Here is a 57,671-nt window from a genome sequence, read left to right as displayed (position 1 = left end):
GTTGACCGCCGTCCACAATGCGCCGCTGCGGGGTTCCCAGGCCAGGCCGTTTGGATTACGAATCCCCGAGGCGAAGATTCGATGATTGCCGGTGGCGCGATCCACTTCCCAGATCGCTGCGCGACCTTCTTCCTTGTCCATGCCATTTTCGGCCACGTTGCTGTTGGACCCCACCGTGACATACAGCTTGCTGCCGTCCTTGCTGGCGATGACGTTTTTGGTCCAGTGGTGATTCAGCGTACCGCCCGGCAGGTCGATCACCTTCGTCGGCGGTGACGTGATCGCTGTCTCGCCGCTTTCATAGTGGAAGCGCAGCAAGCGGTCCGTGTCGGCGACGTACAGGTCATTGCCGACCAGGGTCATACCAAAGGGCGAGTTGAGATTTTCCAGGAACACCGTGCGGGTTTCGGCGATGCCGTCGTGGTCCTTGTCCCGCAGCAGCGTGATGCGGTTCGGGCTCGGTACGCCGGCGCCGGCACGGCCCATGACTATACCCATGACCCAGCCACGAATACCTTTGCCGTCATCGGGTTTGGGAGGGGCGTTGGTTTCGGCCACCAGCACGTCGCCGTTAGGCAATACGTAAAGCCAGCGTGGGTGATCGAGACCTTCGGCAAAAGCCGCCACCTGAGTCCCTGTCGCGGCGACAGGCTTCGCGCCGTCCGGCCAGCCGATCGCCGGGGCGATGTTGACCGTCGGGATCAGGGTTTTATTCGGTTCTGGCAGCTTGGGTGACGGGCCGTAGCCGTCGGTGACTTGCAGCCTGGCGGATTCACCACAGGCCGCAAGCCCTCCGGCGAGTACGATGACGAGAGCGAGCGGGGGGTTGCGCATACTGATCTTCCCTTTGAATGCATTGACCTAATCAATAGAGAAGCGCAGGTGCGCGATGGTTCAACCGGTCAGCCGCGGGCCTCCTTGAACAGCACGGCAATGCCGGGGTGATAGTTGCCGGCTTCGTTGTGCAATTTGCGATAGGCATAAGGGAAATACCAGGCCACCGCGCAGGTGTGTTCCTTTTGCAGGTCGTCGACCATGTCCTGGAGTTCTTCCGGGGTGGCGCTTTGTTGGGCTTTTTGTGGCGCGACAAACAGGCAGCCGAGTTTCAGGTCGCTGGCGTAGCTGATGCGTTTGGCCTCGCTGGTGATGTCTTGCAAGGCTTGAGACAGGTTCAGGCTGTTGACGCGTGGCCAGCGCTGGGTCGCCTGCAGGTAAGCGCGTTCTTCGCTGGTCGCGATAAACAGATCGGCGCGGCCATTGCGTTCGCCTTCTTCGACCTGTTTACGGGTCGGTGTTTGTTGCAGTGTGACCATTTCCGCCATCCAGGCCGCGGAGGAAAGCAGGCTCAGGTTGGCCTTTTCGTCGAACCAGTAAGGCGTGTCGTTATCGCCGCGCACGGCGTTGTAGCGGTCGATACAGTCAAACCAGCGTTCCAGCACCGGGCGCAGGAATTCCAGCTTCGGATTGCTGATGATCATGCCTTGCATGTGGCTCACCCTTGTTGTTGTGTTGTGAGGTTGTGGCTCTTTGATATCGCTGCTTGGAGTGTGGCACAAGATTGACGTCAGATAATTGATCGACGGCAGTTATTCGCTCGCAGGCCGCCCGTCTTCAATTGACGCTCCATCCCCAACCCTCTAACCTTCGCGGCTTGCTTCAGGTGCTCTGTGACCGTGGTCGACAGAGTGAAACTGGGAAGCCGGTGAGTGACTGCCTTCAAGTGACGAAGAGCCATGATCCCGGCGCTGCCCCCGCAACGGTAAATGAGTGAAGGCTGCGCCTAGAGCCACTGTGTCGTGTGTCGACATGGGAAGGCGCGCAGTCAGGCGACAACGCCGCTCATGAGCCCGGAGACCGGCCTGATCCATCCAGCGGCATCACGGTGGGCGATGCCAGGCTTCTTGCCGTCTATTCTTGTGCCTGCCCGCCGTTATCCAGCCTCAACGGAGAGCTCCCCCATGACTGATACCCCCGATCGTGACGAACGTCATCTGGCGCGCATGCTGCGCAAAAAAGCCGTGATCGACGAACGCATCGCCAATTCCCCAAATGAATGTGGCCTGCTGCTGGTGCTGACCGGCAACGGCAAAGGCAAAAGCAGCTCGGCCTTCGGCATGCTCGCCCGGTCTATGGGCCACGGCATGCAGTGTGGTGTGGTGCAATTCATCAAGGGGCGCAGCAGCACCGGCGAAGAACTGTTCTTCCGGCGCTTTGCCGAACAGGTGCGTTTTCATGTGATGGGCGAGGGCTTCACCTGGGAAACCCAGGATCGCCAGCGTGACATCGCCGCCGCTGAAGCCGCGTGGGCGGTGTCTCGCGAATTGCTGCGTGATCCGTCGATCGGCCTGGTGGTGCTGGATGAATTGAACATTGCGCTCAAGCACGGTTATCTGGATCTCGATCAAGTGCTCAGCGACTTGCAGGCCCGTCCGCCGATGCAGCACGTGGTGGTCACCGGTCGCGGCGCCAAGCCGCAGATGATCGAACTGGCTGACACCGTCACCGAAATGGGCGTGATCAAGCACGCGTTCCAGGCCGGGATCAAAGCGCAAAAAGGCGTCGAATTGTGAGTCAACCACGTCATTGCCCGGCGGTATTGATTGCCGCGCCGGCTTCCGGTCAGGGCAAGACCACCGTCACCGCCGCGCTGGCCCGCTTGCATCGCAATCAAGGGCGCAAGGTGCGCGTGTTCAAATGTGGCCCGGACTTTCTTGACCCGATGATTCTCGAGCGCGCCAGCGGTGCGCCGGTATATCAACTGGACATGTGGATGGTCGGCGAGCAGGAAAGTCGTCGATTGTTGTGGGAGGCTGCCGGCGAAGCCGATCTGATTCTCATCGAAGGCGTCATGGGACTGTTTGACGGTACGCCGTCCAGCGCTGATCTGGCGCGGCACTTTGGTGTGCCGGTGCTCGGTGTGATCGACGGCACCGCCATGGCCCAGACTTTTGGCGCACTGGCCCTGGGGCTGGCGCGCTATCAGCCGGACTTGCCGTTTGCGGGCGTGTTGGCCAATCGTGTTGGCACGTTGCGGCACGCGCAATTGCTCGAAGGCAGCCTGACGGAAGGCTTGCGCTGGTATGGCGCCTTGTCCCGGGAAACCGGAATCGAATTGCCGAGTCGACACCTCGGCTTGGTTCAGGCCAGTGAGTTGAACGATCTCGACCTGCGCCTTGATGCGGCGGCTGACGCACTGGCCAGCAGTTGCGAGGTCGCGCTGCCACCGGCGGTGGCCTTCGCCGCGCCTGATGTGATCGCTGTCGAGCCTCTGTTGGCCGGCGTTCGAATTGCCGTGGCGCGTGACGAAGCGTTTGCCTTCACCTACGGCGCAAGCCTGGATTTGCTGCGGGCCATGGGCGCCGAGTTGCTGTTTTTCTCGCCGATCCACGACACGCAATTGCCGCCGGCAGATAGCCTTTACCTGCCGGGCGGTTATCCCGAATTGCACCATGTGGCGCTGTCACAGAACACCACCATGCTGACTGCAATCGGCGCTCACCATGCGGCCGGCAAACCGTTGTTGGCGGAGTGCGGCGGCATGCTGTATTTGCTTGATTCGTTGACCGACGTCGAGGGCACTCGCGCTGAACTGGTCGGCTTGCTGGCGGGTGATGCGGTGATGCAAAAGCGTCTGGCTGCCTTGGCGTTGCAGGCGGTCGAATTGCCGGAAGGTTCGCTGCGCGGGCACACCTATCACCACTCGCTGACCAGCACCGAGCTTGAGCCCATCGCTCGTGGCCTGAGCCCTAACGGTGGGCGAGGCGCAGAAGCGGTTTATCGCGAAGGGCGGATGACCGCGTCCTACGTGCACTTTTATTTCCCTTCCAACCCCCAGGCGGTGGCGGCGTTGTTCAAGCCATGAACCCAGATGATCTTGCGTTCAGCGAAGCGGAGCGCGCGGCGGTCTACCGAGCCATCGGTGAACGCCGCGACATGCGTCATTTCAGCGGTGGCACGGTCGAGCCCGAGTTACTGCGGCGCCTGCTCGAAGCCGCGCATCAGGCACCGAGTGTCGGCCTGATGCAGCCCTGGCGGTTCATCCGCATCAGCGATCGAACCCTGCGCGGCAAGATCCAGTTGTTGGTGGAAGAAGAACGCCTGCGCACCGCCGAAGCGCTTGGCGAGCGCACCGACGACTTCATGAAGCTCAAAGTCGAAGGCATCAACGACTGCGCCGAGGTGCTGGTCGCGGCACTGATGGACGATCGCGAGCGTCACATCTTCGGCCGTCGCACGATGCCGGAAATGGACATGGCGTCCTTGTCCTGCGCGATCCAGAACCTCTGGCTGGCCTCCCGCGCTGAAGGGTTGGGCATGGGCTGGGTCTCGCTGTTCGAGCCGCAAGCGCTGGCGGACCTGCTGGGTTTGCCCGCCGGCGCCAAGCCCTTGGCCGTTCTTTGCCTGGGGCCGGTCAAGCAATTCTATCCGGCGCCGATGCTGGTACTCGAAGGCTGGGCGCAGGCACGACCGCTGAGTGAGCTGCTGTATGAAAATTATTGGGGAGTGAGTCAATGAGTGTGGCGTTGTTGAGTGTCGCCGCGGTTGCGCTGGACGCGCTGCTGGGTGAACCCAAACGCTGGCATCCGCTGGTGGCGTTCGGCCGTTTTGCCGACCGCATCGAGCAACGTTTCAACGGTGGCGGTGGCCGTGGGTGGCGCAGTCATGGCGTCACGGCCTGGGTGATCGCGGTGTTGCCGCTGACCCTTCTGGCTACGGCGTTTTCCTGGGCGCCCTATGTCGGCTGGATCGTCGAGATTCTCGTGCTCTATTGTGCCCTCGGCATGCGCAGCCTGGGTGAACACGTCGAGCCGGTGGCCAAGGCGCTGCGCAGCGATGATCTGGACGAGGCGCGCAAACGGGTCAGTTATCTGGTCAGCCGCCAGACCCACGAACTGGATAAAACCGAAGTTGCCCGCGCCGCCACCGAATCTGTATTGGAGAACGGCAGCGACGCGGTATTCGCGGCGCTGTTCTGGTTTGCGGTGGCCGGCGCGCCTGGCGTGGTGCTCTACCGTTTGAGTAACACGCTGGATGCGATGTGGGGCTATCGCAACGAGCGCTTCGAACGTTTCGGTTGGGCGGCGGCAAAGATCGACGATGTCCTCAACTACATTCCTGCGCGCCTGGTGGCATTGACCTACGCGCTGCTGGGCAAAACCCGACGTGCGCTGAGATGCTGGCGTACCCAGGGTCCGACCTGGGACAGCCCGAATGCCGGACCAGTGATGGCGGCCGGTGCCGGTGCGCTCGGTGTGGAGTTGGGCGGGCCGGCGATTTATCACGGTGAACTGCATCAGCGTCCGCCACTGGGCGAAGGCGTGCCGGCGGATGCCGACTCCATCGACTGCGGCTGGCAATTGGTCCAGCGCGGGGTATGGTTATGGTTGCTGATCCTCTGCGTGGGGGCTGAATTTTATGCTTGAACACGGTGGTCGGTTACGCAAGGCGGCGCTTGATTACGGTATCGCCCAAGCCGATTGGCTCGACCTGTCCAGCGGCCTCGCGCCCTGGCCGTTTCCAGTCCCGGAGATTCCGTTGCGGGCCTGGGCGCGGTTGCCGGAAACCGATGACGGTCTGGAACAGGCGGCCTGTGATTATTACGGTGCCGCTCAGGTGCTGCCAGTGGCCGGCTCACAAATGGCGATCCAGTTACTGCCGCGTTTGCGCCGGGCCGGCAAGGTCGGCGTGCTCTCGCCGTGTTACGCCGAACACGCCGAAGCGTGGCGCCGTACTGGCTGCATCGTGCGTGAAGTGCTGGAGCAGGAAGTCGACTTCTTTCTCGACAGCCTGGACGTGCTGGTGGTGGTCAATCCGAACAATCCTACCGGCCTGAGCCTGACACCGAGTCGGCTGCTCGACTGGCACTCGCGGCTGGCGCAGCGCGGTGGCTGGCTGGTGGTGGACGAGGCGTTCATGGACAACACGCCCCAACTGAGCCTGGCACCCTTTGCCAATCAGGTCGGGTTGATCGTGTTGCGTTCCTTCGGCAAGTTCTTCGGCCTGGCCGGTGTGCGACTGGGTTTCGTGCTGGCCGAGCGCAAGTTGCTCAAGTTGCTGGCCGAGCAAGTGGGCCCGTGGGCGGTCAGCGGGCCGACGCGGGTGCTGGGTCAGGCTTGTCTGCTGGATGCCGAAGGGCATGTGCGGCAACGGGTTCGTGCTGAAGAAGCCAGCGAGCGTTTGACGCTGCTGCTTGAACAGCACGGCTTCAAACCCCAGGGTGGCTGCGCTTTGTTTCAATGGCTGATCACCGACGGCGCCGAAGCCCTGCATGAGTTCATGGCTCGACGCGGCATTTTGTTGCGCTTGTTCACGCACAACAGCAGCCTGCGTTTCGGCTTGCCTGCCGATGAAACCGACTGGACACGTCTCACGCAAGCGTTCGAAGCCTACGCCAAGGACACCCAATGACTACGTTGATGGTGCAGGGCACCACCTCCGACGCCGGTAAAAGCACGCTGGTGACGGCGTTGTGCCGCTGGCTCACGCGTCAGGGCGTCAGCGTCGTGCCGTTCAAGCCGCAGAACATGGCGCTCAACAGTGCCGTGACCGCCGACGGTGGGGAGATCGGTCGTGCGCAAGCGGTGCAGGCTCAGGCCGCCAACCTTGAGCCGCACACCGACATGAATCCTGTGTTGCTCAAGCCCAACAGCGATACCGGCGCCCAGGTGATCATTCATGGGCGCGCGGTCACCTCGATGAACGCCGTCGCGTATCACGACTACAAAGCCATCGCCATGCAAGCGGTGCTGGCCTCCCATAAGCGACTGAGCGCGGCGTACCCGGTGGTCATGGTCGAAGGCGCGGGCTCGCCGGCCGAGATCAATCTGCGTGCCGGTGACATCGCCAACATGGGCTTTGCCGAGGCCGTGGACTGTCCGGTGGTGCTGATCGCCGACATCAATCGCGGTGGGGTTTTCGCGCATCTGGTGGGCACGCTGGAACTGCTGTCGCCCAGCGAGCAAGCGCGGGTCAAAGGCTTCATCATCAACCGGTTTCGCGGCGATATCGCTTTGCTGCAACCGGGCCTTGACTGGCTGGAAGCGCGCACCGGCAAACCGGTGATCGGCGTTCTGCCTTACGTGATGGACCTGCACCTGGAAGCCGAGGATGGCATCGATCAGCGTCAGACCGACAAGGTTGACCAGGTGCTGAAAGTGCTGGTGCCGGTGCTGCCGCGCATCAGCAACCACACCGATTTCGATCCCCTGCGCTTGCATCCGCAGGTGGATCTGCAATTCATCGGCCCCGGCCAGGCGATTCCACCGGCCGACCTGATCATTCTCCCCGGTTCGAAAAGCGTGCGCAGCGACCTCGCGTATTTGCGGGCCAGCGGCTGGGATACCGCGATCAGTCGTCACCTGCGTTATGGCGGCAAAGTGCTGGGTATCTGCGGCGGTCTGCAAATGCTCGGCGAGCAGGTACACGACCCGCTGGGCCTCGAAGGCGCGCCGGGGTCCAGCGCCGGTCTGGGCGTGTTGGCGCTCCAAACCCAGCTCGAAGAAGAGAAGCAATTGCGCAATGTGCGCGGGCGTCTGGCGCTCGAAGATGCGCCGGTCAGCGGCTACGAAATTCATGCTGGCGTCACCACTGGCCCGGCGTTGGAAAACGCCGCGGTGCAGCTGGACGACGGTCGCTGCGACGGTGCGCAAAGTGTGGACGGGCAGGTATTCGGCACCTATCTGCATGGGCTGTTTGAATCGCCGGCGGCGTGCAGTGCGCTGTTGCGCTGGGCAGGTTTGCAGGCGGTGCAGGACGTGGATTATCACGCGTTGCGTGAGCGCGATATCGAGCGGCTGGCGGATCTGGTGGAGACGCATCTGGATACCGGGTTGTTGCGAGATCTCTGTGGGTTTTGAAGAAGGTTTATCACCATGCTGCAACTGATCCTCGGCGGTGCCCGTTCCGGCAAAAGCCGCCTGGCCGAAAAGCTCGCCTCCGACAGCGCTCTGGCAGTGACTTACATCGCCACCAGCCAACCCCTCGACGGTGAAATGAACGAGCGGGTGGCCCATCACCGAGCCCGTCGTCCCGCCGAGTGGGCGTTGATCGAAGAACCTCTGCAACTCGCGCGCATCCTGCACGAAACCGCCAGCGCCGAACGTTGCCTGCTGGTGGATTGCCTGACCCTGTGGCTGACCAACCTGCTGATGCTCGACGACGCCGAGCGGCTGTCGGTCGAACGTGATGCGCTGCTGGACTGCCTGGCGTCGTTGCCGGGTGAGGTCATTTTTGTCAGCAACGAGACCGGAATGGGTGTCGTGCCGCTGGGCGAATTGACTCGCCGCTATGTCGATGAAGCCGGTTGGCTGCATCAAGCGTTGGCCGAGCGCTGTCAACGCGTCGTCCTGACCGTCGCCGGCCTGCCCCTGACTTTGAAAGGAACTGCGTTATGACTCAATCCTGGTGGCTGACCCCCTGCAAGCCGATCGATACCCAAGCGGTCGCGCAGGCGCAGGCCCGTCAACAGCAACTGACCAAACCGGCCGGCTCCCTCGGTCGGCTTGAGTCGGTGGCCGTGCAATTGGCCGGGCTGCAGGGGCAGGTCAAGCCGAGACTGGATCAGCTGTGGATCGCGATTTTTGCCGGTGACCATGGCGTGGTCGCGGAGGGGGTGTCGGCATTTCCCCAGGAAGTCACCGGGCAGATGCTGCATAACTTCGTCAGCGGCGGGGCGGCGATCAGCGTGCTGGCGCGGCAACTCGGGGCCTGCCTGGAAGTCGTCGACCTCGGCACGGTGACGCCGTCGTTGAATTTACCGGGTGTGCGCCACATGAACATCGGCCCGGGCACGGCGAATTTCGTCGAAGGTTCGGCGATGACGCCGGCTCAAGGTGAACTCGCTTTGCAGGCCGGCCGCGACAGCGTGCAGCGCGCCATCGCGGCGGGTGCGCAGTTGTTTATCGGTGGCGAGATGGGCATCGGCAACACCACGGCGGCCAGCGCGCTGGCCTGTGCCTTGCTCGATTGCCCGGTGGTGCACCTGGCTGGGCCGGGCACGGGTTTGGACGCGGCGGGTGTCAGCCATAAAGCTCAGGTCATCGAGCGCGCAGTGGCGTTGCACAGTGCTCAACGTGGCGATGTACTGCAAACCCTGTTCAACCTCGGCGGTTTCGAAGTCGCGGCGCTGGTCGGCGCGTATCTGGCGTGTGCCCAGGAAGGCGTCGCGGTGCTGGTGGACGGTTTTATTTGCAGCGTCGCGGCATTGGTCGCGGTGCGCTTGAATCCTGAATGCCGTCAGTGGCTGTTGTTCGGTCATCGCGGCGCCGAGCCCGGTCATCGTCATGTATTGGAAACCCTGAACGCCGAACCGCTGCTGGACCTCGGCCTGCGTCTGGGTGAGGGCAGTGGCGCGGCGTTGGCCGTGCCGTTGCTGCGTCTGGCGTGCGACCTGCACGGGCAGATGGCGACTTTCGCCGAGGCCGCCGTGGCGGACCGTCCGGCATGACCTTGCACCTGGACCTGTTGCGCCACGGTGAAACCGAGCTCGGCGGCGGTTTGCGCGGCAGTCTCGACGACGCGCTGACTGACAAGGGCTGGGCGCAGATGCGCGCGGCGGTGGTCGAGCGGGGGCCTTGGGATCGTTTGATCAGTTCGCCACTGCAGCGGTGTGCGCGGTTCGCCGAAGCGCTTGGCGCACAACTGGGTTTGCCAGTGCAGTTGGATAAAGACCTGCAAGAGCTGCACTTTGGCGCCTGGGAAGGGCAGAGCGCCGCTGCGCTGATGGACACCGATGCCGAGGCGCTGGGATTGTTCTGGGCCGACCCTTACTCGTTTACGCCGCCACAGGGTGAGCCGGTGGTGGATTTTTCGTCGCGGGTGTTGGCGGCCGTCGAGCGCTTGCAGGCTACCTGCGCAGGCGAGCGGGTGTTGCTGATCAGCCACGGCGGGGTCATGCGCTTGTTGCTGGCTCAGGCGCGGGGATTGCCTCGTGAGCAGTTGCTCAACGTCGAGGTCGGGCATGGCGCGTTGTTTTCGCTGACGGTGGAATCCGGCCTGTTGTTAAGGGAAGCGCTCTGACCATGTTGCCGTTCTGGATTGCCCTGCAATTTTTGAGCAGTCTGCCGATTCGTCTGTCGGGCATGCCCACGCCACAGGCGTTGGGGCGGTCGCTGCTGTTTTATCCGCTGGTCGGCCTGCTGTTTGGCGCGATTTTGTGGGCGTTCAACTGGCTGTTGCTTGGCACGCCATTGTTGCTTCACGCCGCGCTGTTGCTGACGGTTTGGGTCATGCTCAGCGGTGCATTGCACCTGGACGGCCTGGCCGACAGCGCCGATGCGTGGCTCGGAGGGTTCGGTGATCGCGAGCGCACGTTGACGATCATGAAGGACCCGCGCAGCGGGCCGATGGCGGTCGTGACGCTGGTGCTGGTGTTGCTGCTCAAATTCGCCGCATTACTGGCATTGATCGAGCAGCAACACGCGGTTGTCCTGATTATTGTTCCGTTGATCGGGCGCAGCGCGCTGCTGGGCGTGTTCCTGACCACGCCTTATGTGCGTGCCGGTGGCTTGGGGCAAGCGCTGGCCGATCATCTGCCACGTCAGGCGGGAAAGCAGGTGTTGGCGGTCAGTGCGTTGGCCTGTGTTTTGATTGCCGGCCTGGGCGGCGTGTTGGCCATCGTGCTGGCGGCACTGGTGTTTGCCTGGCTGCGGCACGTGATGCTGCGCCGATTGGGCGGCACGACGGGCGATACGGCGGGGGCGTTGCTGGAAATCCTTGAGGTCGCGGTGCTGGTGGGATTGGCGATCTGCTGAGCTTTCCACAGATGTAACTTGATTTAACACAACCACGGGTATATACACGCACCATGCTCGACTCCCAATGTTTATGCATCAACCTGCGTCGTGCCGCCCGTGGCGTCAGCAGGCATTACGACGGCGCTCTCGACGGCTTCGGGATCAATGTCGCCCAGTATTCTCTGCTGTGTAATCTGCAGCGTCTGGATAAACCGAGTATTTCCACTTTGGCCGAGGCCATGGGGCTGGATCGCAGTACCTTGGGGCGCAATCTGCGGGTGCTGGAAGGCGAAGGCCTGCTGATGTTGGTCGAGGGCGAAGACATGCGCAATCGCATCGTCATGCTCACCGAGGCCGGTGTTGAACGCCTGACAGCGGCCTTGCCAGCCTGGGAAGCGGCACAACAGCGGTTGATCGACCGTCTGGGTGCCGAGAAACGCGAAACCTTGCTGCGACTGCTGGACGAACTGGCATGACGCCGGTTTTTCCGATCTTAAGCGGGTATATACCCGCTACCGGAGAATAAGAATGACATCGATGTGGCGTACCAGCGGTTGGATTTTGTTGGGGAGTGCGCTGATTCTCGCGTTGTCCTTGGGCATAAGACACGGCTTCGGGCTGTTTCTGGCACCGATGAGTACCGAGTTCGGCTGGGGGCGTGAGACATTTGCCTTCGCCATTGCCCTGCAGAACCTGATCTGGGGCTTGGCGCAGCCATTCACCGGCGCGCTGGCCGACCGCTTTGGCGCCGCGAAAGTGGTGCTGGTCGGCGGTGTCCTTTATGCCGTGGGTCTGGTGTTCATGGGCCTGTCGGATTCCGCCGTGACCTTGTCCCTGAGTGCCGGCCTGTTGATCGGCATCGGTCTGTCCGGCACCTCCTTCTCGGTGATCCTCGGCGTGGTCGGCCGCGCCGTGCCGCCGGAGCAACGCAGCATGGGCATGGGCATTGCCAGTGCTGCCGGTTCTTTCGGCCAGTTCGCCATGTTGCCCGGCACGCTGGGGTTGATTGGTTGGCTGGGTTGGTCAGCGGCATTGTTGGTGTTGGGTCTGCTGGTGGCGCTGATCGTGCCGCTGGTGAGCATGCTCAAGGACAAACCGCTACCGGTGTTCGGCCATGAGCAAACACTCTCCGAAGCCCTGCACGAGGCCTGTTCCCATTCAGGATTCTGGCTGCTGGCGTTCGGCTTTTTTGTCTGCGGTTTCCAGGTGGTGTTCATCGGCGTGCATTTGCCGGCTTATCTGGTAGATCAGCACCTCCCGGCGAACGTCGGCACGACGGTGCTGGCGTTGATCGGGCTGTTCAATATCTTCGGTACCTACACGGCGGGCTGGCTCGGCGGGCGGATGTCCAAGCCGCGCTTGCTCACTGGCCTGTATCTGCTGCGGGCCGTGGTGATCGGGTTGTTCCTGTGGGCGCCCGTCACGACCACCACCGCGTACCTGTTTGGTATGGCGATGGGCTTCCTGTGGCTGTCGACGGTGCCCTTGACCAACGGTACCGTCGCGACCTTGTTCGGCGTGCGAAATCTGTCCATGCTCGGTGGGATTGTTTTCCTGTTTCACCAGCTCGGAGCGTTCCTCGGCGGCTGGTTGGGCGGGGTGGTGTATGACCGAACCGGGAGCTATGACTTGATCTGGCAGGTAGCGATTCTTCTGAGCGTGATGGCCGCTGCCCTGAACTGGCCGGTGCGTGAGCAGCCGGTGGCGCGCCTGCAAACACAGATGAGTGCGATATGAACAGTCTCTGGCCGCGGATCGCTGTCGTCGCTGTCTGCGCCTTGCTGCTGGCCCTGTCGTGGTGGGGCTGGCATCAGGGCGGGCTGGCGTTGATGGAATTGGGCATGGGTGCTTGCTAGCAGGATGTGAGGGCGAGTAACGTTGGTTTTGACGATTTCTAAGGATGCACCGACATGCTGATGCGTTGGCTCGCAGTTCCCGCGTTACTGGTAGCGTTGAGTGGATTGGCTCAAGCAGCCGAATGCCCGGACCTTTTGCAAGGCTCTTTGCCGAAGCTGCGGGCCAAGGAATCCATCGACCTGTGCCAGCGCTTCGCCGGCAAACCGCTGGTGGTGGTCAATACCGCGAGCTTCTGTGGTTTCGCCCCGCAGTTCAAAAGCCTTGAGGCGCTGAATCAGCGTTACAAGGATCAGGGGCTGGAGGTGATCGGTGTTCCGTCCAATGACTTCAAGCAAGAGTCCAAAGATGGCGAAGAGACTGCCAAGGTCTGCTACGTGAACTATGGCGTGACGTTCACCATGACTGAATCGCAGAAAGTTCGCGGTAATGACGCGACGCACTTGTTCAAGATCATCGCCAAGCAGAGCACCGCACCGAAGTGGAACTTCTACAAGTACGTGGTCGATCGCAAGGGCAAGGTGATCGCCAATTTCTCCAGCCTGACCAAGCCTGACGACCCCGAGTTCATCGAGGCGGTGGAGAAAGCACTGGCCTCGCAACCCTGATCGACGTCCATTAAAAAGCCCCGCCTCTGTACAAGAGAGCGGGGCTTTTTCAATTCAGGCGGCGAGTGGTTCAAGCTCGCCGTGAATCATCAGAAGCGGTAGGTCGCGCCAACACCGAAACCGTTTGCCCAGTTTTGATACTTGGCGTTGTAGGTCTGACGGCCGTTGCTGTTGTTGACCTTGACCGACTCTTCGCGCAGGTACGAGTACGCCACGTCGATGGTCAGGTCGTCGGTCGGGCTCCAGCCAGCGCCCAGACTGAAAATCTTGCGATCGCCAGTCGGGATGCGTGGGGAACGGTTTTCGTTATTGGTCGGTGCCTGGTCAACGGACAGGCCGGTACGCAGGACCCATTGTTTGTTCAACTGGTACGAAGCGCCGATGGCGTGAGCCCAGGTGTCATGCCAGTTCTGTTCTTCAGTGATGGTGCCGAGCCCGCGTGCGGCCAGCGCTGCAGGCACGCCTTCGTTCTCGACGGAGATCTCTTTCAGGCGGCTCCAGCGCGTCCAGGTGCTACCTGCATAGAGGGTCCACTGGTCGTCCAGCTGGTGCGTAACCGAGAAGTCGACCGACTCAGGCGTGGTGATGTCCAGCGACGCGTCGAACTTCTGGTTCGGGTTCTGGCCCAGCGCCGCGAGCACGCCGTAGTTGACCTTGGTGTCACCCTCGAGCTTGTACTTCACTTTCGAGTGGTAGGTCAGGCCGACGCGCGTGCTGTCGGTGGCTTGAACCAGGATGCCGATGTTGTAACCCAGCGCGGTGTCGTCACCCTTGATCTTGACCTTGCCGTCCGCTGCGCGCGGGTTCAGCGACAGATTCGATTCCAGGGTGCCGTCAATGCGGTTGATGGTCGGACCGAAACCGATCGACACCTTGTCGTTGAAGGCGTAGCTGACGGTTGGCTGCAGGGTCACGATTTTTACTTCGCTCTTGCTGCCGAAATAACGGCCGGCAAAACCGTTTTCGTAATCGGTGACCAGGCCGAACGGTGCGTATACGCCAATACCAAATGCCCAGTGCTCATCGATTGGCTTGACGTAGTAGCCCATCGGCACGGCAATGAACGGAACCATGTCGCCGTCGTTGGAGCCACCGTTCGGACGGGAACTGGCGTCACTGATATCGGTGTGTGCGTCAAGGAATGCAGCGCCGCCGGTGACTTGTTCGCGCTTGAGGCGCGACATGCCGGCAGGGTTGCCAAAAATGGTGCTAGCGTCGTCGGCAGCTGAAGATCGCCCGGCAAAACCTGTACCCATCCCGCTGATGCTTTGTTCGTTGATGGCAAAGCCACTTGCGAAGATCTGGGTGGATGCCAAGGTAACGGCGAGGCTAAAGGTGGTTTTGAGCATTACTTTTTTCATTATTAGAACTCCTGGTGATCACCGAAGCGGAAATTACCAACATTTTCGTCCCGGCGCTATAGGCTGGATGGCTTGATTTAGAGCGGTTTTGTAGGACAATCCGACCAAAATCGCAGCAATTGCACGATTTTGTGGAAATAGCAGATCAACAGGCGACCTGATTCAGCGGTGAAACACAGGTTTGCCAAGCGCAGGTGAAGTCTCTCAGGCGTCCTTGAGGCTGGAAGGTCTGGCGCCAGATGCGGGCCATTCCCAGTAGGTCGTCTGCTTCGGGGAGGGGGGTGTTCTGTTCTTCTACCAGCAACCAGGCGATGGCGGTGGCGTAGCGCAGGTTGACGGTTAATTCGAGGTGCGGACCACTCAGGAAAGCATGTTGGCTGGCCAGGCCGCGAACCAGGCTTGCGCGTTCCGGGTCAAGTGCAAGGTAATGGTCCCAAAGTGCCTGGTGGCGGGGTTCGGCGATTCGGTACAGGCCGTGTCCACGGCGGTCATGCAGTGCAGTGCCAAGGGCTGACTGGCTGGCGGCGATGCCCAGCAACAGGGATTCGGCAGTTGCGCTATGGCGTCCGAGGTAAATCAATGTCGGACGGATCACATAACGGCACAGTTCGCTGGCAGCGATACCCATAACGCCCTCGAAACATGAAGTGGACGGCGAAACCTGAAGGGAGCGTTGGCAGCAGGTGAATCGACTCAGGCTCGCCGAAAGCGGATCAAGCCGCTTGAGTTGAAGTGTAGTGTCATATTCGCGACGTAAAGGACTGTTTTTAAAATATTTCCGGCTGCGAGTTATAACCGTTATATCGGTTTGTGCTTAGGCGGCAGCCACGAAATCAGAAATTTCTGGCAATAAAAAGCCCCGCTTTTTGAGCGAGGCTTTTGAGGTTTTCAGTCTTTCTGGCGTATCAGGCAACCAGTGCCTGACGGGTACGCTCGATCACGGCCTGCAGCGGCTCAGCGCTGGAGTACTGGTCGGGGTACAGGCGTTCGCTGTGACGAGCGATGCCGTGTTCGTTGACCAGAGTGAAGCTGAAACAGCCTTTGCGAGCAGCCATGATCAGGCAGTTCATTGGTGCAAAAGCATTGGTTAGGGTGCGAATTGCATCCTGGGTGTGGATTTGAGTAGACATAGTCATTGGGTGTTCCTACAAGCGACACGGATAAGAACCGTGCAAAATTAAAACGTTCCAGTGACGACGACCACCATTGGTCGAACGAAGAACCCGACTGGAACAAAGCAGCCAGTTTGAAGCGCTGATAAATTGGCGCGCTTGGGCTGGCAGGTAGGTACTTAGGAGGGCAGGCAACACATCAAGGGCAAAGGTTCTGGGCCCTGGGTGAAGATCCTGATCAATTTGCAGGTTGGTTCGGTCAGAGTAAGTGAGCTTCGCAACACCCTTTGCTTTCGATTCAAAGGCTGTGTTGTCGCAAGGTTTACCTGGAAACCATCGAGGTGGTCGATCCCGCTTTGTCGGTTGAGGCTTCCTTGAGGAAGGCTGACCGGGGGGATTTGTTCGACCAGAATTGACTTTCAGCTTGGTACTAACGCTGCGGATACTAACGGATTGAATTGCCGAAAGGAAGTGTGTTAGCAAAAAAGTTTTCTGAAGGGCCTCATTCAGCGTCCGGATGGGCGTTCGGAAAAAGCCGTGACCCGCAGACGTGCCCGCTAATGGCAAAAATTCCGACCATTGGTAGTCAAGGTTCAGCGGGCCAGAACCAGCCTGGGCCATGGGTTTGCCACGGTTCTGGTAAAAAATGCGCCGAAAAAGCCGATCGTTATAACTGCCGTGAACGTACTTTTGCACATAAGTCGCGAAGGGTGTCACGTCGCTGTCATCTTCCCTTCACACGCAGTGGGTGCCTGTAAGCAAAATTTAAGTCAATGAAAAACATCGCTTTTTTTTACTGGTGAAAAAATCGTCAGTTTGACTGCGAGCCCCATTCCATAGGGCTTTGCGAGCGTTCAAAGGCGGTTGTCCACTGAGTTATCCACAGCTTCTGTGGATTGTCCCGAGCGCTTGCTCTAGGACGGGCGTGCCGGGTTTTTTTTAGGCTTTACCTGTAAGAAAAAAAGAGTAGAGTGGCGCGCCTTCCGATCTGCCCCACAGTGCTTTATGAAGTTTCGCTCAGTATCAGTCTCCGCAACCTCCACACCTCCCAGTATTACCCCGCCCAAGCGCTTTTCGATGCGTGTGGCCGAGTGGCTGCTGGACAGCCCGCGTCTGGGCGAAAACCCCAACGTCAAACACTTCGCCGGACGTTTGCTCAAGCAGCCAGCCCGTGAAGGGGTCGTGGCCGCGCAAAGCCGCCTCGGTCAGCTAATGTGCCGTGAATGCGGGAATGCCCGGGATCGCCGTATCGGTCAGGACCTTCTGCGTTCGGCCGCGCGGGCAGGGGATCGGCGCGCCCAGCAAGAACTTGGGCTGATCGAAGACTGAGCTGTCCAAGACCTGACGCCTTGGTTAACCTTCAAGCTTTATTTCATTGGCAGGAGTGGCTATGGCTATGGACGTGACCAGCGCATTGCTCGGTCTGGCGGGTGCTGCGCTGCCGTTACTGGTACTGGCCTGGCAATTTCAGCGGCGAGCGAGCGCCACGCAGTCAGAGGTTGCGCTGCTGGAAGAGCGGCTGGCCACGGCTCATCTGGCTCAGGATGGATTGAGCGCCCAACTCGAAGCCTGTCGCGATGAAATAGGTGATCTGGGCCAGGCCAACGCCGCCAAACAAGCAGACCTGGCCGCAGTACGCCGCGAAGTCGAACTGATGCAGATCGAACGTGACGACGCACGCGACGCCGCTCACGCCTGGAATCTGGAACGCGCCGGCAAAGAGGCTGAGTTGCGCCGTCTGGACGCCCAGGCCGCTTCGCTCAACGCGGAGCTGCGCGAGCAGCAAGAAAGCCATCAGCAGCGCCTCAACGACCTCCAGGGCTCGCGAGACGAGCTGCGAGCGCAGTTCGCGGAGCTGGCGGGCAAGATTTTCGACGAGCGCGAGCAGCGCTTTGCCGAAACCAGTCAGCAGCGCCTTGGTCAGTTGCTCGATCCGTTGAAAGAACGCATCCAGTCCTTCGAAAAACGTGTCGAGGAAAGCTATCAGGCTGAAGCCCGCGAACGTTTTTCCCTGGCCAAGGAACTGGAGCGGCTGCAGCAGCTGAACCTGCGCCTGAGCGACGAAGCCACCAACCTGACCCGCGCCTTGAAAGGCCAGAAAACCCAAGGCAACTGGGGTGAGCTGATTCTTGAGCGGGTGCTTGAACACGCGGGGCTGGAGAAGGGGCGCGAGTACCAGACCCAGGTCAACCTCAAGGGGCCGGACGGTGAGCGTTTCCAGCCGGATGTGATCATTTACCTGCCGGGCGACAAGCAGGTGGTAGTCGACTCCAAGGTCAGCCTCACGGCCTATCAGCAATACGTCGTGGCCGAAGACGATGCCATCGGCCAGATCGCCATCAAGCAGCACGTGCTGTCCTTGCGCACTCACGTCAAGGGGCTGGCCGGCAAGGATTACAAGCGTCTCGACGGCTTGCACAGCCTGGATTTCGTCCTGCTTTTCGTGCCGATCGAAGCGGCGTTTTCCGCCGCATTGCAGGCTGAGCCGACGCTGTTCCAAGAGGCCTTCGACCGCAACATCGTGATCGTCAGCCCGACCACTCTGCTGGCCACCCTGCGCGTCATCGACAGCCTGTGGAAGCAGGAACGCCAGAGCCAGAACGCCCGTGAAATCGCCGAGCGGGCCGGGTGGCTGTACGACAAGTTCGTGTTGTTCATCCAGGACCTGGATGAAGTCGGCAATCGCTTACAACAACTGGATAAAGCCTACAGCTCTGCGCGCAATAAGCTGACAGAAGGCCGGGGTAATCTGGTCAGCCGCAGCGAGCAGCTCAAGTTGCTTGGCGCACGCGCGAGCAAGAGCCTGCCGGCAGACTTGCTGGAACGGGCGATGACGGATGTGGATGGGTTGGCCGAATTGCCGGAATAAAATCCAAATAGCGCAGGAAACAAACGCTACAGCGGCAAATACCGACTCAACAACGCCCGCAACGCCGCCGGCTTCACCGGTTTAGGCAAATAATCCAGCCCCGCCGCATGCACCTGGGCCACCATCTCCGGTCGCCCATCGGCGCTGATCACTACCCCTGGCACTGGCTCACCCAATCGGGTTCGCAGCCATGCCATCAATTCGGTCCCTGTCTCTCCATTGTCCAGGTGGTAATCCACCAGCGCCAATTGAGGTCGCATCCCGTCACTGAGCAGCGCCGCGCATTCGTCGCGATTGCGGGCCGTCCAGACCTGACACCCCCAGCGCGTGAGCAAGCTGTTCATGCCGATCAGGATGCTGTCTTCGTTGTCGATGCACAGTACCTGCGCGCCGCTCAGTAACCTGCCGTTGAGTTCGGCAGCCTGGGTGGGCGTCGCGATTTGCGCCCGAGCCAACGGCACACTGACGCTGAATACACTGCCGCGCCCCGGCCAGGAGCGTACGCGCAAGGTATGCCCCAGCACGCGACACAACCCGTCGGCGATCGCCAGGCCCAACCCAAGGCCTTTTTCAGCGCGCGTCTGGTGGCTGTCGAGGCGTTTGAACTCTTCGAAAATGACCTGTTGTTTATCCAGGGGAATACCCGGGCCACGGTCCCAGACTTCCAGGCACAGCTCGCCCTTGCGTCGGCGAACCCCCAGCAGCACCGGCCCTTTGGCGTAGCGGAAGGCATTGGTCAGGAAATTCTGCAGGATTCGTCGCAACAGTTTGATGTCGCTGTCGACGCGCAACGTACTGCCCCTGACGCGGAATTTCAGCCCTTGGTCGCGGGCCAGCGCCTTGAACTCGGCACCCAGGACGTCGAACATCTCATTGAGTACGAACGGTTTGGAATCAGGGTTAATCTTGCCGTTTTCCAGGCGGGAAATGTCCAGCAGGTCGCTGATCAGGTCTTCGGCCGAGCGCAGTGAAGTGTCCAGATGATGGACCAGTTTCTGCGTCTCACCGCAAAGGCCGTCGTCTTGGTGGGAAAGGGCGGCGGAGAACAGTCGTGCAGCGTTCAACGGTTGCATCAAGTCGTGGCTGACCGCCGCCAAGAAGCGGGTTTTCGACTGGTTGGCCGACTCTGCGGTGCCTTTGGCTTCGGTCAGGGCGACGTTGAGTTGCGACAGTTCGTGGGTCCGCTCGGTGACCCGTCGCTCCAGGCCCTCGTTGGCTTCGGTCAGCGCCTGCTCAGCTTCGCGGAACGCGGTGATGTCGGTGAAACTCATGACAAAGCCGCCGCCCGGCATCGGGTTGCCGATCAGCTCGATCACACGGCCATTTGGGAACAGCCTTTCAGACGTATGGGCGCGGCCCTGTCGCATCCAGTGCAGGCGGCGGGCGACGTGCACTTCGGCTTCGCCGGGGCCGCACAGGCCGCGCTCGGCGTTGTAGCGAATGATGTCGGCAATCGGGCGGCCAAGCCTGATCAGTCCGTCCGGGTAGTTGAACAGTTCCAGATAGCGCCGGTTCCAGGCCACCAGTTTCAGCGACTGGTCGACCACACTGATGCCTTGGGTGATGTTCTCGATCGCGCCTTGCAGCAGCGCGCGGTTGAATTGCAGCACTTCCGAGGCTTCGTCGGCGATTCGGACGACGTCCTCGAGTTGCATTTCTCTGCCTTCGATGGCGGCTTTTACCACCGCCCGGGTCGAAGAAGCACCGAGCACACCGGCCAGCAAACGTTCGGTATGGGCGATCCATTCACCATCGGCGTTCTGGTTCGGGTTGAAGCCTTTGCCCTGACGGTAGGCGAAGCGGATAAAACTCTGACGGGCGCGTTCTTCGCCGACGAAGCGTGCGGCCAGTTGCAACAAATCGTCGATCTGCACCGACAGCATCGAACGGGCGCTGGGGCGGGCGCTGATTTCCTGGCCGATGAAGCGACCCGCCTGCCAATGTTCCGAAACCCTCGTGCGCGACAGCACCGACACCCAGGCGAACAGCGTTAAGTTGCCCGCAAGGGACAGCACCACGCCTTGGGTCAGCGGGCTGATCGGCAGGTGCCACGGGTTGCTGTGTAACCAGGCCAGGCCCGGGAAACTGCTCAACGACAAGCCGAGGCTGTGGGCGGCAATTGGCAGGATCAAGGTGTAAAACCACAGGAACGTTCCGGCGGCGAGACCCGCGAACACACCGCGACGATTGGCCTGTTTCCAGTACAGCGCGCCGAGCATGGCCGGAGCCAGTTGGGTCACGGCGGCGAAGGCGATCTGGCCGATGGTCGCCAGGCTCGCCGTCGAGCCGAGCAGGCGATAACTGACGTAGGCCAGCAGCAGAATCACCACGATGCTCACTCGGCGCACCGAGAGCATCCATTGGCGGAACACTTCGAACGGTCGCTCGGCGTTATTGCGCCGCAGCAACCAGGGCAACAGCATGTCGTTGGAGACCATGGTCGACAACGCCACGCTGGCGACAATCACCATGCCGGTCGCTGCCGAGGCGCCACCGATAAACGCCAGCATCGCCAGGGCAGGATGGGCTTGGGCCAGCGGCAGGCTGATGACAAAGGAGTCCGGCAGCACCGAGCTCGGCAGCAGCATCTGACCGGCGAGGGCGATAGGAACGACAAACAGCGCCGCCAGCGCCAGATAGGCGGGAAACACCCATTTGGCCAGGCGCAAATCCTGAGGGTCGATGTTTTCCACCACGGTCACGTGGAACTGCCGGGGCAGGCAGATGATTGCCATCATTGCCACGCCGGTCTGCACCACCATCGACGGCCAGTTGATGGTTTCCTTCCAGTACTCTTCCAGGCGCGGGGCGAGCATCGCCTGGTCGAACAGGTCCTCGAAACCGTCGTACAGGCCGTAGGTCACGAACGCGCCGACCGCGAGAAAGGCAAACAGCTTGACCAGCGATTCGAACGCAATCGCCAGCACCATGCCGCGGTGGTGTTCCGTGGCGTCGAGGTTGCGGGTACCGAAGACGATGGTGAACAGCGCCAGCACCAGCGACACGATCAGCGCCGTGTCCTGGGCGCGCGTGCCCATGGCGTCGGCACCGGCGCCGATCAGCAAGTTCACCCCGAGCACGATGCCCTTGAGTTGCAGCGCGATGTAGGGCAATACGCCGACCAGGCAGATCAGCGCCACCACCACCGCCAGCGACTGGGATTTGCCATACCGCGCGGCGATGAAGTCGGCAATGGAGGTGATGTTCTCCTGCTTGCTGATCATCACCATTTTTTGCAGGACCCACGGCGCGCACACCAGCAGCAAGATCGGCCCGAGGTAGATCGGCAGGAAAGACCAGAGTTGTTCGGCGGCCTGGCCTACCGCGCCAAAGAAGGTCCAGCTGGAGCAATAGACGGCCAGCGACAGGCTGTACACCCACGCGCGCACTCGCGGCGGCAACGGCGTGCTGCGGCGGTCGCCGTAGAAGGCGATGGCGAACATGATGGCCATATAGGCCAGGGCGACGGCGGCGATCAGCCCGCTGGACAGCGACATGGGAACTCCAGACAAAAGACACCCGGGACTCCCGCCCGGACAGACAGTCTCGCACGATGCCGGGGGTTAGTCAGTGTCGACCAAGGTCGCGGCGCGGCGGGGTGTCGCAGGGTGTTTGTCAGTTGGATCCTGGGGGTTTGCGCAGGCCTCACTGACGGAGTGCAATCTCGATCAACCGATGCAATTGCTCAACCTCCAGCGGCGCCGCACAAAACAGGATGCGAAACACTGTCGGCGCCGCCACCATGTTGATCAGCCGATCAACGTTCGGCGTCGGCTGATCGGGGTAACGATCGAGAATCGTCTGTAACTGCCCGCCAATGATCGTCGCGCAAAGGGCGGGTGTGGTGCTGCATTGCACGTCGCGCAGCATGTTGCGGCCGGGCTCGGAACTCATCTCATCCAGATACTGCTCTGCCCAGGCGCGCACGTCACCGTGCAGGCTGCCAGTATTGGCCGGCGCGCTGTCGGGGTGCATGCGGGCGAGGGCGACATCCGCCAACAACACCGACAAATCACCCCAGCGCCGGTAGATGGTCGACGGCGTGACGCCAGCGCGCGTCGCGATTTGCGGGACGGTCACGGTGGCGCGGTCCTGCTCTTCGAGGAGTTCGCGCACCGCCGAGTGAACCGACTCTTGCACCCGGGCGCTGCGGCCGCCCGGGCGTAAACCTTCTTTAATAGCCATGCACCGGACCTTAACACAAAGAATTTGCTTTAAGCCCTGACCGGTAACACACGTCGTAAAGCAGAAAATTAGCTTTTGTGGAGAGTGTCCATGTCCCGTTCAGCGTCTAATCGTCAACGCAGACAGTGTCGCCTGGTTGATCAGTGCGCTACGTGGATGGCCACTGCCGTTGCGGTTGACCTATTGGGTGCTGTTCTCACTGTTGGTGATGCAAGCGCTATACCTCTGGCGCTTGACGGTATATCTGCAAAACAGATAACAGTTAGAGATATTACCCGTTATATCGATATTCGATTCGGGCCTACCATGAACTCTACCTCCACAGAGGACAGGAGTTCACCATGACATGCCCCAAGACTGCCCCAGCCGGTTTCAAACCCTTCAGTCATTTGCAGCACCCGCGTGAAGTCATCCGCCAGTTCACCCCGAACTGGTTCGCCGCCACCATGGGCACTGGTGTGCTGGCGTTGGCGCTGGCGCAGTTGCCTGGCGCAAACGGCGGTTTTCACGCGATTGCCGAAGCCCTTTGGCTGTTCAATATTGTGCTGTTCGTTTTATTCACGGTGATGTATGCGGCGCGCTGGGCGCTGTTTTTCGATGAGGCACGGCGGATTTTCGGTCACTCCACGGTCTCGATGTTTTTTGGCACCATCCCCATGGGCCTGGCGACCATCATTAATGGTTTCCTGGTGTTCGGTCTGCCGCGTTGGGGCGAGGGCGTGATTCCTGTCGCCGAGGTGCTGTGGTGGCTGGACGTGGCGATGTCCGTGGCGTGCGGCGTGCTGATTCCCTACCTGATGTTCACCCGTCAGGAGCACAGCATCGACCAGATGACCGCCGTCTGGCTGTTGCCGGTGGTGGCGGCAGAAGTGGCGGCCGCCAGCGGTGGTCTGCTGGCGCCGCACCTGGCCGATGCCCATTCGCAACTGGTGGTCCTGGTGACCAGCTACGTGCTTTGGGCATTTTCCTTGCCCGTGGCGTTCAGCATTCTGACCATTCTGTTGCTGCGCATGGCACTGCATAAATTGCCCCACGAAAACATGGCCGCCTCCAGCTGGCTCGCGCTGGGCCCGATCGGCACCGGAGCGCTGGGCATGTTGCTGCTGGGCGCCGACGCGCCGGCGATCTTCGCGGCCAACGGTCTGCCGGGCATCGGTGAAATCGCCGCAGGGCTGGGGTTGGTGGCGGGAATCACACTGTGGGGCTTTGGTCTTTGGTGGATGCTGATTGCAGTGCTCATCACTGCGCGTTACTTGCGTGCCGGTATTCCGTTCAATCTCGGGTGGTGGGGTTTCACCTTCCCGTTGGGCGTCTATTCCCTGGCAACGTTGAAACTGGCCAGCACCTTGAACCTGACATTTTTCAGTGCCTTCGGCTGCGTGCTGGTGGTGTTGCTGGCGATGATGTGGCTGATCGTCGCCAAACGGACAGTGCAGGGCGCCTGGCGGGGTGAGTTGTTTGTCTCGCCGTGCATTGCAGGATTAAATAAATAACCTGCAAAGTTTAGGTAATGTGTGGCCTGGATCGTCGTTAGATATTCCAATAACGGCATCCACGCCACTCTCTACCCAACATCAGGGACACATGGAAGATGAGTCACCCCTCACAGTTCACCTTGCTTCGCACCCGGCGTTTCCTGCCGTTTTTCGTCACGCAGTCGCTCGGGGCGTTTAACGACAACATCTTCAAGCAGTCGCTGATCCTCGCAATCTTGTACAAGCTGGCCATCGAAGGGGATCGCTCAATCTGGGTCAACCTGTGTGCGCTGCTGTTCATCCTGCCGTTTTTTCTGTTCTCGGCACTGGCCGGGCAGTTCGGTGAAAAGTTTGCCAAGGACGCGCTGATTCGTCTGATCAAGCTCGGGGAAATCGCCATCATGGCGGTCGGCGCGGTCGGATTCATGTTCGATCACCTGTCGCTGATGCTGGTGGCGCTGTTTGCCATGGGCACTCACTCGGCGCTGTTCGGGCCGGTAAAGTACTCGATCCTGCCGCAGGCCTTGCGTGACGAAGAGCTGGTGGGTGGCAACGGCCTCGTGGAAATGGGCACCTTCCTGGCGATCCTCGCCGGAACCATCGGTGCCGGAATCATGATGTCGTCCAGTCATTACGCGCCGATCGTCTCCACCGTGATCATCGGTGTCGCGGTGCTCGGCTATCTGGCCAGCCGCAGCATTCCACGGGCGGCGGCCGCCTCCCCGGCACTGCGTCTGAACTGGAACATTTTCAGCCAGTCCTGGGCCACGTTGAAGCTGGGCTTGGGGCAGACGCCTGCGGTGTCACGCTCGATTGTCGGCAACTCGTGGTTCTGGTTTGTCGGGGCGATTTATCTGACGCAGATCCCGGCCTATGCCAAAGAATGGATGCATGGCGACGAAACCGTGGTGACGCTGATTCTTACGGTGTTCTCGGTCGGTATCGCGCTGGGTTCGATGCTTTGCGAAAAACTGTCCGGTCGCAAAGTCGAGATCGGTCTGGTGCCGTTCGGCTCTTTCGGTCTGACCGTGTTTGGTTTGCTGCTGTGGTGGCATTCCGGTGGAATTCCGGACAGCGTTGTAGGCCATGGCTGGATCGAAGTCCTGGGGTTTGGCCACGCCTGGCTGGTGTTGATCGACATTCTCGGGCTTGGGGTTTTCGGTGGTTTCTACATCGTGCCGCTGTACGCGTTGATTCAGTCTCGTACCGCTGAGAACGAGCGGGCGCGGGTGATTGCCGCCAACAATATTCTCAACGCGCTGTTCATGGTGGTCTCGGCGATTGTCTCGATCGTCCTGCTGAGCATGGTCAAACTGTCGATCCCGCAGCTGTTCCTGGTGGTGTCGCTGCTGAATATCGGCGTCAACGCCTACATCTTCAGCATCGTCCCCGAGTTCAGCATGCGCTTCATGATCTGGCTGCTCAGCCATTCCATGTACCGCGTGGAGCATCGCAATCTGCAGCTGATTCCCGATGAAGGCGCGGCGTTGCTGGTGTGCAATCACGTGTCCTTCGTCGACGCCTTGCTGATTGGCGGCGCGGTGCGTCGGCCGATTCGCTTTGTGATGTATTACAAGATCTACAACTTGCCCGTGCTGAACTTCATCTTCCGCACGGCCGGGACCATTCCGATCGCGGGCCGTCACGAAGACATTCAGATCTACGAAAAAGCCTTCACGCGCATTGCTCAGTATCTGAAGGACGGCGAATTGGTGTGCCTCTTCCCTGAGGGCAAATTGACTGCCGATGGCGAGATCAACGAGTTCAAGGGCGGGCTGACGCGAATTCTCGAAGAGACGCCGGTGCCAGTGATTCCGTTGGCATTGCAGGGTTTGTGGGGGAGCTTCTTCAGCCGTGATCCGCAAAAGGGCGTGTTTCGCCGGTTGTGGTCACGGGTGACGCTGGTGGCAGGGCCCGCGGTGTCGGTTGAAGTGGCAGAACCCGCCCGGTTGCAAGGGTTGGTGGGGCAATTGCGCGGCGCTGTGCGCTAACTCCTTTCGTTGCGGGCCGCTAACCGAGTGTGCCCGCTCCGGGTATTCAACCCGCCATCGCCAACCGATTGCGTCCCTCGCGCTTGGCCACATACAACGCACTGTCGGCCCGTCGCAACAGGCTCTCGGCAGACTCGCCAGGCAGTAGCGTCGAGCAGCCAAGGCTGACCGTCAGTTCGGTCGCATGGCTATCGGCCAAAAAATCCTCTGCTTGCACCGCAAATCGTAGCCGTTCGCCGACCATGGCCGCCGCCTCACGACTCGTGTTGGAAAGCAGGATCAGGAATTCTTCACCACCAAAGCGAAAGACCATGTCGACGTTGCGCAACTGGTTTTTGATCGAGGCTGCAACGGCTTTGAGCACGTCATCGCCGGCGCGGTGCCCGTGGTTGTCGTTGATGCGTTTGAAATGATCGATGTCCAGCATCAACAGCGACAAGGGTTGCAGATGCCGACGCGACATCTCGATTTCCCGTTGCAGGGTTTGATCCATGGCAATGCGGTTGCCGGTGTCCGTGAGTGGATCGCGCAAGGCGCTTTGGGTGGCGGCGCGGTAGAGCAAGGCATTGCGCATCGGATACAGCAATGCCGACAGCAGTGACTCCAGGTTGCCTTGTTCCTGCTCGCTGAAGCGCTGATTGCGACGGAATACCAGCTCGCCCAGGTGCTCGCCTTCATGGCTGAGGCTGTAGCTGATGGAATGATGGCCGCGCAGACCGAATTCCAGGCGCAAGTCACTGGACTTGTGCTCATACGTCAAAGCGTCAAGCGGTACGAGTCGTTGAATCTCACGGAAGAAGAGCCCGAGAATGCGTTGCGGCTCAAGACTGGTTTGCAGCTGCAGGCCCAGTTGCTGGCGCAGTTGCGCAAGGCTGACGGGCCTCTCGATGAGGGTAGGCTGCTGACCAAAGCCCAGGCGTTGCAATTTGGCGCTATCGAAGTCAATTGCGTTGGTCTGGGAAGTTGCTTTCATTATGGCGTGCGCCCTTAAGCAGTAAGGCTGTCTTACAGGCTGGGTGAGAGCGGCTTTGGGCTGCGCGTCATACTGGTCCATCAGTCCCGTAGGACGTTTGGCGCAAGTTTAGTCCGCTTTGCCGAAAATAAGTAACCTGTCGGCTCAGGCGTCCGCCCGTTTGCTTTCACACTGCGTGTCTAAGCACTTTTAGAGCGAAAGTCGTGCCATTCGGTTCAATAGGAAAAAAAGCGTTGTAAATCAGCCTGCTGAGACTGTTGTTGAAAACGTTTGGCGGCTCCGATGGCAGTTATTTGACTTGCGATGGGGGTCGTTACCACGCACTTTGAATGCCGCGACGGGAAGCCGTCGCGGCACAAAAGCGACGCGCGGGCGTTACTGAGCGTTGAACGCCTGGCCGTTGATGCCGGTGCTGTCCGGACCCATCAGGTAGAGGTAGATCGGCATGATCTCCTCGGGCGTCGGGTTATTCAGCGGGTTTTCACCCGGATACGCCTGGGCGCGCATGCTGGTGCGGGTGGCGCCCGGGTTGATGCTGTTGGAGCGCACGGGTGCCACGGTGTCGACTTCGTCGGCCAGGGTTTGCATCAAGCCTTCGGTGGCGAACTTGGACACGCCGTAAGCGCCCCAATACGCGCGCCCCTTGCGGCCGACGCTGCTGGAGGTGAACACCACCGAAGCGTCCTGAGACAGCTTGAGCAGCGGCAACAGCGTGCTGGTGAGCATGAACATGGCATTGACGTTGACGTGCATGACGCGCATGAAGTTTTCGCCGGACAGCTGCTCGATCGGCGTACGTGGGCCAATGATCGAGGCGTTGTGCAGCACACCGTCGAGATGGCCGAATTCGGTTTCGATCATCGCTGCCAGCTCATCGTATTGATGGGGCAGGGCGGTTTCCAGGTTGAACGGGATCACGGCCGGTTGTGGATGGCCGGCGGCTTCGATTTCGTCGTAGACCTGAGTCAGGTTGGCTTCGGTCTTGCCCAGCAACAACACAGTGGCGCCGTGCGCGGCGAAGGTCTTCGCGGCGGCAGCGCCGATGCCGCGCCCAGCGCCGGTGACCAGGATGACCCGGTCCTTGAGCAATTCTGGGCGGGCGGAATAATCAAACATAAAAACCCCTCAACAAATCAGGAAACAGGCTCAGCAACTACACAAAGCGCTATCCAGCACCTTGCGCAACTCCAGCGGATGATCGACTACCACGTCCGCGCCCCAATGCCGCGGGTTATCGTCCGGATGGATGTAGCCATAGGTCACGGCGGCGGTCCTGGTGCCGGCATCGCGACCGGACTCGATGTCGCGCAAGTCATCACCCACAAACAGCACGCTGGCCGGGTCCAGGTCGAGCATCTTGCACGCCAGGATCAACGGCTCGGGGTCCGGTTTGCTGTTTTTTACATGGTCCGGGCAGATCAACAACGCCGAGCGCTCGGCCAGGCCAAGCTGCTGCATGATCGGCTCGGCGAACCGCAGTGGCTTGTTGGTGACCACGCCCCAGATCAGGTTGGCCTTTTCGATGTCGGCCAGCAGTTCGCCCATGCCGTCGAAGAGTGTGCTGTGAACCGCGCAACCGGCGAGGTAGCGTTCCAGAAACTCCAAGCGCAGTTCCTCGAAGCCCGGTGATTCCGGGTCCATGGAGAAGGTCACGGCGACCATCGCCTTGGCGCCGCCGGAGATCTCGTCGCGAATGTGTTTGTCGTTCATCGGCGGCAAGCCGCGATCGGTGCGCATCGCCTGACAGATCGCAATGAAGTCCGGTGCGGTGTCGAGCAGGGTGCCGTCCATGTCAAAAAGAACAGCTCTGATTCGCATCGACTTACTCCTCCCGCAGGGTCTGGATCATGTAGTTGACGTCCACGTCGCTGGCCAGTTTGTAGTGCTTGGTCAGCGGGTTGTAGGTCAGGCCGATGATGTCCTTGACGGTCAGGCCGGCCATGCGGCTCCAGGCACCCAGCTCCGAAGGGCGGATGAATTTCTTGAAGTCGTGGGTGCCGCGCGGCAACAGCTTCATGATGTATTCCGCGCCGACGATGGCGAACAGGTACGCCTTCGGGTTGCGGTTGATGGTGGAGAAAAATACCTGGCCGCCGGGCTTGACCATGCGAAAGCAAGCGCGGATCACCGAGGAGGGGTCCGGCACGTGCTCGAGCATTTCCAGGCAAGTGACCACGTCGAACTGCTCGGGCATTTCTTCTGCCAGGGCTTCGGCGGTGATCTGGCGGTATTCGACGGTCACGCCGGATTCCAGTTGATGCAATTGCGCGACGGCCAGCGGCGCTTCGCCCATGTCGATGCCCATGACGGTAGCGCCACGCTGGGCCATGGCTTCGCTGAGAATGCCGCCGCCGCAACCGACGTCGAGGACTTTCTTGCCGGCCAGGTTGACCCGCTCGTCAATCCAGTTGACCCGTAGCGGGTTGATGTCGTGCAGCGGTTTGAACTCGCTTTCGCGGTCCCACCAGCGATGGGCCAGGGCTTCGAATTTGGCGATTTCGGCGTAGTCGACGTTGCTCATGGTTAAGTCCTCTAAAACTTGAAAAATCCTGTTGCCCCGGTGGTGGGTCCGGGGGGCTTACGATTCGGTGTGGCCGCTGATGCGCTGGCCCCAGGCCTTGGCCGTGGCGCAGAGTTGTTCTTCATCCAGGCGAGTCAGGCGGCGGTCGTCGAGCAGTTGCTTGCCGGCGACCCAAAGGTGTTTCACGCAGTCACGGCCGGTGGCATATATAAGCTGCGAAACCGGGTCGTAGATCGGTTGCTGCGCCAGGCCGGAGAGGTCGAACGCCACGATGTCTGCCGCTTTGCCGACTTCGAGCGAGCCAACGTCAGCTTCTATCCCCAGCGCACGGGCACCGTTGAGCGTGGCCATGCGCAGGGCGCGATGGGCGTCCAGCGCGGTGGCCGAGCCGGCGACGGCTTTGGCCAGCAACGCGGCGGTGCGGGTTTCGCCGAGCAGGTCCAGGTCATTGTTGCTGGCCGCGCCATCGGTGCCGACCGCCACATTAACGCCCGCCTGCCACAAACGCTCCACCGGGCAGAAACCGCTGGCCAGCTTCAGGTTCGACTCCGGGCAATGAATCACGTGGGTGTTGCTTTCTACCAGCAACACCAGGTCCTCGTCGCTGATCTGAGTCATGTGGACGGCCTGGAAACGCGGTCCCAACAAACCCAAGCGCCCGAGGCGGGCCAATGGGCGCTCGCCACGCTGCTCGACGGACTGCTGCACTTCATAAGCCGTTTCATGCACGTGCATATGGATCGAGGCGTCCAGTTCTTCGGCGATCACCCGGATTTTCTCCAGGTTTTCGTCGCCCACGGTGTAAGGGGCATGGGGGCCAAAGGTGACGTTGATGCGCGCGTGGTGCTTGAGATCGCCGAATAATTCGACGCCCTGACGAATGGCTTCATCCGCCGTGCTGGCGCCCGGAATGGGGAAGTCGAGGATCGGAATCGCGATTTGCGCGCGAATGCCACTGTTATGTACGCGCTCGCTGGCAACCTTGGGGAAGAAATACATGTCAGAGAAACAGGTGATGCCACCTTTGATCTGCTCGGCGATCGCAAGGTCGGTGCCGTCACGTACGAACGCTTCATCGACCCACTTGGCTTCAGCCGGCCAGATGTGGTTTTCCAGCCAGGTCATCAGGGGCAGATCATCGGCCAGACCACGGAACAGCGTCATCGCCGCATGCCCATGGGCATTGATCAAACCGGGGCAGAGCAACATGTCCGGCAATTCGCGGACTTCGCTCGCCTCAAGCTTCAGCGCAGCCGAACGTGGGCCAATGAATACGATGCGTCCGTCGCGGATGCCCAGGGCATGCTCTTTGAGGACAACGCCAGCGGGTTCGACGGGTACCAGCCAGGTCGGCAGCAATAGCAGGTCGAGCGCAGCGGCAGGGTTCGGCATCGAGAGTCGGTTCCAGAGCTTTTGTAAAGGATGGCGAAGTATACCCGAGCGTCTTCGCAGGGGGATCGCTATAATCGACGGCTTTTGTTCATGAGTGCGGGGTGAGGGATGCGCGATCGACTGTTGGCTGCGGAGAAGGTAAAGGCCATCGATTGGCGTGATGGCGCCCTTTACCTGCTGGATCAGCGAATTTTGCCGTTCGAGGAAACCTGGATCGCCTACACCAGCGCCGTGGGCGTGGCCGAGGCCATTCGCTCGATGGTGGTACGCGGCGCGCCGGCGATTGGCATCAGTGCCGCCTATGGTGTGGTGCTGGCGGCCCGCGCGCGGTTTGCCGAAGGCGGTGACTGGCAGGCGGCGCTGGAAGAGGATTTCGCGCTGCTGGCCGATTCCCGTCCGACCGCGGTCAATCTGTTCTGGGCCCTGGGCCGCATGCGCGACCGGCTTGAGCGTGTGAAGCATCACGCTGATCCGCTGGCGGTGCTGGAGGCGGAGGCTATCGCCATTCACGAAAGTGATCGCGAAGCCAACCTGACCATGGCGCAACTGGGTGTGGACCTGATCCGCAAGCACCAGGGCAACGCTCAGGCGATTCTGACCCACTGCAACACCGGCGCACTGGCCACCGGCGGCTTTGGTACGGCGCTTGGCGTCATTCGTGGCGCGTTCATTGAAGGCATGATCGAACGCGTTTACGCCGACGAAACCCGTCCATGGCTGCAAGGTTCGCGGCTGACCGCATGGGAGTTGGTCAACGAAGGCATTCCTGTCACGGTCAATGCCGACGCCGCCGCTGCCCACATCATGAAGACCAAGGGCATCACCTGGGTAATCGTCGGCGCTGACCGGATCACCGCCAATGGCGATGTGGCCAACAAAATCGGCACCTATCAGTTGGCGGTGAACGCCATGCACCACGGCGTGCGCTTCATGGTGGTGGCGCCGAGTTCGACCATCGACATGAACCTGGCCAGCGGTGATGACATTCCGATTGAACAGCGCGACGGTCGCGAGTTGCTGGAAGTCGGCGGCCAGCGGGTCGGGGCGGATGTCGATACGTTCAACCCGGTGTTCGACGTGACCCCGGCTGACCTGATCGATGCCATCGTCACCGAAAAAGGCATCGTCGAGCGCCCGGACGCCGCGAAAATGGCGCAGTTGATGTGCCGCAAGCGGCTGCATTGATGTCCTTCGGGGCCTGATAAATCGCTATCGCGGGCGAGCCCGGGAGTGAATTTGCTCGCGCCAGGGCCCGCAACGTCAACAAATCAGCCTGGATTCTGTATTCGGCAACTCTCTAAGCCCCTCTCGTCCCCTTCAAGCCTGTCACCGCTCAACTAACTATGCTCCATGCGCATCAGGGGGATAGGTGCGTGACGGCTCTTGTGATAACATTCGGCGGTTTCCAAGGTAGCCCGATGTGGCTGCCTTTACTGCGCAGATCCATGGCATAACTCGTTGATTTGTCGTAAGTCGGTGCATGGCACTCAGCCTGCAGCGGCGAGCTTCGTTCGGCCCATATGGACGTGACGAAGTTTCACCAGAAAAAGGAATCAGGCTTCTCATGGGCGAACTGGCCAAAGAAATCCTCCCGGTCAATATCGAAGACGAGCTGAAGCAGTCCTACCTCGACTACGCGATGAGCGTAATTGTCGGGCGGGCACTGCCGGATGCGCGCGATGGCTTGAAGCCCGTGCACCGGCGTGTGCTGTTCGCAATGAGCGAGCTGGGCAACGACTTCAACAAGCCGTACAAGAAATCTGCCCGTGTTGTCGGTGACGTGATCGGTAAGTATCACCCTCACGGTGATACTGCGGTGTACGACACCATCGTTCGGATGGCGCAGCCATTCTCGCTGCGCTACCTGCTGGTAGACGGTCAAGGCAACTTCGGTTCCGTGGACGGCGATAACGCCGCCGCCATGCGATACACCGAAGTGCGCATGACCAAGCTGGCGCACGAGCTGCTGGCTGACCTGCACAAAGAAACCGTGGACTGGGTGCCGAACTACGACGGCACCGAAATGATCCCGGCGGTCATGCCGACCCGTATTCCCAACCTGTTGGTCAACGGCTCCAGCGGTATCGCCGTGGGCATGGCGACCAACATTCCGCCGCACAACCTCGGTGAAGTCATCGACGGTTGCCTGGCGCTCATCGACAACCCTGAGTTGACCATCGATGAGCTGATGCAATACATCCCGGGTCCGGACTTCCCGACCGCCGCCATCATCAACGGTCGCGCCGGCATCATCGAAGCCTACCGCACCGGTCGCGGCCGCATTTACATGCGCGCCCGCTCGATGATCGAAGACATCGACAAGGTCGGTGGCCGTCAGCAGATCGTCATCACCGAACTTCCTTACCAGTTGAACAAGGCCCGTCTGATCGAGAAGATCGCCGAGCTGGTAAAAGAGAAGAAGCTCGAAGGCATCACCGAGCTGCGCGACGAGTCCGACAAGGACGGTATGCGCGTCGTGATCGAACTGCGTCGCGGCGAAGTGCCTGAGGTGATCCTCAACAACCTCTACGCCCAGACCCAGCTGCAAGCGGTGTTCGGCATCAACATCGTCGCGCTGATCGACGGCCGTCCACGCATCCTGAACCTCAAGGACCTGCTGGAAGCCTTCGTTCGTCACCGTCGCGAAGTCGTTACCCGCCGTACCGTGTTCGAGCTGCGTAAAGCCCGCGAACGTGGCCACATTCTGGAAGGTCAAGCGGTTGCCCTGTCGAACATCGACCCGGTTATCGCCCTGATCAAAGCCTCGCCAACGCCGTCGGAAGCCAAGGAAGCGCTGATCAAGACGGCGTGGGAATCTTCCGCCGTGGTGGCGATGGTTGAACGTGCCGGTGCCGATTCGTGCCGTCCAGAGACCCTGGACCCACAATACGGCCTGCGCGAAGGCAAGTACTTCCTGTCGCCGGAACAGGCGCAAGCGATTCTGGAACTGCGTCTGCACCGTCTGACCGGTCTGGAACACGAAAAGCTGCTGGCCGAGTATCAAGAGATCCTCAACCAGATCGGCGAGCTGATCCGCATCCTCAGCAGCGCCACGCGCCTGATGGAAGTGATCCGCGAAGAGCTGCAAGTGATCCGCGCCGAATATGGCGATGTGCGCCGCACCGAGATTCTCGATGCCCGTCTCGACCTGACCCTGGGTGACATGATCCCGGAAGAAGAGCGCGTCGTGACTATTTCCCACGGTGGCTACGCCAAGACCCAGCCATTGGCTGCGTACCAGGCTCAGCGTCGTGGCGGTAAAGGCAAATCGGCTACCGGCGTCAAGGATGAGGACTACATCGCTCACCTGCTGGTCGCCAACAGCCACACCACGCTGCTGCTGTTCTCCAGCAAAGGCAAAGTGTACTGGCTGAAAACCTACGAAATCCCGGAAGCGTCCCGCGCTGCCCGTGGTCGTCCGCTGGTCAACCTGCTGCCGCTGGACAGTGATGAATACATCACCACCATGCTGCCGGTCGACGAATACACCGAAGGTCACTTCATCTTCATGGCCACTGCCAAAGGCACCGTGAAGAAAACCCCGCTGGAATCCTTCAGCCGTCAACGCAGCGTCGGTCTGATCGCGCTGGAGCTGGACGAAGGTGACGTGCTGATTTCTGCTTCCATTACCGATGGCAGCCGCGAAGTCATGCTGTTCTCCGACGGCGGCAAGGTCACTCGCTTCAAGGAAACCGACGTTCGCGCCATGGGCCGTACCGCTCGCGGTGTCCGCGGCATGCGTCTGCCGGAAGGCCAGAAGCTGATTTCCATGCTGATCCCGGAAGAAGGCAGCCAGATCCTGACGGCTTCGGCCCGTGGTTATGGCAAGCGTACGGCGATCACCGAGTTCCCTGAGTACAAACGTGGCGGTCAGGGCGTTATCGCCATGGTCAGCAACGACCGTAACGGCCGTCTGGTCGGTGCAGTCCAGGTACTCGACGGTGAGGAAATCATGCTGATTTCCGACCAGGGCACCTTGGTGCGTACGCGTGTTGGCGAAGTCTCCAGCCTGGGTCGTAACACCCAGGGCGTGACCCTGATCAAACTGGCCAGCGATGAAACGCTGGTAGGTCTGGAGCGCGTTCAGGAACCGTCGGAAGTCGAAGGCGAAGAGCTGGAAGAAGGTGAAGAGGGTGCGGTGTTCGACGGTGAAGTCGTGATCGACGACGTTGTTGAAGAGCAGCAACTCGACGCCGCTGCTGACGAAGAACCGCAGGAGTAAGCGGACAGACAGGGGGCGGATGAGAATTCGCCCCCTTGTTGTTTGGCCTGTGGGATTGNAGAACCGCAGGAGTAAGCGGACAGACAGGGGGCGGATGAGAATTCGCCCCCTTGTTGTTTGGCCTGTGGGATTGTTTTTAATGTAGGCGCTGTCGAGCGAAGCGAGGCTGCGATCTCTTGATCTGGCCCTTGCTTGTGTTCAGCTCTAAACGATCGCAGCCTCGCTCTGCTCGACAGCGCCTACAGATTTATTGCGTGATACCACCAAATCAGAGCGAGATTGGATGTGAGCAAGAGAGCCTATAACTTCTGTGCCGGTCCTGCGGCACTTCCCGAAGCTGTCCTGCGGCGCGCCCAGGGTGAACTCCTTGATTGGCACGGCAAGGGCCTGTCGGTCATGGAAATGAGCCATCGCAGCGATGAGTTCGTGTCCATCGCCACCAAGGCCGAGCAGGATCTGCGTGATCTGCTGCACATCCCCTCGAACTATAAAGTGCTGTTTCTGCAAGGTGGCGCCAGCCAACAATTTGCTCAGATTCCTCTGAACCTGTTGCCGGAAAGCGGCACCGCCGACTATATCGACACCGGTATCTGGTCGCAGAAAGCCATCGAAGAAGCTTCGCGCTACGGTAACGTCAACGTTGCCGCTACCGCCAAGCCGTACGACTATTTCGCTATTCCCGGTCAGAACGAATGGACCCTGTCCAAAGACGCGGCCTACGTTCACTACGCGCCGAACGAAACCATCGGCGGCCTGGAATTCAACTGGGTCCCGGAAACCGGTGACGTCCCGCTGGTGGCCGACATGTCTTCCGACATTCTCTCGCGTCCTATCGATGTGTCGCGCTTCGGCATGATCTACGCCGGCGCGCAGAAAAACATCGGCCCCAGCGGCGTGGTCGTCAACATCGTTCGCGAAGACCTGCTGGGTCGCGCCCGTTCCCTGTGCCCGACCATGCTCAACTACAAGGTCGCGGCCGACAACGGCTCGATGTACAACACCCCGCCAACCCTGGCCTGGTACCTCTCGGGTCTGGTATTCGAGTGGCTGAAAGAGCAGGGTGGTGTTGAAGTCATCGGCAAGCTCAACGAAGTGAAACAGCGCACGCTGTACGGCTTCATCGACGCCAGCGGCTTGTACAGCAACCCGATCAACACGCCGGATCGCTCGTGGATGAACGTACCGTTCCGCCTGGCTGACGACCGTCTCGACAAGCCATTCCTGGTCGGTGCCGAAGAGCGTGGCCTGTTGAACCTCAAGGGTCACCGTTCCGTGGGGGGCATGCGTGCCTCCCTCTATAACGCCGTCGACATCGTTGCGGTCAACGCACTGATTTCGTACATGGCAGAGTTCGAGAAGGAACACGGCTAATGTCTGAGCAAGAACTCAACGCACTGCGCCTGCGCATTGATTCCCTGGACGAGAAAGTCCTGGAGCTGATCAGTGAGCGCGCACGCTGCGCCCAGGAAGTTGCGCGAGTAAAGATGGCCTCACTGGTCGAAGGCGAAGTGCCGGTGTTCTATCGTCCTGAGCGTGAAGCTCAGGTGCTCAAACGCGTCATGGAGCGCAATCAGGGGCCGCTGGGCAACGAAGAGATGGCGCGTCTGTTCCGCGAAATCATGTCCTCGTGCCTGGCCCTCGAGCAGCCGCTGAAAGTGGCTTACCTCGGCCCTGAAGGCACCTTCACCCAAGCCGCCGCCATGAAGCACTTCGGTCACGCCGTGATCAGCAAGCCGATGGCGGCGATTGACGAAGTGTTCCGTGAAGTGGCGGCCGGTGCGGTGAATTTTGGCGTGGTCCCGGTGGAAAACTCCACCGAGGGCGCGGTCAACCACACCCTCGACAGCTTCCTTGAACACGACATGGTGATCTGTGGCGAAGTCGAGTTGCGGATTCACCACCACCTGTTGGTCGGTGAAAACACCAAGACCGACAGCATCAGCCGCATCTATTCCCACGCTCAATCCCTGGCCCAATGCCGCAAGTGGCTGGACGCCCATTACCCGAATGTCGAGCGCGTGGCGGTGTCCAGCAACGCCGAAGCGGCCAAGCGGGTCAAAGGTGAGTGGAACTCGGCGGCGATTGCCGGCGACATGGCGGCAGGCTTGTACGGGCTGACCCGTCTGGCCGAGAAAATCGAGGATCGCCCGGACAACTCCACGCGATTCCTGATGATCGGCAGCCAGGAAGTGCCGCCGACCGGCGACGACAAGACATCGATCATCGTCTCCATGAGCAACAAGCCTGGCGCGCTTCACGAGTTGCTGGTGCCGTTCCACGACAACGGCATCGACCTGACGCGAATCGAGACGCGTCCTTCGCGCAGCGGTAAATGGACCTACGTGTTCTTCATCGACTTCGTCGGCCACCACCGCGACCCACTGGTCAAAGGTGTGTTGGAAAAGATCAGTCAGGAAGCAGTAGCACTCAAAGTGCTGGGTTCCTACCCGAAAGCAGTTCTCTAAGGGCGGTAGCAAATGAGTGGTGACTTCCTCGCTCTGGCACAGCCGGGCGTGCAACAACTTTCGCCTTACGTTCCAGGCAAACCCGTGGATGAACTGGCGCGCGAGCTGAACATCGATCCGGCCCGCATCGTCAAACTGGCCAGCAACGAAAACCCGTTGGGCGCCAGTCCCAAGGCGCTGGCGGCGATTCGTGAAGCATTGGCCGAGCTGACCCGTTATCCGGACGGCAACGGTTTTGCGCTCAAGACCCTGCTGGCTGATCAGTGCCGCGTCGAACTCGATCAGGTGACGCTGGGCAACGGTTCCAACGACATTCTGGAACTGGTCGCCCGTGCCTATCTGGCGCCGGGCCTGAATGCGGTGTTCAGCGAGCACGCGTTTGCGGTCTATCCGATCGTCACCCAAGCCGTTGGCGCCCAGGCCAAAGTGGTCCCGGCCAAAGACTGGGGCCATGATCTGTCGGCTATGCTGGCCGCGATCGATGCCGATACCCGTGTGGTGTTCATCGCCAACCCGAACAACCCGACCGGCACCTGGTTCAGCGCCGAAGCGCTGGACGAATTCCTGCAGGACGTACCGCAGCACGTGCTGGTGGTGCTGGACGAGGCCTACATCGAATACGCCGAAGGCAGCGACTTGCCAGATGGCCTGGATTACCTGGCGGCCTACCCGAACCTGCTGGTTTCGCGCACATTCTCCAAGGCCTATGGCCTGGCGGCATTGCGGGTCGGCTATGGTTTGTCCACGGCGGTGGTTGCGGATGTGCTGAACCGCGTGCGTCAGCCGTTCAACGTCAACAGCCTGGCCCTGGCCGCTGCGTGCGCTGCGCTGCAAGACACCGAGTACCTGGCTGAAAGCCGTGGCCTGAACGAATCCGGCATGCAGCAACTGGAAGCGGGTTTCCGTGAACTGGGGTTGAGCTGGATTGCGTCCAAGGGCAACTTCATCTGCGTCGATCTGGGCCGTGTTGCGGCACCGGTCTTCCAGGGTTTGCTGCGCGAAGGCGTGATCGTGCGTCCGGTGGCCAATTACGGCATGCCGAACCATCTGCGCATCACCATCGGTTTGCCGGCGGAAAACAACCGCTTCCTCGACGCGCTGACCAAGGTTCTGGCCCGTGGTTGATGTCACTGCATTGCCATCTGCTGAACCTATGATCGGTCGCCTGGTGGTGGTGGGTCTGGGGTTGATCGGCGGTTCGTTTGCCAAGGGTTTGCGTGAAAGCGGCCTGTGCCGCGAAGTGGTCGGGGTCGATCTCGATCCGCAGTCGCGCAAACTGGCGGTTGAGTTGGGTGTGGTAGATCGCTGCGAAGAAAACCTGATTGCGGCATGCCAGGGCGCCGACGTGATTCAACTGGCCGTGCCGATCCTCGCCATGGAAAAAATGCTCGGCCAATTGGCCCGCATGGACCTGGGGCAAGCGATCCTGACCGACGTCGGCAGCGCCAAAGGCAATGTGGTGCGGGCGGCAACCGAGGCGTTTGGCGGCATGCCGGCGCGCTTCGTGCCGGGGCATCCGATTGCCGGTTCCGAGCAGAGCGGGGTGGAAGCCTCTAACTCAGCGCTGTTCCGTCGCCATAAAGTGATTCTGACACCGCTGGATCAGACAGATCCGGCAGCCCTGGCACTGGTCGACCGGTTGTGGCGCGAATTGGGCGCCGATGTCGAGCACATGCAGGTCGAGCGTCATGACGAGGTGTTGGCGGCGACCAGCCATTTGCCGCACTTGTTGGCGTTCGGTTTGGTCGATTCGTTGGCCAAGCGCAATGAAAACCTTGAGATCTTCCGTTACGCTGCCGGCGGTTTCCGCGATTTCACAAGAATTGCGGGTAGCGACCCGGTCATGTGGCACGACATCTTCCTCGCCAACCGCGAAGCTGTCCTGCGCACACTCGATACATTTCGCAGCGACCTCGACGCCTTGCGCGACGCGGTCGATGCAGGGGATGGGCACCAATTGTTGGGCGTGTTTACTCGCGCCCGGGTTGCCCGCGAACATTTCAGTAAAATCCTGGCCCGCCGGGCTTATGTGGACGCTATGAACTCCAACGACCTGATTTTCCTGGCACAACCTGGTGGCCGCCTGACTGGGCGGATTCGAGTACCGGGCGACAAATCGATTTCCCACCGTTCGATCATGCTCGGCTCCCTGGCTGACGGCGTGACCGAAGTGGAAGGTTTCCTCGAGGGCGAAGACGCCCTGGCAACCTTGCAAGCCTTTCGCGACATGGGCGTCGTGATCGAAGGTCCGCACCACGGTCGCGTGACCATTCACGGCGTCGGCCTGCATGGCTTGAAACCTGCGCCGGGCCCGATCTACCTGGGCAACTCCGGCACGTCGATGCGTCTGCTGTCTGGCCTGTTGGCTGCGCAGACCTTCGACAGCACCCTGACCGGTGACGCCTCGCTGTCCAAGCGTCCGATGAACCGCGTGGCCAATCCGCTGCGTGAAATGGGCGCTGTGATCGAGACCGCGGCTGAAGGTCGTCCACCGATGATCATTCGCGGCGGCAACACGCTCAAAGGCCTGACTTACACCATGCCGATGGCCAGTGCTCAGGTTAAATCCTGCCTGCTGCTGGCGGGTTTGTACGCCGAAGGCAAAACCACCGTCACCGAGCCGGCGCCAACTCGCGACCACACCGAGCGCATGCTGCGGGGCTTCGGCTATCCGGTCAGCGTTAACGGTGCGACCGCGTCGGTCGAGTCCGGCCACAAGCTGACCGCAACCCACATTGAAGTGCCGGGCGACATCTCGTCGTCGGCGTTCTTCCTGGTGGCCGCATCGATTGCCGAAGGTTCGGAGCTGGTGCTCGAGCACGTCGGCATCAACCCGACCCGTACCGGTGTGATCGATATTCTGCGGCTGATGGGCGCGGACATTACCCTGGAAAACCAGCGTGAAGTCGGCGGCGAACCGGTAGCGGACCTGCGCGTACGTGCAGCTAAACTTAAAGGTATCGAGATTCCCGAAGCGCTGGTTCCGCTGGCCATCGACGAATTCCCGGTGCTGTTCGTCGCCGCCGCCTGTGCCGAAGGGCGCACCATCCTGCGTGGCGCCGAAGAGCTGCGGGTAAAAGAGTCGGACCGGATTCAGGTCATGGCGGATGGCTTGCTGGCGCTGGGTGTCAAATGTGAACCGACCCCGGACGGCATCATCATCGACGGCGGCCCGATCGGCGGCGGCGAAGTGCACGGTCACGGCGATCACCGCATTGCCATGGCCTTCAGCGTGGCTTCGCTGCGCGCCACCGCGCCGATCCGCATCCATGATTGCGCCAACGTCGCCACGTCGTTCCCGAACTTTCTCGCGCTGTGCGCGCAGGTCGGTATCCGTGTTGCACAAGAGGCTCAGTCGTGATTATCAGGCCACCGGTCATCACCATCGACGGGCCTAGCGGTTCGGGCAAAGGCACTATTGCCGGGATTCTGGCCAAACGCCTGGGCTGGTGCCTGCTGGATTCCGGTGCGCTGTACCGTCTGCTGGCATTCGCCGCGCGTAACCATGGCGTCGATCTGACCAATGAAGAGTCGCTGAAGCTGTTGGCCGCTCATCTGGACGTGCAGTTCGTCGGTGCGACCGAAGGTCATCCGCAGCGGATCATTTTAGAAGGTGACGATGTCACTGATGATCTGCGCAACGAACAAGTGGGCGCCTGGGCTTCCCAGGTCGCTGCGCTGCCGGCGGTGCGTGATGCGCTGCTGCAGCGCCAGCGCGCGTTTCAGGAGGCTCCGGGTCTGGTGGCCGATGGGCGCGACATGGGCACGGTGGTTTTCCCCGATGCACCGCTGAAGATATTCCTCACCGCCAGTGCCGAGGAGCGTGCGCGCCGTCGATACTTGCAGTTGAAGGGCAAAGTCGATGGTGTTAGTCTGTCGAGTCTGCTAGATGAGATACGTGTTCGCGACGAGCGTGACACCCAGCGAGCGGTAGCCCCGCTCAAACCGGCGGCTGACGCCATACAGCTGGATTCCACGGAATTATCCATCGATCAGGTGCTGGAACGCATCATGAGCGAGATCGCCATTCGCGATATCGCCGGGTGACCCAGAAACGCCGTAGGGGACCAGTCATAGTCTTGCGGTGTTTCTTCTAATGAACATAACCCACGTCGTCTGGGACGTGGAGATGGGCGTATCCTTCGCCCTTATTCAACAGGAATTAAAATGAGCGAAAGCTTTGCGGAACTCTTTGAAGAAAGCCTAAAAACCCTGAACCTTCAGGCAGGCTCCATCATCACCGGTGTTATCGTTGATATCGATTACCAAGCTCGCTGGGTAACCGTTCACGCTGGCCTGAAGTCTGAAGCACTCATCCCGCTTGAGCAGTTCTACAACGATGCTGGCGAACTGACTATCAACGTCGGTGACGAAGTTCACGTTGCTCTGGACTCGGTTGAAGACGGCTTTGGTGAAACCAAGCTGTCCCGTGAAAAAGCCAAGCGCGCTGAATGCTGGATTGTTCTGGAAGCAGCCTTCGCAGCCGAAGAAGTGGTCAAGGGCGTTATCAACGGTAAGGTTAAAGGCGGCTTCACTGTCGACGTTAACGGCATCCGTGCGTTCCTGCCAGGTTCTCTGGTTGACGTTCGTCCAGTGCGCGACACCACGCACCTGGAAGGCAAAGAGCTGGAATTCAAGGTCATCAAGCTTGACCAGAAGCGCAACAACGTTGTCGTTTCCCGTCGTAGCGTCCTCGAAGCCGAGAACTCCGCTGAGCGTGAAGCTCTGCTGGAATCCCTGCAGGAAGGCCAACAAGTCAAAGGTATCGTCAAAAACCTCACCGATTACGGCGCATTCGTCGATCTGGGTGGCGTCGATGGCCTGCTGCACATTACCGACATGGCTTGGAAGCGTATCAAGCATCCTTCCGAAATCGTCAACGTTGGCGACGAGATCGATGTCAAGGTTCTGAAGTACGATCGCGAGCGCAATCGTGTTTCCCTGGGCCTCAAGCAGCTGGGCGAAGATCCATGGGTTGCTATCAAAGCCCGTTACCCAGAAAGCACTCGCGTTACCGCTCGTGTAACCAACCTGACCGACTACGGCTGCTTCGCTGAGCTGGAAGAAGGCGTTGAAGGCCTGGTACACGTTTCCGAAATGGACTGGACCAACAAGAACATCCACCCTTCGAAAGTCGTACAAGTCGGCGACGAAGTGGAAGTTATGGTTCTGGACATCGACGAAGAGCGTCGTCGTATCTCCCTCGGCATCAAGCAGTGCAAATCTAACCCATGGGAAGATTTCTCTGGCCAGTTCAACAAGGGCGATAAAATCTCCGGCACCATCAAGTCGATCACCGATTTCGGTATCTTCATTGGTCTGGACGGCGGCATCGACGGCCTGGTTCACCTGTCCGACATCTCCTGGAACGAAGTGGGCGAAGAAGCCGTTCGCCGCTTCAAGAAGGGCGACGAGCTGGACACCGTTATCCTGTCGGTTGACCCAGAGCGCGAGCGTATCTCCCTGGGTATCAAGCAACTGGAAAGCGATCCGTTCTCCGAGTACGTTCAAGAGAACGACAAAGGCGCCATCGTTAAAGGCATCGTGAAAGAAGTTGACGCTAAAGGCGCCATCATCACTCTGGCCGACGATATCGAAGCGACTCTGAAAGCCTCCGAAATCAGCCGTGACCGCGTTGAAGACGCGCGCAACGTTCTGAAAGAAGGCCAGGAAGTAGAAGCCAAGATCATCAGCGTTGACCGCAAGAGCCGCGTAATCCAGCTCTCCATCAAGTCGAAAGACGATGCTGAAGAGAAAGAAGCTATCCAAAGCCTGCGCGACAAGCCAGCTTCGGACACCGCTGCTCCTGGTCCTACCACTCTGGGCGACCTGTTGCGTGCACAAATGGAAAAACAGAACTAAGTTCTGTCAGACCATAGAAAAAGGGCGACTTCGGTCGCCCTTTTTTGTGCCTGCGATTTGGTGATTTTAATGGTTCCGCAGCGCTGTAATTGTTTGGCGTGAAACCAATCCTCCCGACCAGTTGTCTCTTTCTTTAACAGGATCAATCGTTTATTTGCAGCTAGTCTTTAGCGTGAAGCGAACGACCGTCGGGCGGCGTGTCCGGCCTAAGGAAGTGAATGAACAAGCTCATTGTCGTCATAGCGGTACTGGCATTGGCCGGGTGTACCACTAATGCCAAGACTCGCGCGGTGCGTGGGGTCAGTGGCATCGAGATCGATTGTTCGGGGTTGGGGTCGGGATGGGAGAAATGTCGCAAGCGAGCGGACAAGGAGTGCAAGGCGGCGGGCTACAAAGTTGTCGTCAGGTCCGATGATGCCAAGGACGAGGATGAATATCCCTTTGGCTTCAATCCTGCGGGCTATCTGACGCGCACCATGCTGGTTATCTGCAGGTGAGTCCGAAAGGGCATGATCAGCGTTCCAGTGATCTGAAATCGAGCATCTCTGTGTGGGTAAAGATATGTCAAAACCCGGGCTGTTCAAATTGATCCGGGCGTGCTAAAACCTTTGAAGCGCTGATCTAGCTGCTTGAAAAAGAAGGGAAAAATATGACGAAGTCGGAGTTGATCGAACGAATTGTCACCCATCAAGGGCTGCTCTCATCCAAGGATGTGGAGCTGGCCATCAAGACCATGCTCGAACAAATGTCCCAATGCCTGGCCACCGGTGATCGCATCGAGATCCGTGGGTTTGGCAGCTTCTCCTTGCACTACCGCGCACCGCGCGTAGGTCGCAATCCAAAAACCGGTCAGTCCGTCAGCCTCGACGGCAAGTTCGTGCCGCATTTCAAGCCAGGCAAAGAATTGCGCGATCGTGTGAACGAGGACGAGGAGGAAGGGCTTTGACCGTCTCCGTTATTCAAGGAATCGCTCATGCGTAACCTCAAGCGTGTACTGCTCGCCGTATTCGTCCTGTTGCTGGTTTTGGCAATCCTGGCGTTCGTTCTCGAGAATCAGCAGTCGGTTTCCCTGCTATTCCTGGGTTGGGCGGGGCCGCAACTACCGGTATCGTTGTTCATCGTTGTGGCGCTGTTGATTGGGATGGTGATCGGGCCGATTCTTGGCTGGTTTCTGGGACGTGCGTCCAGGGTAGCCCGCAAGCGCCTTGTCTGATTACGACATGGCGCGCAAGGCGCACTAAACTTTAGCCACAGCTTGTCTATATCCATTAGTAAAACCGTCATTAAGCTGTAAAATGCTGCGCTTGTCCGATAGTGGCACATTCCCACATCGGTTCAGACTGACTCTGTCAGAAGCCTCGGCAAGCTTGATGGCTTCTGCATTCATGGATTAGACAGTGCTCGGTTGGCGGCCCTGTCAGTAACTCAAGGGTATGGTTTCGCGTGAAAATTCTAGTAACCGGCGGCGCCGGATTTATCGGCTCGGCAGTCATTCGCCATATCATCTCCAACACTAACGACTCGGTCGTTAATGTCGATAAGCTGACTTACGCCGGCAACCTTGAGTCATTGGCCGAAGTTAGCCAGAACTCACGTTACGTGTTCGAGCGCGTCGACATCTGCGACCGCGATCAGGTCGACCGTGTCCTGCGTGAACATCAACCGGATGCGATCATGCACCTGGCCGCAGAATCCCATGTCGACCGCTCGATCTCCGGCCCGTCTGAATTCATCCAGACCAACATCATCGGCACTTACACGCTGCTGGAGGCTGCACGCCACTATTGGGCGGCGCTGGATGATGCGCGTAAAGCCAACTTCCGTTTCCACCATATTTCGACTGACGAAGTGTACGGAGACCTCGAAGGTCCGGAAGACCTCTTCACCGAAACCACACCGTATCAGCCAAGCTCGCCTTACTCCGCCAGCAAGGCCAGTTCCGATCACCTGGTTCGCGCCTGGAGCCGTACTTACGGCTTGCCGACCCTGGTCACCAACTGCTCGAACAACTACGGCCCGTGCCACTTCCCTGAGAAGTTGATCCCGCTGATCATCCTCAATGCACTGGAAGGCAAGCCGCTGCCGGTCTACGGCAAAGGCAACCAGGTCCGCGATTGGCTGTACGTCGAAGACCACGCCCGCGCACTCTACAAAGTCGTGACCGACGGCGTGATCGGCGAGACGTACAACATCGGTGGCCATAACGAAAAGCAAAACATCGAAGTGGTGCATACCCTGTGCGCACTGCTCGACGAACTGCGCCCTGATTCCGCTCACTGCCCACATGCCAGCCTGATCACCTACGTTCAGGATCGCCCGGGTCACGACCAGCGTTACGCAATCGACGCCAGCAAAATCCAGCGTGAACTGGGTTGGACGCCGGAAGAAACCTTCGAAACCGGCATCCGCAAAACGGTCGAGTGGTACCTCAACAACACTGAATGGGTCGCTCACGTGAAGAGCGGCAGCTATCAGCAGTGGATCGATCAAAACTACGCAGATCGTTCGAACAAGGCATGAAGATCCTCCTGCTGGGAAAAAACGGCCAGGTCGGCTGGGAGCTGCAACGCTCCCTCGCACCGCTTGGCGAGTTAATCGCCCTGGACCGCCATGTTGTCGATGGTTTGTGCGGCGATCTGTCCGACCTCGACGCTTTGCGCGCAACGATCCGTCAGGTCAAACCCGACGTCATCGTCAACGCGGCGGCCTACACCGCTGTCGATAAAGCCGAGTCCGAGACCGCGCTGGCCGACCGTGTGAACGGTCAGGCAAGCCAAGTCATGGCCGAAGAGGCCAAGACCTTAGGTGCTTGGCTGATTCACTACTCGACTGACTACGTTTTCAGTGGCCTCGGTTCAACGCCGTGGCAAGAGTCGGATGCAGTGGCCCCGGTGAATCACTACGGCGCCAGTAAACTGGCCGGCGAACAGGCAATTACTGCGTCGGGCTGCAAGTATCTGATCTTTCGCACCAGCTGGGTCTATGGCGCTCGCGGCAACAACTTCGCCAAGACCATGCTGCGTCTGGCCAGCGATCGCGAGACCTTGAGCGTTATCGCCGACCAGATCGGAGCCCCGACGGGCGCAGACTTGATCGCTGACGTGACTGCGTTGGCTATTCAGCAAGTTCTGCAACGTCCACAGCTGTCGGGCCTGTATCACTTGGCGGCCAGTGGCGAAGTGTCCTGGCACGGCTATGCTAGCCATGTGATCGGCTTCGCCCAAGGCAACGGTGAGCAGCTCGCTGTAACGGCGATCAATCCGATTGAAACGACAGCTTATCCAACACCAGCGCGCCGCCCTCTGAATTCACGACTGAATACTCAGAAGCTGCGTGACAATTTTTCTCTACACTTGCCGGATTGGCAAAGTGGCGTAACCCGAATGCTTAGGGAAGTTCTGAATAAATGAGCACCACAAATCGTAAAGGCATCATCCTCGCTGGCGGCTCGGGCACGCGCCTGCATCCGTTGACCCTCGGCGTGTCCAAACAGATGCTGCCGATCTACGACAAACCGATGATCTTCTATCCGTTGTCGGTGCTGATGCTGGCGGGCATGCGTGAAGTCCTGATTATCTCCACGCCTGAAGACTTGCCGTGTTTCCGCAAGCTGCTGGGTGACGGCAGCCTGTACGGCATCAAGCTGACCTACGCCGAACAACCTAGCCCGGACGGTCTGGCACAAGCCTTCATCATTGGCGAAGAGTTCATCGGCGAAGATCCTTGCTGCCTGATCCTGGGCGACAACATCTTTTACGGTCAGCACTTCTCGGACAACCTGCGCTCCGCCAGCTCTCAACAACATGGCGCTACCGTATTCGGCTACCACGTCTCCGACCCGGAACGCTTTGGTGTTGTCGAGTTCGACAGCACCGGTCGGGCGCTTAGCATTGAAGAGAAACCGCTGAAGCCAAAATCCAACTATGCGGTGACCGGTTTGTACTTTTACGACAACGATGTTGTCGAGATCGCCAAGAGCATCAAGCCGTCCGAGCGTGGCGAGCTGGAAATCACCGACGTTAACCGTGCGTACCTGGAGCGCAAGACGCTCAATGTCGAAATGCTCGGCCGTGGCTTTGCTTGGCTCGATACCGGTACCCATGATTCGCTGCTGGAAGCCAGTCACTTCGTGCACACCATCGAACAGCGCCAAGGCCTGAAAGTGGCTTGCCTGGAAGAGATTGCGTACAACAATGGTTGGATCACTGCCGAGCAGCTCAGTGCTCAAGCCGATGCTCTGAAGAAGACTGGGTACGGTCAGTATTTGTCGAAGCTCCTGATCTCCAACCTGTATTGATTGATCCATTTCCGTTTGTAGACGAGTACCAGTCAGTGGGGCGACCAAAAATTGCAGTATTGTTGGCTGCCTACAATGGAATGTTGTGGATTGAACAGCAGATCAATTCTATCTTGGGTCAAGCCGATGTAGACGTAACTATCTATATAAGCATTGACCCGTCTGCTGATGGCACGGAGCATTGGTGCGCATCTCTGTGTGCGATTAATAGCAACGTTGTGTTGTTGCCTTCGGCAGGTAGCTATGGCGGTGCCGGGAAAAACTTTTATCGTCTCATCAGAGACGTAGATTTTGCGGGGTTTGACTTCGTAGCATTTGCCGATCAGGACGATATCTGGTTGCCGGACAAGCTCAAGCGAGCTACGCGCTTTATCCAGAGTGGTGTGTGTGATGCTTACTCAAGTAACGTCACCGCCTTCTGGCCCGATGGTACAAGTCAGGTGTTGAGCAAGGCACAGCCTCAAGTTGCATGGGACTATCTTTTCGAAGCCGCTGGGCCCGGATGCACTTACGTTATTAGTAAGCGTTTGGCGGGTCGAATAAAGCGTGTAATGTACGAGAACTGGGATGCTATCCAGTCAATAACTTTGCACGACTGGTTTTGTTATGGTTATGCGCGTGCAAATGGTTACCAATGGTTCATTGATTCTAAACCAGGGGTTCTTTATCGCCAGCATGCCAGTAACCAAGTTGGGGCTAATGTTGGATTCAAGTCTCTCCTATCGCGTTACAGGGTGATTAAGAGCGGCTGGTGGTTCCACCAGATTGCTTTGATGGTAAAAATTCTCGATAAAACCGAAGATGCGTTCGTTAAAAAATGGATAAATCTTGGCTTTTTTCAGCTGCTTTACCTGGCCACCCAAGCACATCAATGTCGCCGCCGGTATAGAGATAAAATATTGTTCGTCATCATTTGTCTCGTCAGTGCCACAAGCCCGCGTCGCAAGACACTGATTTGATAGAATAGGATCTTGTTTTGCTGTTCATGCATAGCAAACTTAAGATTGATCAGTTCGTATGAGGTCGGGAACCACACGCTGTCGGAAACCTCTCGGAGACAGATCTCGGCATTTTGCGTGATTCTCAGTCTTTCCTATAAAAATCAAATACTTATTATCACTTTTGTCAATCGGTTTTTATGCTGCAAAGGTTGGCACATTGCCACCCTTTTGTCCTTCGTCGCACAAATTGATATCCTTATGTCCGACTGCAGGCAATCAGTTATCTTTTTGGTGCTTAGTCGATTTTACTTTAAGTAATATCTAACTGTGGCTGAACTTGATATCAATTGGCTATCAATTCAGTCTGGTAGTGGATATAATCGCAAATTTTTCGTGTCTCAAGGCGTTGTCGAGCACGAAGGTGGTTCTGAGCGTAGAGCTTCTAGCGCTGCAGGCGGACAAAATGTGTACGGGAGCTGGGTCGAGTGACAAGTCGTTTTACGTCAATCTCTGAAAAGACGTCAGCTGTGTCCCAGGATGGGGATGACAACTTATCACCCGTTCAACGAGATCATGTCACAGTTATGCTCTGTACGTTCAATGGTGAGCGCTTTTTGGCAGAGCAATTAGATTCAATTGCAAGTCAAACTCATGCGAGATGGTCAGTTGTAGTCTCTGATGACGGGTCTTCAGACGGGACGGTTGATATTCTTCGTGATTATCAAAGGCGTTGGGGGAAGGACAGATTAAATATTGTTAATGGTCCCCGCAAAGGCTTTGCACAAAATTTCATGTCGGTTACATGTGGTCTTGAAACCACATCAGATTATTACGCCTGGAGTGATCAGGATGATATGTGGCATGAAGACAAAATAGAAAAAGCTCTAGATTGGATTAAAACCGTGCCTGATAACATACCCGCACTATATTGTGGGCGAACGGAAACTGTCACGTTTGACGGTGTGTCAGCAGGTCGGTCACCGCTATTTGGGCGGCCACCATCGTTCAGTAATTCTTTAGTTCAAAGTATTGCGGGGGGGAATACGATGGTGTTCAACCGTGCCACATTGAAAATTTTGAAAGATGCCGGCAATAACTTTCCAATAGTGTCACATGATTGGTGGGCATATTTAGTCGTTTGTGGGGTAGGAGGCATAGTACATTATGATGAAAACTCCTATGTTCGGTATCGGCAGCATGGCAATAATTTGGTTGGATCAAATTCAGGATTTTTTTCGCGTCTGAAACGTACTCGTATGATTCTAAGTGGACGTTTTTGTACCTGGAATCAACAGAATATAACGGCATTAGAGTCTATAAAAACGCGGCTTACGAATGAAAACCAAATGAAATTACTCGATTTCAAGCAGGCTAGAACCGGTAATGTCATTAAGCGTTTCGTTTATTTGAAACGGTCCGGTGTTTACAGGCAGACAAAATTTGGAAGCTGTGCACTTTTGTTCGCAGTATTATGTAATGCGATATAATTCTGTCCAGGGTGTAGTTTTGATTTTAGAACGCTCAATCAAGTTATGTAGAAAGCATTTCAATAGGAAGGGTCGGGCATGACTCAATTACACGTCAGCATAAATCCCCATTCAGCGCACTCAATCTCGCCTGTAACACTGGTGAAGAATTTTTGGCGAAACAGACAAATTATTAGTCAGATGAGCAAGCGAGAGGTCTCGGGACGGTATAAAGGGTCAGCGTTTGGATTGGCATGGTCTCTTTTCAATCCGATCCTTATGCTGGTCGTTTATACATTCGTATTCTCTGAAATATTCAAGGCTCGATGGGGAGGGGCGGGTGGCGACGATAGCAAAACTCAATTCGCGGTTGTTTTGTTTGTCGGAATAATTGTGCTTAATCTATTCTGCGATGTTATCAATAGAGCTCCTTCTTTAATTGTTGCAAATGCTAATTTTGTAAAAAAGGTTATTTTTCCTGTAGAAACACTCTCGCTGGTGACAGTACTTGCTGCCTTATTTAATAGTTTAATAAATGTGTGCGTTTTATTAGTAGCGCTTTTGGTGTTTAACGGTTTTATTCCCTGGACTGCGATTCTGATACCGTTCGTGATTTTGCCATTAGTCATTTTGGTGTTAGGACTGTCATGGTTCTTGGCTTCATTAGGAGTGTTCATTCGAGACGTGGGCCAAACGGTAACTATCATTACTACGGTGCTCATGTTTTTGTCTCCGGTGTTCTATCCGCTTGATGCTGTTCCGGAACGTTTTCGCCCATTCATACTATTGAATCCTCTGACGTTTATAATTGAACAGTCTCGGGCTGTGCTTGTATGGGGAAACTTACCAGACTGGAAGGGCTTACTGATGTACTGCGCAGCGTCGCTGATTATTGCGTTTGTCGGATACGTCTGGTTTCAAAAGACAAGAAAGGGGTTTGCAGATGTCCTCTAATGACTATGCGATTCGCGTAAATGATATTAGTAAGTACTATGAGGTCTATGCCAGCCCCCGAGATCGCCTAAAACAGTTCTTTATGCCAGTTTTTAGGAAGCTACTTCGCCAACCCTTTAAGCAGTATTACAGAGAATACTGGGCGCTTAAGGATGTTTCCTTTGAAATTAAGAAGGGTGAAACAGTAGGCATCATTGGGCGAAATGGCGCTGGTAAGTCTACGCTGCTGCAGATTATCTGCGGAACGCTTCATCCATCGCAAGGTAGTATAGAAACAAATGGCCGTATCGCCGCATTGCTCGAGCTAGGTTCAGGATTTAACCCGGAATTTTCTGGGAGAGAAAACGTTTTTCTAAATGCTGCAGTGTTGGGGTTGACTCATAAAGAGGCGGAAGCGCGGTTCGATGATATCGTCGCATTTTCGGAGATTGCTGAGTTTATTGATCAACCTGTCAAGACCTACTCCAGCGGTATGTATGTACGTTTAGCATTTTCGGTCATTGCCCATGTAGACGCGGATATATTAATCGTCGACGAAGCTCTTGCAGTAGGTGACGTATTTTTTCAGCAAAAGTGTATGCGTTTTTTGCGAGCTCACCAAGAAAAGGGTGGGACGGTAGTTTTCGTGAGTCATGACACCAGTGCTGTTGTAAATCTATGTGAGCGTGGTGTCCTACTATCTAAAAATAGCCCGCCCGTTGTCGACGTAACAGATGTTATATGTCGGACATATATAAAAGATTTGTATGCTGAAAAAGATATTGAAAGTTTGGCTAATGAAAGCGAGATAGATGCGGTTTACAGCATTTCGCAATCGATCGATAGCAGAATTGAAGAATACAAAGCGGGCGACCAACCTGACAACGTAATAAAAACCTCTCCATTTAGGGAGCAAGCTGAGTCATTCGGAAATCAAGGCATCACCATTGTAAATGCCTGGTTCGAAAATGAAGAAGGAAATAGGGTTAGTACTTTGCTTGGTGGTGAATCGGTAAGATTCAACATAGCTGCAAAAGCCGATAAGTACATAAAAAACCCTGCCTTTGGAATTATGATAAAGGATCGTCTGGGGCAATACGTATTTGCGGAAGGTACAGATCTTGCGTTTCGTCATTCGGGATTGAGTGTAAGACCGACAGACGAAGTGCGAGTCAGTTTTTCCTTCAGAATGCCGATTCTTATTCAAGGTGATTATTCTATTAATATCGCGGTTGCAGATGGTGTGGGAGATGAACACGTGCAGCATCATTGGTTGAACGATGCCATGGCTCTCCACAGTTTGAACAGTCGGTTAGTGCACGGGATCTGCGGGTTGCAAGATTTAAATATGAATATTGTTATAAGTTCCATTGCCGGTGCGGAGTTGAATTGAAATGATTTCCACAAAATACGGCGAAATGAACGTTATACCGGCGGACAGAATAGTCTCTCACTCTCTGTCGCTGTATGGCGAGTGGGCAGGTGACGAGTTAAATTTTCTGCATAAACTGGTCCAACCAGGGATGCACGTGCTTGATATCGGAGCATTCATCGGTACGCATACGCTTGCATTTGCCCATTTCGTTGGGGATAGCGGCCAAGTTTATTCATTTGAACCTCGTAAGGAAATCTACCAAGTACTCTGTTCCAATATTGATGCTAATAAATTTAAGCATGTTCAGGCATTTAATATGGGACTCGCCGAAGAGGTTGGTTCCCTTACACTAGAGTCAATCGATATTACAGAGTCCGTTAATTTTGGTGGCCTCTCTATTGACAATGTCGTTCCAAAAGAAATTGCTAATGTATACGATGTGCATATTTCCACTGTAGACAAGCTTGACGTGTCTGTGGTTGATTTTATGAAGTTAGACGTCGAAGGGATGGAGCGACGGGTACTGGAGGGGGCCGTCGAAGTTATTGCAAGAGATCAGCCGTTGATTTTTTGTGAGTGCAATTCGATGACCTCTGGGTACGAGATTTTCGAGTTTTGTCAGCCTTTAAATTATCGTGTTTTTGGACTTCTATCGGCAGCCTATAATCCAGAAAACTTCAATGGTGTTGTCGACAATATTTTTGGTGAAGCAAAAGAAGTTTCGCTGTTGTTGATTCCTATAACGAAAATTATAGATTTGGATCCGGCAGTAGCTTTTGAAGAGCTGTTTGAAATAAAAACTTTGGAAGATTTTGTTTTACCACTGTTGCATAAACCTCAATATGCCGATGAGGTTTTGGCCGATACAAACCCCGCATCGAAACTGGGTCTTGATTTTTTATCCCCTCTGGTTCTGAAGGAGAGGCAAAACAGATACGAGGCTCAACAAGCAAGTGAGATAGCGTTGGCGCAAAAAGCGACAGAAGTTGGCCTTCTGGAATCTCAGCTCGATGAGCTTTCTACTGAGTTGGAGCAGCGACAGCAACAGATTTACGCGCTGCATTCAGATATTCAAAATCTACTTTCTTCAACCTCATGGCGAGTCACCCTGCCATTAAGGGTCTTTTCCTCGTTTGTTCGAAAGATAACAAAACTTTACGCGATCGTAGTCACATACATACGTAAAAATCCAGGGTTTGCAGGCTTCAAGAGGCTCCTCAAAACTGTTTACACGGAGTTACGGTCGGGTGGCATGTCTGGGCTGAAAAATAAACTTCAGTTGTTTCGCCAAGTAACTAGCTCTCCGACTGAGGTGCAGAATCTTGAAGCAAGGCACAGTGCCAGCGAAATAGATGTGCTCACGCATGCTTTAGAAAGCTCTGAGCTTGTCGTAGAAACGATAGTTTTTGATCACAATGGTGGCGGTGGTTCAAATACTTATACGTCTGAGTTGATCGCATCAACCCTCACTGAAGACGGGTCGATTTTAAGAGTTTATTGCTGGGGTGGGGACTGGTACATTCAGCTTCGGAATAACACAGTCTCGAATAATTGTCTTTATGTCGCGGCCTCCCTTGAAGTGCTGTTCAAGTGCCTAAATGCTTCTCGTGTTAATAAGATTGTAGTCAACTCTTTATACGGCTACGGTCCTATCGAAAAAGCGATCGATTTTATTGTTGATCTCAAAAGCCGGTCCGACAGTAGCCTCGATTTTAAGGTTCATGACTTCCATGCTCTTTGCCCTTCACCGCACTTGTCAGACTATGACCAACAATACTGCGGTATTCCGAGTGATCACGAAGTTTGCAAAAAATGTCTCCCCAAAAATCTAACCTGGTACCACAGTTGGTTCACAAAAAGTGATATGGCAGAAGATATTGATCTTTGGCGTGCCCCATTTCAGCGTTTGTTCAATGCCTGTGACGTTATCACTTGTTTTGATGAGTCTTCTATTGAAATTTTAAGGACGGATTTCAACATTGAACATGCAAAATTCAGCGTGATGCCGCATGAATTACAGCATTTCAAATGCACTGAAAGGAATAATCTCCGTGGGGCGCTGAGTATTGGGGTTATAGGTACCCTATCTCATATTAAGGGTGGAGATGTCATTAAAGAATTATGCTCCTATATCGAACATGAAAATTTAGATGTGCCGGTAATCGTGATTGGTGAGAGCCATACTCAACTACCCGCTAGTGCGATTATTCACGGGCGATATTCCCCTGAAGAATTGCCTTCGCTTATAGATTCATTGGGTGTAAGTGTTGTGTTTATGGCGTCCATCGTTCCTGAAACCTTTAGTTATACAATTTCAGAGGCAATAGAGATGGGGATGCCTGTTGTCGCGTTTGATATAGGCGCTCAGGGACGGCGGGTTAAGGAATATCGGCTGGGTAAGGTTGTGCCTGTCGGTGCGTCACCCGAAGAGATTTTAGCTGCCGCTAAATCTATTTATAAAGCTGCAAAGGAATAAAATCATGCTTGTCTATACTTCCATTACTAAAAGCTATCTTCCCAAAGCTCGAGTGCTCGCAAAGTCGGTCAAGAAGTATCATCCTGACTGGACTTTCGTACTGCTTTATTCCGATGATCTCCCACCGGGATTTGACCTGAGCGCAGAGCCGTTCGACGAGGTCCTTACCATTGAGAACCTTGGCATTCCTGACTGGAAGCGCTGGGCGTTTGGACATACGGTAGTCGAGCTTTGCACGGCTGTGAAGGGGACTGCCGCTGAGGTAATGGCCCAGCGCCCCAACGTTGATAAAATCATGTATCTGGATCCGGATATCAAGGTATTCAACTCCCTGACCGTGCTCGACGAACTACTGGATAAGCATGAAATTCTATTGACACCACACTTGCTTGATGCGGAGTCTGACGTCGCATCAATTTGCGATAACGAACTTTCAGCTTTGAAACACGGTGTCTATAATCTGGGGTTCTTCGCGGCCCGTACAGACGGTCAAGGCCTTGGATTTATCCAATGGTGGGCAAATCGCCTACGCTTGTTTTGCCGTGACGATATTCCTGCAGGTATTTTTACTGACCAGCGTTGGTGTGACTTGGCCCCAGCATTTTTCAGTGGCTTGCATATCGTAAGAGATCGCGGATGCAACGTAGCTACTTGGAACATTGCTCATCGACCTTTAAGCAAAGATGACAGTGGCGTATTTTTGGTTGCAGGCGTTCCGCTGCGCTTCTACCATTTCACTGGTTATGATAGCGGTGCAGGATTCGGGATGCTCACGCGTTATGCATCCAGCCAGGCTGTTGCTCATGAGTTGTGGGATAGCTATGCCAAAGACATTAAAGCTGAGGGGCAGGGCGATACGACGCTAAAAAGTTGGTTTTACGGTAATTTCGAAAATGGCGAATCAATTCCAGTGAAAGCGCGTCGTCTTTATCAGCAGAGAGTCGATGTTCAAAAAGCTTTCCCTTTTCCTTATAGCCTGAAAGAGCCAAGCTATTTCAGCTGGTGGAAAGCCGAAACCAATAGCGGCTTGAATCAGCCTGTAGGTGCAGGTGTAATTTCTCCAAGTATAGGGAGCTTGGTTGCACGGAGTTTCATTTCGCCCACAACCGCTCGTCAGAACTTCAAAACTGTGGTTCGAGTGATCAAGCGAGACGGAGTTGTAGGCTTCATCAAAAAAGTAATTGCTCGGTAAGTTTTGTGTTATAGAAGCTGCAGTGGGTCATGGGTAAAAAGGGCGCTACTGCAGCCGTCATAAGTTTTTCGGGTTGTACAGGATCGAAATATATTTGAACGTTTAATTTTGGACGTAAAGAATGTTATGAAACGAACCAAAATTCTAGTGACTGGAGCATCAGGTTTTGTTGGTTCGGCACTCGTTGCACGGTTGGCAGGTTTCTTGAATTACGATGTGGTCGCTGTAGTTAGATCAAGCGGCTTCAAATTTCCATACAACATTGTAGAGCGTAAAGTAGACAGCCTAAGTAGCAGTACCGACTATCGTAGCGTTTTGGCTGGGGTTGATGTGGTTGTTCATGCTGCCGCACGTGTACATGTAATGAATGACGAGGCGTCTGATCCGCTGTCGATGTTCAGGCTGGTGAATGTTGAAGGAACACTTAATCTGGCTCGTCAAGCTGCAGATTGTGGAGTTAAGCGGTTTGTTTTTTTGAGCTCTATAAAAGTTAATGGCGAAGGTGGAAGGGGCACTCGACCCTTTACAGCCGATAATATTCCAAATCCTGCAGATTCATATGGTATCTCCAAATTTGAGGCCGAAGCAGGATTGCATAAAATTTCTGAAAGCTCCGGTATGCAGATTGTCATTATTAGACCTCCGCTAGTTTATGGACCTGGAGTGAAGGCGAACTTTAAAACGATGATGAGTTGGTTGAATAGTGGGATTCCACTTCCGTTTGGTGCAGTCTTTAATAAGCGTAGCTTAGTTGCGATAGATAATCTTGTTGATCTGATCCGTGTCTGTCTCGAACACCCAAGTGCGGCAAACGAGATTTTTCTAGTTAGTGATGGACAAGACTTGTCTACTACCGAGTTACTCCATCGTTTGGCACGCTCTCTTGGAAAGCCGGCGAGGCTGATCCCTGTTCCTGTTTGGCTCATGAGAATCGCTGCGATAATGTTGAAAAAACGTTCTCTTTCGACTCGGTTGTTTGATTCGCTACAAGTCGATATTAGTAAAACGAAGAATCTGCTGGGCTGGTCGCCGCCTGTGGATGTCGATGAAGCACTATATTCAACAGCCCAACATTTTCTAAGAGCTCATGAGTCATGAGTAATGGATGGTCAGTACCTGTTGTTTTTTTCTTCTCTTTCGTTCTGACTATGTTCCTGCGAAAATATGCGCTTTCTAAAAGTCTTATGGATATTCCTAACGAGCGTAGTTCTCATTCTATCCCCACGCCCCGCGGTGGGGGGGTGGCGATCGTTATGGCGTTTCTTTGTGTGCGTATTTCGGCCCATCGTGACCGCCCGTTTCGGTACATCGTGACCGACCATTTCGCTAACGCGTGACCGCTCATTTCGCTAACAACGTGACCGATTT

Annotated in this window: 51 protein-coding genes, 1 pseudogene and 1 riboswitch (1 of these 53 running past the window's edge); of the genes and pseudogenes, 40 read left to right on the top strand and 12 right to left on the bottom strand. The window is 57.4% G+C overall.

All coding sequences use genetic code 11. The features are described from left to right. Together ACXPVS_RS20260 and ACXPVS_RS20255 are read right to left on the bottom strand one after the other, a co-directional pair. Positions 1-834 carry the 5' portion of a PQQ-dependent sugar dehydrogenase gene (locus tag ACXPVS_RS20260; protein WP_458511514.1) on the bottom strand. 480 nt of this gene lie to the left of the window's left edge, so 834 of the gene's 1,314 nt are visible here — the first part of the coding sequence; the start codon lies at positions 832-834; its stop codon lies off the left edge, out of view. Between the two features lie 68 nt (positions 835-902). Beyond that, positions 903-1,487, bottom strand: a complete 585-nt coding sequence (locus tag ACXPVS_RS20255) for a hypothetical protein (protein WP_458511513.1) — start codon at positions 1,485-1,487, stop codon at positions 903-905. 154 nt (positions 1,488-1,641) lie between these two features. Next, positions 1,642-1,877: riboswitch (cobalamin riboswitch) on the top strand. Between the two features lie 81 nt (positions 1,878-1,958). Here ACXPVS_RS20255 and cobO point away from each other — a divergent pair. The 14 genes from cobO (at position 1,959) to ACXPVS_RS20185 (ending at position 13,195) form a co-directional block, all read left to right on the top strand. Next, on the top strand, positions 1,959-2,570 hold the full coding sequence (cobO, locus tag ACXPVS_RS20250) for a cob(I)yrinic acid a,c-diamide adenosyltransferase (RefSeq protein ID WP_458511512.1): 612 nt from the start codon (positions 1,959-1,961) through the stop codon (positions 2,568-2,570). Beyond that, complete coding sequence (locus tag ACXPVS_RS20245; protein WP_458511511.1) at positions 2,567-3,862, top strand: cobyrinate a,c-diamide synthase; 1,296 nt, start codon at positions 2,567-2,569, stop codon at positions 3,860-3,862. Before cobO ends, ACXPVS_RS20245 begins: the two co-directional genes overlap by 4 nt. Then, a complete protein-coding gene (gene bluB, locus ACXPVS_RS20240; RefSeq protein ID WP_458511510.1) occupies positions 3,859-4,515 on the top strand; it encodes a 5,6-dimethylbenzimidazole synthase in 657 nt (218 codons plus the stop codon). Before ACXPVS_RS20245 ends, bluB begins: the two co-directional genes overlap by 4 nt. Then, positions 4,512-5,423, top strand: coding sequence for an adenosylcobinamide-phosphate synthase CbiB (cbiB, locus tag ACXPVS_RS20235; RefSeq protein WP_458511509.1), 912 nt, complete (start codon positions 4,512-4,514; stop codon positions 5,421-5,423). The genes bluB and cbiB overlap by 4 nt, the downstream gene beginning before the upstream one ends. Further along, positions 5,416-6,408: a threonine-phosphate decarboxylase CobD gene (cobD, locus tag ACXPVS_RS20230; protein WP_458511508.1), complete on the top strand. Its 993-nt coding sequence runs from the start codon at positions 5,416-5,418 to the stop codon at positions 6,406-6,408. The genes cbiB and cobD overlap by 8 nt, the downstream gene beginning before the upstream one ends. Continuing rightward, entirely contained in the window at positions 6,405-7,856 is a 1,452-nt protein-coding gene (locus tag ACXPVS_RS20225; RefSeq protein WP_458511507.1) for a cobyric acid synthase, read from the top strand. The genes cobD and ACXPVS_RS20225 overlap by 4 nt, the downstream gene beginning before the upstream one ends. A 15-nt stretch (positions 7,857-7,871) precedes the next feature. Then, positions 7,872-8,393 carry a bifunctional adenosylcobinamide kinase/adenosylcobinamide-phosphate guanylyltransferase gene (cobU, locus tag ACXPVS_RS20220; RefSeq protein ID WP_458511506.1) on the top strand — a complete coding sequence of 174 codons (522 nt, stop codon included), beginning with the start codon at positions 7,872-7,874 and terminating at the stop codon, positions 8,391-8,393. Further along, on the top strand, positions 8,390-9,445 hold the full coding sequence (gene cobT, locus ACXPVS_RS20215; RefSeq protein ID WP_458511505.1) for a nicotinate-nucleotide--dimethylbenzimidazole phosphoribosyltransferase: 1,056 nt from the start codon (positions 8,390-8,392) through the stop codon (positions 9,443-9,445). The genes cobU and cobT overlap by 4 nt, the downstream gene beginning before the upstream one ends. After that, the gene (gene cobC / locus ACXPVS_RS20210; RefSeq protein ID WP_458511504.1) at positions 9,442-10,017 is read left to right on the top strand and encodes an alpha-ribazole phosphatase family protein; all 576 of its coding nucleotides are present in this window, start codon (positions 9,442-9,444) and stop codon (positions 10,015-10,017) included. The genes cobT and cobC overlap by 4 nt, the downstream gene beginning before the upstream one ends. 2 nt (positions 10,018-10,019) lie before the next feature. Next, entirely contained in the window at positions 10,020-10,751 is a 732-nt protein-coding gene (locus tag ACXPVS_RS20205) for an adenosylcobinamide-GDP ribazoletransferase (protein ID WP_458511503.1), read from the top strand. Positions 10,752-10,804: 53 nt separating this feature from the next. Next, positions 10,805-11,209 (top strand): MarR family winged helix-turn-helix transcriptional regulator, encoded by a 405-nt coding sequence (locus tag ACXPVS_RS20200; protein ID WP_458511502.1) that lies wholly within the window; start codon positions 10,805-10,807, stop codon positions 11,207-11,209. A gap of 61 nt (positions 11,210-11,270) precedes the next feature. Then, positions 11,271-12,470: an MFS transporter gene (locus tag ACXPVS_RS20195; protein WP_458511555.1), complete on the top strand. Its 1,200-nt coding sequence runs from the start codon at positions 11,271-11,273 to the stop codon at positions 12,468-12,470. Then, positions 12,467-12,589 (top strand): hypothetical protein, encoded by a 123-nt coding sequence (locus ACXPVS_RS20190; RefSeq protein ID WP_458511501.1) that lies wholly within the window; start codon positions 12,467-12,469, stop codon positions 12,587-12,589. The genes ACXPVS_RS20195 and ACXPVS_RS20190 overlap by 4 nt, the downstream gene beginning before the upstream one ends. 54 nt (positions 12,590-12,643) lie before the next feature. Beyond that, entirely contained in the window at positions 12,644-13,195 is a 552-nt protein-coding gene (locus tag ACXPVS_RS20185) for a glutathione peroxidase (protein WP_458511500.1), read from the top strand. A gap of 89 nt (positions 13,196-13,284) precedes the next feature. On the opposite strand, the gene ACXPVS_RS20180 is transcribed toward ACXPVS_RS20185, so the two are convergent. The 3 genes from ACXPVS_RS20180 to ACXPVS_RS20170 form a co-directional block, all read right to left on the bottom strand. After that, the gene (locus ACXPVS_RS20180; protein ID WP_458511499.1) at positions 13,285-14,556 is read right to left on the bottom strand and encodes an OmpP1/FadL family transporter; all 1,272 of its coding nucleotides are present in this window, start codon (positions 14,554-14,556) and stop codon (positions 13,285-13,287) included. A 145-nt stretch (positions 14,557-14,701) separates the two neighbouring features. Further along, entirely contained in the window at positions 14,702-15,184 is a 483-nt protein-coding gene (locus ACXPVS_RS20175) for a hypothetical protein (protein ID WP_149629091.1), read from the bottom strand. Between the two features lie 277 nt (positions 15,185-15,461). Continuing rightward, the gene (locus ACXPVS_RS20170) at positions 15,462-15,686 is read right to left on the bottom strand and encodes a hypothetical protein (RefSeq protein ID WP_007898912.1); all 225 of its coding nucleotides are present in this window, start codon (positions 15,684-15,686) and stop codon (positions 15,462-15,464) included. A gap of 987 nt (positions 15,687-16,673) precedes the next feature. On the opposite strand from ACXPVS_RS20170, the gene ACXPVS_RS20165 reads away from it, so the two are divergent. Together ACXPVS_RS20165 and rmuC are read left to right on the top strand one after the other, a co-directional pair. After that, entirely contained in the window at positions 16,674-16,997 is a 324-nt protein-coding gene (locus ACXPVS_RS20165) for an SEL1-like repeat protein (protein ID WP_082555869.1), read from the top strand. A 175-nt stretch (positions 16,998-17,172) separates the two neighbouring features. Further along, on the top strand, positions 17,173-18,537 hold the full coding sequence (rmuC, locus tag ACXPVS_RS20160) for a DNA recombination protein RmuC (protein ID WP_458511554.1): 1,365 nt from the start codon (positions 17,173-17,175) through the stop codon (positions 18,535-18,537). Positions 18,538-18,563: 26 nt separating this feature from the next. Here rmuC and ACXPVS_RS20155 read toward each other — a convergent pair whose 3' ends face one another. Further along, a complete protein-coding gene (locus tag ACXPVS_RS20155; RefSeq protein WP_458511498.1) occupies positions 18,564-22,034 on the bottom strand; it encodes a hybrid sensor histidine kinase/response regulator in 3,471 nt (1,156 codons plus the stop codon). 148 nt (positions 22,035-22,182) lie between these two features. After that, positions 22,183-22,722, bottom strand: a complete 540-nt coding sequence (locus ACXPVS_RS20150; protein WP_458511497.1) for a TetR/AcrR family transcriptional regulator — start codon at positions 22,720-22,722, stop codon at positions 22,183-22,185. Between the two features lie 341 nt (positions 22,723-23,063). On the opposite strand from ACXPVS_RS20150, the gene ACXPVS_RS20145 reads away from it, so the two are divergent. After that, entirely contained in the window at positions 23,064-24,215 is a 1,152-nt protein-coding gene (locus ACXPVS_RS20145) for a TDT family transporter (RefSeq protein WP_458511496.1), read from the top strand. Between the two features lie 98 nt (positions 24,216-24,313). Continuing rightward, a complete protein-coding gene (locus ACXPVS_RS20140; protein WP_458511495.1) occupies positions 24,314-26,188 on the top strand; it encodes an MFS transporter in 1,875 nt (624 codons plus the stop codon). A gap of 46 nt (positions 26,189-26,234) precedes the next feature. Here ACXPVS_RS20140 and ACXPVS_RS20135 read toward each other — a convergent pair whose 3' ends face one another. The 5 genes from ACXPVS_RS20135 to ACXPVS_RS20115 form a co-directional block, all read right to left on the bottom strand. Then, a complete protein-coding gene (locus ACXPVS_RS20135) occupies positions 26,235-27,161 on the bottom strand; it encodes a GGDEF domain-containing protein (protein WP_458511494.1) in 927 nt (308 codons plus the stop codon). 375 nt (positions 27,162-27,536) lie between these two features. Then, positions 27,537-28,277, bottom strand: coding sequence for a YciK family oxidoreductase (locus ACXPVS_RS20130; RefSeq protein ID WP_458511493.1), 741 nt, complete (start codon positions 28,275-28,277; stop codon positions 27,537-27,539). A gap of 30 nt (positions 28,278-28,307) precedes the next feature. Continuing rightward, positions 28,308-28,979 (bottom strand): N-acetylmuramic acid 6-phosphate phosphatase MupP, encoded by a 672-nt coding sequence (mupP, locus tag ACXPVS_RS20125; RefSeq protein ID WP_458511492.1) that lies wholly within the window; start codon positions 28,977-28,979, stop codon positions 28,308-28,310. A gap of 4 nt (positions 28,980-28,983) precedes the next feature. After that, a complete protein-coding gene (gene ubiG, locus ACXPVS_RS20120) occupies positions 28,984-29,682 on the bottom strand; it encodes a bifunctional 2-polyprenyl-6-hydroxyphenol methylase/3-demethylubiquinol 3-O-methyltransferase UbiG (protein ID WP_095130152.1) in 699 nt (232 codons plus the stop codon). Between the two features lie 57 nt (positions 29,683-29,739). Beyond that, entirely contained in the window at positions 29,740-31,074 is a 1,335-nt protein-coding gene (locus ACXPVS_RS20115; RefSeq protein WP_458511491.1) for a TRZ/ATZ family hydrolase, read from the bottom strand. 108 nt (positions 31,075-31,182) lie between these two features. Between ACXPVS_RS20115 and mtnA the strand changes: the two genes are divergently transcribed. The 22 genes and pseudogenes from mtnA to ACXPVS_RS20005 form a co-directional block, all read left to right on the top strand. Continuing rightward, entirely contained in the window at positions 31,183-32,259 is a 1,077-nt protein-coding gene (gene mtnA / locus ACXPVS_RS20110) for an S-methyl-5-thioribose-1-phosphate isomerase (protein ID WP_458511490.1), read from the top strand. A 379-nt stretch (positions 32,260-32,638) separates the two neighbouring features. After that, positions 32,639-35,296 (top strand): DNA gyrase subunit A, encoded by a 2,658-nt coding sequence (gene gyrA / locus ACXPVS_RS20105; RefSeq protein WP_458511489.1) that lies wholly within the window; start codon positions 32,639-32,641, stop codon positions 35,294-35,296. Positions 35,297-35,581: 285 nt separating this feature from the next. Continuing rightward, positions 35,582-36,667 carry a 3-phosphoserine/phosphohydroxythreonine transaminase gene (gene serC / locus ACXPVS_RS20100; RefSeq protein WP_458511488.1) on the top strand — a complete coding sequence of 362 codons (1,086 nt, stop codon included), beginning with the start codon at positions 35,582-35,584 and terminating at the stop codon, positions 36,665-36,667. Then, positions 36,667-37,761 (top strand): prephenate dehydratase, encoded by a 1,095-nt coding sequence (pheA, locus tag ACXPVS_RS20095; RefSeq protein WP_458511487.1) that lies wholly within the window; start codon positions 36,667-36,669, stop codon positions 37,759-37,761. The genes serC and pheA overlap by 1 nt, the downstream gene beginning before the upstream one ends. A 12-nt stretch (positions 37,762-37,773) precedes the next feature. Next, positions 37,774-38,886, top strand: a complete 1,113-nt coding sequence (hisC, locus tag ACXPVS_RS20090) for a histidinol-phosphate transaminase (RefSeq protein WP_458511486.1) — start codon at positions 37,774-37,776, stop codon at positions 38,884-38,886. Between the two features lie 28 nt (positions 38,887-38,914). Next, positions 38,915-41,122, top strand: a complete 2,208-nt coding sequence (locus tag ACXPVS_RS20085; RefSeq protein WP_458511553.1) for a bifunctional prephenate dehydrogenase/3-phosphoshikimate 1-carboxyvinyltransferase — start codon at positions 38,915-38,917, stop codon at positions 41,120-41,122. Beyond that, on the top strand, positions 41,119-41,808 hold the full coding sequence (gene cmk, locus ACXPVS_RS20080; protein ID WP_458511485.1) for a (d)CMP kinase: 690 nt from the start codon (positions 41,119-41,121) through the stop codon (positions 41,806-41,808). Before ACXPVS_RS20085 ends, cmk begins: the two co-directional genes overlap by 4 nt. 120 nt (positions 41,809-41,928) lie before the next feature. Further along, a complete protein-coding gene (gene rpsA, locus ACXPVS_RS20075) occupies positions 41,929-43,623 on the top strand; it encodes a 30S ribosomal protein S1 (protein ID WP_074874771.1) in 1,695 nt (564 codons plus the stop codon). A 218-nt stretch (positions 43,624-43,841) separates the two neighbouring features. After that, the gene (locus tag ACXPVS_RS20070; protein WP_458511484.1) at positions 43,842-44,120 is read left to right on the top strand and encodes a hypothetical protein; all 279 of its coding nucleotides are present in this window, start codon (positions 43,842-43,844) and stop codon (positions 44,118-44,120) included. Positions 44,121-44,272: 152 nt separating this feature from the next. Then, entirely contained in the window at positions 44,273-44,569 is a 297-nt protein-coding gene (gene ihfB, locus ACXPVS_RS20065) for an integration host factor subunit beta (RefSeq protein ID WP_003369729.1), read from the top strand. Between the two features lie 27 nt (positions 44,570-44,596). After that, the gene (locus ACXPVS_RS20060) at positions 44,597-44,836 is read left to right on the top strand and encodes a LapA family protein (protein WP_458511483.1); all 240 of its coding nucleotides are present in this window, start codon (positions 44,597-44,599) and stop codon (positions 44,834-44,836) included. A 230-nt stretch (positions 44,837-45,066) separates the two neighbouring features. Next, complete coding sequence (rfbB, locus tag ACXPVS_RS20055) at positions 45,067-46,143, top strand: dTDP-glucose 4,6-dehydratase (RefSeq protein ID WP_458511482.1); 1,077 nt, start codon at positions 45,067-45,069, stop codon at positions 46,141-46,143. Next, on the top strand, positions 46,140-47,033 hold the full coding sequence (gene rfbD / locus ACXPVS_RS20050) for a dTDP-4-dehydrorhamnose reductase (RefSeq protein ID WP_458511481.1): 894 nt from the start codon (positions 46,140-46,142) through the stop codon (positions 47,031-47,033). The genes rfbB and rfbD overlap by 4 nt, the downstream gene beginning before the upstream one ends. Then, the gene (gene rfbA, locus ACXPVS_RS20045; protein ID WP_458511480.1) at positions 47,030-47,920 is read left to right on the top strand and encodes a glucose-1-phosphate thymidylyltransferase RfbA; all 891 of its coding nucleotides are present in this window, start codon (positions 47,030-47,032) and stop codon (positions 47,918-47,920) included. Before rfbD ends, rfbA begins: the two co-directional genes overlap by 4 nt. A 35-nt stretch (positions 47,921-47,955) precedes the next feature. Beyond that, on the top strand, positions 47,956-48,879 hold the full coding sequence (locus tag ACXPVS_RS20040) for a glycosyltransferase (RefSeq protein ID WP_458511479.1): 924 nt from the start codon (positions 47,956-47,958) through the stop codon (positions 48,877-48,879). 467 nt (positions 48,880-49,346) lie between these two features. Beyond that, positions 49,347-50,348 (top strand): glycosyltransferase family 2 protein, encoded by a 1,002-nt coding sequence (locus ACXPVS_RS20035; RefSeq protein ID WP_458511478.1) that lies wholly within the window; start codon positions 49,347-49,349, stop codon positions 50,346-50,348. 99 nt (positions 50,349-50,447) lie between these two features. Then, the gene (locus ACXPVS_RS20030; RefSeq protein WP_458511552.1) at positions 50,448-51,281 is read left to right on the top strand and encodes an ABC transporter permease; all 834 of its coding nucleotides are present in this window, start codon (positions 50,448-50,450) and stop codon (positions 51,279-51,281) included. After that, the gene (locus ACXPVS_RS20025) at positions 51,271-52,653 is read left to right on the top strand and encodes an ABC transporter ATP-binding protein (protein WP_458511477.1); all 1,383 of its coding nucleotides are present in this window, start codon (positions 51,271-51,273) and stop codon (positions 52,651-52,653) included. The genes ACXPVS_RS20030 and ACXPVS_RS20025 overlap by 11 nt, the downstream gene beginning before the upstream one ends. Position 52,654: 1 nt before the next feature. After that, complete coding sequence (locus tag ACXPVS_RS20020) at positions 52,655-55,111, top strand: FkbM family methyltransferase (protein WP_458511476.1); 2,457 nt, start codon at positions 52,655-52,657, stop codon at positions 55,109-55,111. 4 nt (positions 55,112-55,115) lie between these two features. Next, complete coding sequence (locus tag ACXPVS_RS20015; RefSeq protein ID WP_458511475.1) at positions 55,116-56,303, top strand: glycosyl transferase; 1,188 nt, start codon at positions 55,116-55,118, stop codon at positions 56,301-56,303. A gap of 126 nt (positions 56,304-56,429) precedes the next feature. Continuing rightward, positions 56,430-57,401 (top strand): UDP-glucose 4-epimerase family protein, encoded by a 972-nt coding sequence (locus ACXPVS_RS20010; protein ID WP_458511474.1) that lies wholly within the window; start codon positions 56,430-56,432, stop codon positions 57,399-57,401. Beyond that, positions 57,398-57,568 (top strand): annotated as a pseudogene (locus tag ACXPVS_RS20005) (glycosyl transferase); the annotation flags it as partial. The gene ACXPVS_RS20010 and the pseudogene ACXPVS_RS20005, both read left to right, overlap by 4 nt. Between the last annotated feature and the right edge of the window lie 103 nt (positions 57,569-57,671).

The sequence above is a fragment of the Pseudomonas sp. Ma2-10 genome (assembly GCF_054330215.1).
The sequence above is the reverse complement of the archived record's forward strand: the minus strand, read 5'-3'. Positions and strand labels throughout refer to the sequence as shown.

Excerpts from the sequence above, each read along its gene's own strand:
- ACXPVS_RS20015 (WP_458511475.1), top strand. The coding sequence starts at position 55,116 with ATGCTTGTCTATACTTCCATTACTAAAAGCTATCTTCCCAAAGCTCGA.
- rfbA (WP_458511480.1), top strand. The coding sequence starts at position 47,030 with ATGAGCACCACAAATCGTAAAGGCATCATCCTCGCTGGCGGCTCGGGC.
- ACXPVS_RS20025 (WP_458511477.1), top strand. The coding sequence starts at position 51,271 with ATGTCCTCTAATGACTATGCGATTCGCGTAAATGATATTAGTAAGTAC.
- ubiG (WP_095130152.1), bottom strand. The coding sequence starts at position 29,682 with ATGAGCAACGTCGACTACGCCGAAATCGCCAAATTCGAAGCCCTGGCC.
- ACXPVS_RS20135 (WP_458511494.1), bottom strand. The coding sequence starts at position 27,161 with ATGAAAGCAACTTCCCAGACCAACGCAATTGACTTCGATAGCGCCAAA.
- cobD (WP_458511508.1), top strand. The coding sequence starts at position 5,416 with ATGCTTGAACACGGTGGTCGGTTACGCAAGGCGGCGCTTGATTACGGT.
- ACXPVS_RS20115 (WP_458511491.1), bottom strand. The coding sequence starts at position 31,074 with ATGCCGAACCCTGCCGCTGCGCTCGACCTGCTATTGCTGCCGACCTGG.
- ACXPVS_RS20195 (WP_458511555.1), top strand. The coding sequence starts at position 11,271 with ATGTGGCGTACCAGCGGTTGGATTTTGTTGGGGAGTGCGCTGATTCTC.
- rpsA (WP_074874771.1), top strand. The coding sequence starts at position 41,929 with ATGAGCGAAAGCTTTGCGGAACTCTTTGAAGAAAGCCTAAAAACCCTG.
- cobT (WP_458511505.1), top strand. The coding sequence starts at position 8,390 with ATGACTCAATCCTGGTGGCTGACCCCCTGCAAGCCGATCGATACCCAA.
- ACXPVS_RS20205 (WP_458511503.1), top strand. The coding sequence starts at position 10,020 with ATGTTGCCGTTCTGGATTGCCCTGCAATTTTTGAGCAGTCTGCCGATT.
- ACXPVS_RS20165 (WP_082555869.1), top strand. The coding sequence starts at position 16,674 with ATGAAGTTTCGCTCAGTATCAGTCTCCGCAACCTCCACACCTCCCAGT.
- ACXPVS_RS20070 (WP_458511484.1), top strand. The coding sequence starts at position 43,842 with ATGAACAAGCTCATTGTCGTCATAGCGGTACTGGCATTGGCCGGGTGT.
- ihfB (WP_003369729.1), top strand. The coding sequence starts at position 44,273 with ATGACGAAGTCGGAGTTGATCGAACGAATTGTCACCCATCAAGGGCTG.
- cobO (WP_458511512.1), top strand. The coding sequence starts at position 1,959 with ATGACTGATACCCCCGATCGTGACGAACGTCATCTGGCGCGCATGCTG.
- ACXPVS_RS20145 (WP_458511496.1), top strand. The coding sequence starts at position 23,064 with ATGACATGCCCCAAGACTGCCCCAGCCGGTTTCAAACCCTTCAGTCAT.
- hisC (WP_458511486.1), top strand. The coding sequence starts at position 37,774 with ATGAGTGGTGACTTCCTCGCTCTGGCACAGCCGGGCGTGCAACAACTT.
- cobU (WP_458511506.1), top strand. The coding sequence starts at position 7,872 with ATGCTGCAACTGATCCTCGGCGGTGCCCGTTCCGGCAAAAGCCGCCTG.
- ACXPVS_RS20130 (WP_458511493.1), bottom strand. The coding sequence starts at position 28,277 with ATGTTTGATTATTCCGCCCGCCCAGAATTGCTCAAGGACCGGGTCATC.
- rfbD (WP_458511481.1), top strand. The coding sequence starts at position 46,140 with ATGAAGATCCTCCTGCTGGGAAAAAACGGCCAGGTCGGCTGGGAGCTG.
- ACXPVS_RS20180 (WP_458511499.1), bottom strand. The coding sequence starts at position 14,556 with ATGAAAAAAGTAATGCTCAAAACCACCTTTAGCCTCGCCGTTACCTTG.
- ACXPVS_RS20010 (WP_458511474.1), top strand. The coding sequence starts at position 56,430 with ATGAAACGAACCAAAATTCTAGTGACTGGAGCATCAGGTTTTGTTGGT.
- cbiB (WP_458511509.1), top strand. The coding sequence starts at position 4,512 with ATGAGTGTGGCGTTGTTGAGTGTCGCCGCGGTTGCGCTGGACGCGCTG.
- ACXPVS_RS20200 (WP_458511502.1), top strand. The coding sequence starts at position 10,805 with ATGCTCGACTCCCAATGTTTATGCATCAACCTGCGTCGTGCCGCCCGT.
- ACXPVS_RS20190 (WP_458511501.1), top strand. The coding sequence starts at position 12,467 with ATGAACAGTCTCTGGCCGCGGATCGCTGTCGTCGCTGTCTGCGCCTTG.
- gyrA (WP_458511489.1), top strand. The coding sequence starts at position 32,639 with ATGGGCGAACTGGCCAAAGAAATCCTCCCGGTCAATATCGAAGACGAG.
- mupP (WP_458511492.1), bottom strand. The coding sequence starts at position 28,979 with ATGCGAATCAGAGCTGTTCTTTTTGACATGGACGGCACCCTGCTCGAC.
- ACXPVS_RS20020 (WP_458511476.1), top strand. The coding sequence starts at position 52,655 with ATGATTTCCACAAAATACGGCGAAATGAACGTTATACCGGCGGACAGA.
- ACXPVS_RS20170 (WP_007898912.1), bottom strand. The coding sequence starts at position 15,686 with ATGTCTACTCAAATCCACACCCAGGATGCAATTCGCACCCTAACCAAT.
- ACXPVS_RS20085 (WP_458511553.1), top strand. The coding sequence starts at position 38,915 with ATGATCGGTCGCCTGGTGGTGGTGGGTCTGGGGTTGATCGGCGGTTCG.
- ACXPVS_RS20060 (WP_458511483.1), top strand. The coding sequence starts at position 44,597 with ATGCGTAACCTCAAGCGTGTACTGCTCGCCGTATTCGTCCTGTTGCTG.
- ACXPVS_RS20150 (WP_458511497.1), bottom strand. The coding sequence starts at position 22,722 with ATGGCTATTAAAGAAGGTTTACGCCCGGGCGGCCGCAGCGCCCGGGTG.
- mtnA (WP_458511490.1), top strand. The coding sequence starts at position 31,183 with ATGCGCGATCGACTGTTGGCTGCGGAGAAGGTAAAGGCCATCGATTGG.
- ACXPVS_RS20155 (WP_458511498.1), bottom strand. The coding sequence starts at position 22,034 with ATGTCGCTGTCCAGCGGGCTGATCGCCGCCGTCGCCCTGGCCTATATG.
- ACXPVS_RS20225 (WP_458511507.1), top strand. The coding sequence starts at position 6,405 with ATGACTACGTTGATGGTGCAGGGCACCACCTCCGACGCCGGTAAAAGC.
- ACXPVS_RS20175 (WP_149629091.1), bottom strand. The coding sequence starts at position 15,184 with ATGGGTATCGCTGCCAGCGAACTGTGCCGTTATGTGATCCGTCCGACA.
- ACXPVS_RS20140 (WP_458511495.1), top strand. The coding sequence starts at position 24,314 with ATGAGTCACCCCTCACAGTTCACCTTGCTTCGCACCCGGCGTTTCCTG.
- pheA (WP_458511487.1), top strand. The coding sequence starts at position 36,667 with ATGTCTGAGCAAGAACTCAACGCACTGCGCCTGCGCATTGATTCCCTG.
- cobC (WP_458511504.1), top strand. The coding sequence starts at position 9,442 with ATGACCTTGCACCTGGACCTGTTGCGCCACGGTGAAACCGAGCTCGGC.
- bluB (WP_458511510.1), top strand. The coding sequence starts at position 3,859 with ATGAACCCAGATGATCTTGCGTTCAGCGAAGCGGAGCGCGCGGCGGTC.
- ACXPVS_RS20255 (WP_458511513.1), bottom strand. The coding sequence starts at position 1,487 with ATGCAAGGCATGATCATCAGCAATCCGAAGCTGGAATTCCTGCGCCCG.
- ACXPVS_RS20185 (WP_458511500.1), top strand. The coding sequence starts at position 12,644 with ATGCTGATGCGTTGGCTCGCAGTTCCCGCGTTACTGGTAGCGTTGAGT.